We start from the raw sequence: 57,671 nt of genomic DNA, 5'->3' as shown, positions 1-57,671 counted from the left end.
ATTAAACATCTGGTCGTGATCTATCAGGAAAACGTCTCGTTCGATCACTATTTTGGAACATATCCAAAGGCTGCCAACCTTGCTGGCGAGCCTGAATTTCATCCCGCAATCGGGACACCGCGCGTCGATACGCTCGCTACGGCAGACCTGCTAAGGCATAATCCCAACACGATCCTGGCCAACGGCCGGGACGCTTCCCTCCCCTTCCGATTGGATCGCACACAGGCCGCCACTGCTGACCAGAACCATGGCTACACGGCCGAACAGCGAGCCTATGACCACGGACGGTCCGACCTGTTCCCACGCTATACAGGACGCGGACTGCCCGGCGGTGTTGGGGCGTTTGGCACCAGAGGCGAGGTCATGGGGTATTTCGACGGCAATACCGTCACGGCAATGTGGCGCTATGCACAACGTTTCGCCATGAGCGATGCGACCTATACGGACACATACGGCCCTTCCACGCCCGGTGCGTTGGAGGTCGTCTCCGGCCAGACCAACGGTCTGCAGATCAAAACCACGACCCAGAAGCCGTCAACACTGCATGCCGCATCGCCTTATGTCGGAGACGGACAAGGCGGCTGGACCATGATCAACGACATCGATCCCGCAGACGACGTGTGCTCCACGCCCAACAATCAGGTGCGGATGACCGGGCCGAATATCGGGGATCTGCTCAACAAGCATGGAATCACCTGGGGTGGCTTCATGGGAGGCTTCAACCTTTCACTCCACAATCCCGATGGCTCGACAGGGTGCCAGCGCCAAACGCTTTCCCCAACCGTGAGCCAGATCGTGGCGGACTACATCCCGCACCATAACTGGTTCCAGTATTACGCCAGCACGTCCAATCCGACACATGCACGGCCATCTTCCACAGCCTCGATCGGACACAGCATGCGCCCGGACAACGGCCAGCCGGACCCCGCCAACCACGAGTACGATCTTCAGGACTTTTTTGCTGCGACAAAAGCAGGAAACCTCCCCGCCGTTTCTTTTGTAAAAATGCCAGCCTGGCAAGACGCCCATGCGGGCTATTCGGACCCGCTGGATGAACAGAAGGGCGTGGTTGAACTCGTCAATTTCATTCAGACGCGTCCGGAATGGCGCGATACTGCCATTTTCATCGCTTACGATGATTCAGACGGGTGGTACGACCACGCCTTCGTCCCTCCCCGTCATGGCTCCGCAGATCCAGAAGTCGATCAGCTGGACGGACCGGGACATTGCGGAACCGCAGCGCGCCCTCAAGGGGTCGGCGGGGCTGAAGTGAATGGCCGGTGCGGACCGGGGACACGGATTCCCCTGCTGGTATTGTCGCCCTGGGCACGGACGAATTATGTCAGCCATACCTTCCTGACCCAGTCTTCCATTCCCCGTTTCATTGAAGACAACTGGCTTCAGGGCGACCGACTGGGCAAAGGCTCTTTTGATGCGGACGCGAATTCTCTCGAGGACCTGTTCGATTTCAGTCGCAAGCCCAGACTGGATCCGCTGTTTCTTGATGCAGGAACAGGCACCGTGAAATCGCAGCCGTGAAACGACAAAGGGACGCGATCACATCGCGTCCCTTTGTCGTCATGGCCGGAGCAGGAACGTTCCGGCCTCTGATGAAGAGGTCTCAGGCGAGAAGGTAGAACACCGTCGCCGCAACACAGACCGTCACGGGCAGTGTCAGCAGCCAGGCCATCACGATCTTGCTCAGCATCTTTTTGTTAATGCCGGAGCCCGCAGCCACCATCGTTCCGGCCACGCCGGATGTGATGATATGCGTCGTGGACACCGGAAGGCCGGTATAACCCGCCGTCATGATCAGGCCTGCACCCACGACTTCCGAAGCTGCACCCTGTGCAGGCGTCAGATGCGTCGTTCCAATACCTTCACCCAGCGTCCGGACGATGCGCTTGTAGCCGACCATCGTTCCGATCCCGAGGCAGAGTGCACTTAGCAAACGGACCCATCCCGGAGCGTATTCAACAGTCGGACGCAGTTCGGATGCGAGGCGGGAAGCCTGCTTCTTCTCGGCATCGGACGCAGCCGGATTGGCGGCAACGGACCGCAGGCCGGACAGAACCTGATATACGTCACCGCGCAGCTCAGCCGGAACCTGGGAAGGGCCGTCCGTCTGCGACAGGCGTTTGATCGACGTGATGGCATCTTCCTTGAAAGAATACCGGTCATATTGCGTTACCAGCGGCAGAGCCTGCTGTGCGTCCTGACGGATCTGCTGGATGCTGACAGGAGCAGCCGGGTTCAGCGCAAAGGTTGCGGGCATGATGCCGATGATCGTCAGCATGATCAGGCCGATACTCTTCTGACCGTCGTTGCTGCCATGTGAAAAGCTGACGAGCGTGCAGGTCAGAACCAGAACGCCACGTACGATCGGGTTCGGCTTCTGCTCGGGTGTCGGCGCCTTGTACATTTCCGGCATCTTCACGAGCGAGCGGATGAGGAAATACAGCAGGAGCGCGCCCACAAAACCCAGCAGAGGCGACACGGCCAGTGCACGAAGCACTTTCCAGATCTGGCTCCAGTCCACGCTATGTCCCAGTTCGCGGGCGTGAACGAAGGAGTCACCAATGGCAATGCCGACCAGTGAGCCGATCACGCAATGGGAGGAGGAGTTCGGGATCCCGAACCACCATGTCATCAGGTTCCAGGCCAAAGCGGTGCCGAAAAGGGCCACCAGCATCGGAACAGCCGGATTGCCGCTTGGAGGCGAAAGCACATCCGGCGGGAGAAGCTCCACCAGCGCATAAGCAACTGAAATACCGCCCAAAATCACGCCCAGCAGGTTCATCAACCCAGACCAGACCACTGCAACAGTCGGCTTGAGCGAATTGGTATAGATGACAGTTGCAACAGCATTGGCCGTGTCATGAAAGCCATTGGCAAATTCAAAGACGCAGACCAGAACAAAGCAGAGGCATAGCGCAACAAGCGATACTGCCGAGGAAGGGTCAAAGTGAAGCATAAATCCCGGATTCCGTTATTCTGCCTCCTGCCTTAATCCATTTAATAAATTTTTAGTTATGACGTTTCTGCTTTTCACAAAACCTTCATAGTCATAATCTGAAACACAACAATATACGGCCCTACTTTCAGCAGCAGAGTTCCAAGTCAGGGCACAAGGGCTTTCACCAGCGCCTTGAGGGCTTTCTGTGCGGCCTTCGACCCCCATTCCCGCAACAATTCACGCGCCTGTGGCTGCTTCGAGAGTGCTTCAGGCGTTTCCCGGATCGGCGGCATGCCGCTGACATGATCCTTGATGTCGGGCGGAAGTGCCGGGAAAGGATCAATATTCACTAACTGCGTCAGCATCGCCACGCTCGTAATACGGCAGGTTGGACGATGGGTGTTCAGACACACATACGCCCCCGTGCCATTGACTGCGGGATCGTAAATCGCCTTCCACGTCACGGCAGGAACCGGAATGCGGCCCGGCCCGATTGTCCGCACATCATCCGGATCGTAACCCGGCCCTGTCACAACGAAGATTTCGCCTTCCTGTCGCGCCCAGCCCCTGACAGCACTTTCAACGCCTTCCCACGGGCCACGATTCAGCTCTGCTGTCTGCGGGACGATATTGGACAGCAGGAATGATTCCTGCTGCGCCGTCAGGCCTGCTTCATCGCCACTGGGAGTCATATGCCCCCGGTCATAGCCTGACGCCCGGTAATCGCTCAGAGTAGCGCGCATACTGAGAGGAAGACGCTCATCAGCGAAAAAATTGCCCTGCCGCCGCGTGCGATCCGCAATTTCCAGATTTTCTTCCGTTAAATCCTCGGCTGACCAGAGCGGCCCTTTGGTCGCTTCCGAAACAAGAACGGCATATCCCGAATTACAGAGCTGAACCGTGCCGATCCGCGCCGTTTCCCTCAGAATGGCCGGAGGCTGCCCTTCTGCGAACAGGGACGGACATGTCTCCGCTCCGGCCGACATGGAAAACATCAGGGAGAGAATGGGAAGAGACAGAAAATATTTCAAAAGCGGCCGGTCTCATGACGTCAGTTCCGGGAGCGGCCGGTGTTAATGGATCAGGACGCTCCGCGCAACTGACTGATTTTTCAATTTCTTTTCATGACAACCTCAATCAGATGGACAGCCCCGTCATCTGTCAGAACGACCGGCTCCTCACCTCCAAACAGTTTCCCGTTCTCCCGAATCTCCAACGACCCTCGGCTGATCCGATCCGGATTGCTCACCTCAATCCGATAGGTGGCTGTCTTCCAGCGCAGAACCACTTCAAAGCCCGGCCATTTCGGCGGAATGCAGGGCGAAAGAAACAGTTTGCCGTCTTCGATCCGCACACCGAGCAGAACTTCCGTTCCCACACGCTGCATCCATCCTGCAGAGCCCGTATACCACGACCACCCGCCACGTCCGACATGCGGTGCTGCGGAATAAACATCAGCCGCCACAACATAAGGCTCCAGCCTGTAACGCCCGGCTGCCGCCTCGTTCCGGGCGTGATGGACCGGGTTGATGGTGGCAAACATCGCATGGGCCGTAGCGCCGTCTCCCAGCAGGGCCGTTGCCATGACGGTCCAGAGCGCCGCATGGGTGTATTGTCCGCCATTTTCCCGAACACCGGGCGGATAGCCGCGAATATAGCCGGGGTCAGGTTCGGATTTATCGAAGGGCGGGGTCAGAACCATGATGATGCCGTCGTCCAGCCGCACAAGCTGCTCCCGCACTGCCTGCATGGCGAGACGGGCACGCTCAGGATCTCCGATCCCTGAAATCACGGCCCAAGACTGCGCAATCGCATCAATCCGCCCTTCCCTGTTGAGATGACTGCCCAGCGGCGACCCGTCATCAAAATAGGCCCGGCAGTACCACTCCCCGTCCCAGGCGTTCTCCAGCCCGGTCTTGAGTTCCTCAAGCGCTCGGTTCCATTTCTCCAGACGGCTCTGATCGCCCCGCGCTTCCGCATGGGGGATAAACGCTTTCAGCGCCGAGGACAGGAACCAACCAAGCCACACGCTTTCTCCCCGACCGGCTTCGCCGACACGATTCATCCCGTCATTCCAGTCGCCGGTGCCCATGAGAGGCAGGCCATGAGCGCCCCATGTCAGACTGTGGTCGAGCGCTAAAGCACAATGTTCGTAAAGCGAAGCCCGCTGTTCCGTCATTGACGGCTGAAGGAAGCGTTCATGCTCGTCATTCGTCAAAACCGGAGCATCGAGGAAAGACAACTCCTCATCCAGAACGCTTCGATCGCCGCTAACCCGCACATACTGCGCCACCGTAAAGGCCAGCCATGCGCAGTCGTCGGAAATGCGGGTCCGCACGCCATTGCCTTTCTGGGGCAGCCACCAGTGCTGAACATCGCCCTCCACAAACTGACGCGATGCCGCGCGCAGCAGATGCTCCCGGACCAGTTCAGGCGCGGAGGTTACAAGCGACATCCCGTCCTGAAGCTGATCACGGAACCCGTACGCACCGCTCGCCTGATAGAACCCGGCCCGCGACCAGATGCGGCTCGACAGGGACTGATACAGCAACCACCCGTTGAGCATGATGTCCATGGCCCGATCCGGAGTGCGGACCTGAAGTGCGTCCGTAACAGAACGCCAGCCCTGTTTCACCTCCTCCAAAACATCATCGAGATCCGCGACCCGGTATTGCGCAATCAGTTTGCGGGCGTGCTCGGCATTCTGTCCCTGCCCCAGAAGGAAGACGATGTCCGTCTCCTCACCCGGCGCTAGAGTGATGATCGTCTGCAAAGCCGCGCAAGGATCGACGCCCGCGCCAACAAGACCCGGAAGCTCGGCTCCCCGGACGATCGCCCGAGGCGCAGACAGATTTCCGTAACGTCCAAGAAATGCCGTCCGATCATCCATGAAGGAGGTCTGACGTCCTCCGAAATCTGCAAATGCCACACGATCGCCGAACGTATCTCCCCATACATTCCGCGCGAATAGGGCGCCGGTTTCAGCATCGGTTTCCGAGAACACAAAGGGTGCCGCCGACATCCGTGAGCGCCCGAGAACCCATTCCACATAGGCCGTCGCCCGCAGAGTCCGGGTCCGGGAAGTCTGGTTCACCAGACGCAGCCTTGAAATCCTGATCGGGTCTTCCCGTGGCACATACTGCATTAGCGATGTCGCAATGCCGTCCGCGACACGCTCGAACCGACTATAACCGCGACCGTGATACGCAACATGAACCGCCGTTTCATCAAGGCAGACTGCCGCCACGGGCGACCAAAAAACCCGGCTCTCCTCATCGCACAGATAAAAAGCCTCTCCCGGCGGATTGCTGACAGGGTCGTTGCTCCAGGGCGTCAGCTGGTTCTCACGGCTGTTTTCGGACCAAGTATAGCTGCTTCCTTCTGCTGAGACCTGAAAACCGAAGTGTGGGTTTGAGATCACGTTGATCCATGGCGCCGGCGTGGTGCGACGTCCCTGCAGAATCACGGCATATTCCGTCCCCTCCGCCGTAAATCCTCCATATCCGTTTGAAAGTTCAAGTTCCGGGAGGGCTGGAGCCTCGCCCGTAGCCCTGTAAGGCCGGAAGAACGTTTCCTTCCCCAAACCCGCCCTGTCCTGCCGGATCGTTTCCGCACGGGTGATCTGGTATTGCAGGCTCCCTCCCTTTCCGGGGAGGACCACACGCGCAGCCGAGAACAGAAGCTCCTTCACCACACCGGACATCAGGCTGCCCCGCAGCAGATGGACGCCCCCAGCCCCGCCGCCCACCGAGGACGATCTGACGAGCGTTTCGAGCGCCTGCTGAAGATCCTGCGCATAAGACGTCGGATGTTCGTTCAGGATGACCACATCCACGGCCAGAGCCTTGATCCGGAAATATTCCTGCGCCCTGAGCACCGTACGGGCCAACTCAAAGTCTTCGCTTTCACTCACAATAAGCAGCAGGATCGGCAGATCGCCCGACAGACCCTGCCCCCAGAGATCGGTCTGCCGCCCCGCTCCTCTTTTGATCCGCTCAGGAGAGGCCCGTAATGTCGGGCCTGCATAAAGCAGGAACCCTGCCAGCTTCTGAAACAGATCTGCCTGAGTGGGGCGGATATCCAGATGCCGCAACTGAACCTGTGCATGTGTCCAGGCCAGCGTCAGAGCACGGTCGAGATCTGCTGCATCCTGATGCCGCTCGATGCTGTCCATCAGCGCCGCCCGCGTCGAGGCCACGATCGTCCAGAACGATACCCGACGGGTGGTCCGTGGCGGGACCGCCAGCCTGCACCGCACAGCGAAGGCCGCATCCAGCACTGTACCGGTACTGCCCGAAAGTTCAGAACCTCCCTGCAATGCAAGAGGGGCCCGAAGATCGCGACCCCGGCCCACAAACCGTGCGCGGTCCGTCTCGATGGAGAGGGCTCCACCTCCGACCACCAGACAGGCAGCCCAGATTTCCTGCTCCCCCGGACTGCGACGACGGCGCGTGGCGATAATAGCGCGCTGCGAGGGAAGATATTCCGTCTGCACGAACATCCGGGCGAAAGCGGGATGGGCAAGGTCCGTCTCAGGCGGGCACAGCGCCAGTTCGATATAGGACGTCACTTCGATCTCGACAGTCGCCAGACCTGTATTCCTGACGGAAACACGACGCAGTTCCGCATCGTCCTCCGCAGAAACCAGCACATCCATCGTCGTCGTCAGTTCGCCATCCTGCCGCAGATAGGTGGCACGGTCCTCGCGGAATTCGACGCTGCACTGATCCGCCGGAACCCCGCAGGGCTGAAAACCGGCGGACCACACACGGCCGCGTCCGATATCCCGCAGATAGACATACGATCCCCAGTTATCGAGCGTCCCATCCTCACGCCAGCGCGTTACCGCCTGCCCGTTCCAGCGACTGTAGCCGGAACCTGCAGCGGTCAGCATGACGCTATAGTGGCCATTGGAGAGAAGATGCGTGACGGGAGGCGCATCCACATCCAGCGTGATCTGACGCCCACCGGGAGCCTGTCCCGTAGAGGCCGGTGGCGGGAGCAGTTTCTCTTCCTTCAGCGGGCGCGTTATGGCCCCGCCGATCGGCGCGCGTTCCTGAAGCAGAAGTTCGGCGGCCCCCATCATAGGCTCAGCATGAAACCGCCTGCGCATGATTCCATCCAGAATGGTATCGGCAAACGCCAGAATGGACATGCCCTGATGATGCGCCATGTAAGACCGGATGATTGCAGGATTTTCTCCGGGCCGCAGGCGTTCTTTCGTGTAGTCCAGAGCCTCGTAGAACCCGAACGCTCCTTGTGCTCCGAGGGCTTCCAGACGGGCAAAATTCGCAACGGCCTTGCGGGCATTCACCATAGTGGCCAACGCCGTTGCATAGGGCGCGATCACGAGGTTCTGGGCAAGGCCCCGCTTCATCCCGAGACCCGGCACGCCGAAGTTGGAATACTGGTAATTATAGTCCAGATCCCGTGCGTTGTAGGCCGATTCCGAGATGCCCCAGGGCGTCTCGCGCGCCTGTCCATATTCGATCTGACGCCTGACGATCTGTCGGCTGGTCCCTTCCAGCAGACTGTCGAACGGCGCTGCCATAACCAGAGATGGCATAAGATATTCGAACATGGAGCCCGACCACGACACAAGCGCCTCACCCCGCGCGACGGCGGCAACAGGCCGTCCCAGCCGGAACCAGTCCCGGGCAGGAACATCGCCTTTCGCAATCGCAAAGAACGAAGCAAGCCGCGCTTCGGACGCGAGCAGATCGTAGCAGTTGTCGTCCAGAACGCCGTCATTGACGACATACCCAATCGACAGCAGCCCGCGCTCACGGTTGCGAAGGAAGCCGAACTCCATATCAAGCGCCATGGTCCGGGCCTGCTCGGCCAGTTCCCGTAATAGTCTGGCTGTCTGCAGTCCAACGGCGCCGTCTCTCTGATCACTGCGAATAGCATTCTGGGCAGCCTGCAACCAGAACAGGACACTCTCGGCCCCTCCTGCCAGAATGATATCCCTGTCAGCCGTTTTCTGTCCCCTTGTCCCGTTCAGGGACTGCACTGCTTCTCCCGCACGCGCGACAAGAGCCATCAGCCTTTGTTCGACGAAAATCTGACCGGCAGCATTTTCCAGCAACTCATGCGATAGCGACCGGATATCCTGCGCGATGCCGCTCGTGCGCAAGGCATTGCCACTAGCCGCCAGTTCCTCCTGCGCCAGAGCCAGAGCGTCCTGAACACCCTGCCTCCAGCCGTCAGGCGAACGGCCCTTATGCTCCCATTCCATAAAGGTCCGGCCCAGCGTGATCAGATGGCCCGCCAGATTGCCGCTATCCACGGTCGAGACATACACTGGCGCAAGAACGGAAAGGTCTTCCGTGCTGTACCAGTTATAGAAATGGCCGCGATACTTTGGCAGGCGTGCCATCGTCGCAAGCGTTTCTTGCACCCGCTCCACGGCTTCCGCCATGCCGATCCAGCCAAAATCATGCGCGGCAACAACGCACAGGAGATACAGTCCCATATTCGTGGGCGACGTTCTGCGTGCGAGCAGGGCGGCGGGCTCTTCCTGAAAATTGTCAGGCGGGAGGAAATGATCCGATTCCGTGACGAAGGTTTCGAAATACTTCCATGTCCTCCGCCCTTGAAGGCGCAAAACAGCCGTCTCGTCCGCTGTTGCCTCAAGCCTGCGGGCAGAAACACTGTACTGGCTCGCCTTCCACGCGAAGACCGGCGACAGCATCCAGACACAGGCAAATGGCAGCATCACAAGCCACACAAGGGGCGCCATCAGAGGCATCAGAACAAAGGCAAAAGCGCCGAGAAGGATGGCTCCTCCCATCTGGCGCACATATCCCATCAGGCTTTCCCGCGGCGCCTCGGCAGCCTGCGCCGCCGTTACCCATTGCAGAAGATGCTTGCGCGTGACGAACACCCTTGCAAGCGTTCGAACGATCGCATCGCCCATCAGGCAGGCCTGATCCGCCAGAAACACCAGACAGAGCGCAGTGGTCAGGACAGTCCGCTTCAGGTCTGTGCCGAGCAGAGCCAGATAACTGTCAAGCGTCTCTCCCTGCCGAAAGCGAAACGCGTCAATCAGCAGCGGCAGAGTGGCTGGAATGGCAACGGTTGCGACAATGCACATCGTCCAGACGAACGCATCATGCCCTCCCAACATCCACCCTGCAAACAGGGCCGCGACGGCCATGGGTGCGGACAGACTGCGCCGCAGGTTATCCAGCATTTTCCAGCGCGCGATACCCGTCATGGGCGTTGAGCGTCTACCGATCGTCGGAAGCCACCCCATCCATGAAAAAATCCATGGCAGTAGCTGCCAGTCCCCCCGTGCCCACCGGTGCAGACGGGATGCCGAAACCAGATAGTCCGTCGGAAATTCTTCAATGACCTCTATATCGGTCACAAGCCCGGCGCGGGCGAAGACGCCTTCAAACAGATCGTGACTCAGCAGCGTTCCCTCAGGCACCCGTCCGTCCAACGCAGCCTCGAAGGCATCGATGTCGTAGATTCCTTTCCCGGCAAACGACCCTTCTGAAAACATGTCCTGATACAGATCCGACACAGCGGCGGTGTAGGGCTCGATTCCGTTCGGGCTGGAAAAAACCCTTTGAAACAGTGTGCTGCTTCGCGCCTTAGGCAGCGAAGGCGTGACACGTGGTTGAAGGATGCCGTAGCCCTCCACGACAGCCCCGCGTTCCGGGTCGAAACTCGCCCTGTTCAGAGGATGCGCCAGTTTGCCGACCAGACGCCGGACCACTTCGTAAGGCAGGCGCGTGTCGCTATCGAGCGTTACGACATATCGCACGCCTTCTGGAATCCGCTGCCCCGAAAGCGGCATGAAACTCGTATCCTGCGCCCCACGCAGAAGACGGTTCAGTTCATGCAGCTTGCCACGCTTACGTTCCCAGCCAATCCATTTCCCTTCGCCTTCAGACCATTTTCTACGACGATGGAGCAGCAGGAAACGGTTCGGAGCACCATCAACGGACCCGTCGGTCCGTCCATAGATCCGGTTCAGTCGCTCAATGCCCTGTACGGCCTGCTCCAGCAGGTCTTCATCCCCTGCGCGGTGTTCGGAAGACCAATCCGTCCAGTCCGTCAGCAGCGCGAAAAAGATATCTCCATCCCGGCTGGCGAGATAATGTTTTTCAAGCCGATCAACCATTTCCCCGACAGCCTGCCGGTGCGTCAGAAGGGTCGGCACTACGACCATCGTCCTCAGTTCGGCCGGAATACCCTGTTTGAGTTCCAGTGCCGGAAGTTCTGAAACCGTAATAGCCCACATCAGAAAACGGTTCATTCCGGAAACCACGGCATCGGATGCCGGGATGAATCCCAGAACGAGTAGAAGCAGGAATGCCCGTCCCGGCAGATAACCGTTCATGAGCGACAGAAACGCTGCCAGCAGCAGAAGTGTCAAAAGCGTAACGGCAATACTGTAGCCGGTAATGCCAAGCTGACGACTGATTTTCCCGACCTGAACCCGCAGCGGCGCGCGAAATCCCAGTTCTTGCTCAAGAGCGGAACGTCCCTCCGCAATCAAATAATATCCGGGATCAGCACGCCGTGGCTCCGCAGATTGCTCGACACGGGCATTCTGCGCTTTTGCAACTGCCAAACTGGCAATATCGCACTCTGTAAACCGCGATCCTTTAGCGAGTTTTTCGACAGCCCGGCAGTAGAGGTGACGCGTCGTCAGATCCATGCCGGCAAATTCGCCATGAGCCGCCAATATTCTGCTGACAAGACTGACATCTTCGACCAGATCGTTCCAGTCGGTCGTCGTCATCAGCCGGATACTGTTGATAATATTGCGGATTGTCGCGTTCAGGCCGCCCTGTTCCTGCATTTCCTCATGAACGAGCGTCTCCAGATCCGTTCCTTTTTCCTGAAGTACGCCATCTAGCCACAGAAAAGCCGGGTCTTTCTGCGGATCATGCCCACGCAGACGATGCGCGAACTGAACAAGAAAAGCGCGCGAGAGCGTGCGGATCTCAACCCCGGCGAGAAGCTGCATGGTCTGCGGACCATTGACGCCCCCGTTTTCCGTCAGCGCATCAACAAGAGTATCGGCCCTCTCCCGCGCCTTCAGGTCAGCGCTGATTTTTTGTGAAATACGCCGCAGGTTTTCAATCAGAACGATCCGAATATTGATCGGAACGGCCCAGAGTTCCCGGATCAGCAGCGGCTGGGTCTGTTGGTAGGTTTCCAGAAACTCGCGGATCGTTTCTGAGCTGATATGACTGTCCGTATGCGCCACCAGCGCCCATGCGATTTCGAAAACGCGGGGTAGTCCGGCAAACGCGCCATCTACCAGTTTGGGGAGGTCACGGTAATATCCGACAGGGAGCTCAACCTTGATGGTCTGAATTTGCATATCCATCAGATAATAGTTGTCGATCAGCCATTCAGCGGCTGGCGTCAGCTGTTTTCCCTGCTCCGATGCGTGGGACAGGACAATATTGGCGTCCTGCAACACCCGCGCATTATCGTTCAGGCGAGTAATCAGCGGGCTGCCACGAGTACCAAACACGGTCTTGGCATGGGAGACCGCCAGACTGTGAGCATGCGTCCGCATCCGGTCCTGCCCGAACAGATCTGCCCGAATGGGATTTTCATCCGCCCAGCAGCTTCGCGAATGCGCGCCCTCTTTCGGCGCGCCGGGGAGATAAGAGGACACCGATGCAAGTGAGGCCCGAAGTCTAAACATTTGTGTTCTGATCGACATCTTTACCATCCCCATCTCCGGAAAAGGAGACTCATCCAGACGCCTGAAACCGGATTGAGAAAGCTGTCTTCAGCAACAGGTTCTTGTTATTTCTTTTATGACTGATCACGTTTCCTTGCTGTTGAGGAAACGCTTGGTAAAAACTGCCAATGTTTGAGAGCGTTATTAGCGATACTTCAGAACTACCCGACTGCGGAGATGACAAAACATTGCATGATACGAAAAGAAAACGACCCGCGGTCACGACTTTCCGGCTTCTCGCAAGCGCCTTGGTAAGTTCCGTGTTAACCGGAACTTTACCTCCAGCGAAAGCAGCGCCGCCAGAAATCCTACCGCTCGCTCACGCCGAGTTGGAAAAGGGATCTCATGTCACGCTTTCTGCACGGGGCGTTGTCGCGTCGCTGGACGTCAGACGCACGACAAAATGCAATGTGCCGATCGTCTGGGGCGATATGGATTCCAGTCCGACGTCTCCTTGCAGCATGGCTTTCCTGACACTCCGCACGCCCGGAGATACGCAGGCACAGGCATCTTCTTTTCCCCTGACACCCTATGGGACGGAAGATGACGGCATGGCGCAGCTCAGAATGTCTTTTAGACAGCTGGACGCGTCGACCCCTTTCCCACAAGTCATGGTCTCGGCTTATACGGGGGGTGCGCATTGCTGCTCCCTTACGTCCATTTTCGATCTGCGTTCCAAAGGGCAATGGCAGCACCTCGAACTGGGAACGATGGACGGTGATGGTGAGCCGCAGATCGTGGATATCATCGGAAATGGACAGCAGGAAATCCTGACCTTCGATCAGTCCTTCCTCTATACTTTCGCCTCCCATGCCGGTTCTGAATCACCTATTGTGATTTCGCGTTATCACGACGGTGTTCTGGAAAATGTGACACGCGATCCGGTCTATCGGGACTATCTTGCCAAAGATCTGGCTGACAGACGCCGCAACTGGACACGATCCGGCCGTTTCGAGCCAAATGGCTTTCTGGCCTATGAGGTCGCGACCATGGCCAATCTAGGCAAATTCTCCGAAGGGTGGCGCGATATGCTGGCTCATGCACAATCCACAAAAGAAGCCGGATCTGGCCTGTCTTTATGTGATCTCAAACCCGCCGCAGAAAAACAGAATGGTCATGGCTGTTCTGCCAAAGAAAAAGAACTGCTTCCATTGCCCGAGGCCCTCTCGGCCTTTCTTGTCCAGACCGGCTACATAACGCCGGAACAGGCTGCTTCGGTTCGAGAAGATCGCGGTTCGACTAACGTACCGCCCCCGCCGACGGGATCCGCCCCCCAGAAGCCGGTGTCTTCGTCATCCGCCGTTGCCCAGCCCACGACAACGGATTCCGATACCGCCGTTTCTGACAAATCAACCAAATCCGGCTCCCTATTTCCTATCCTCTTAGGTCTCGGGCTGGTTCTTTATCTTCTCCCGATCCTGATTGCGTACAAACGCGACACTGTCGATCAGCGAAAAATCGCGATGGTGGCGGTCCTGCTGGGCTGGACGATCATCGGTTGGGTCGCAGCTCTTTTCATGGCCCTCACGCGGCAGTCACGCAAGGCATAGACAAACGATCAGTTTCTGCTCCGAGCCTCTCGCAGCGTCATGGTTCCGACACGCTGTGAGAGGTAAATGCCGGTCTTTCCCGAAAAAGCGCAGGCCACGAAACATCCGATCGCGAAATAGGCGATATCCGCGGCACCAAACAGCTCCACCCCCATCAGGGTACAGGCCAGAGGCGTGTTCGCAGCCCCGGCAAAGACCGACACGAACCCCACAGCGGCGAGCAGGTCCACCGGCATGTGCAGCGCATGGGCCAGAGCATTGCCCGAGGCGGCACCCAGAAAAAACAGTGGCGTGACTTCCCCGCCCTTGAACCCACTCGCCAGAACGGTGACCGTAAAAACGAGTTTCCAGAACCAGGACCAGGGATAGAATGCAGGCCCGAAAAAGCTGACAATGGACGCTCCACCGGGTTCTGCAGGAAGAACGCCCAGCCCAAGATAATCCCTATTCCCAACGACCATCACCAGAAGAATGGTCGCAATCCCACCAATCGCCGGGCGCAGCCATGATCTCGGACAGACTGTTTTCATAACTGCCGCCAGACGATGCACGCTCTCGGCAAAAATCCAACTCAGGAGACCAAAAACAACAGCCGCACCGGCAACCTTCGCAGCCAGCACAGGATTGACGTGCCAGAGCATACCGTCGGCACTCAGTGTTCCCTGAAACATCAGAGGGTAGAAAACGTGATGCACTCCCCAGGCGCGACAGGACCAGTCCGCAATGATGGAAGACATGGCTGCGGGCAAAAGAAACCGATAGTTGAGCCTGCCCACAGTCAGAACTTCCAGAGCGAAAACCGCTCCTGCAACGGGGGTTCCGAAGACGGAACCAAACCCGGCGGCAATGCCACAAACCAGCAGGGCGCAGCGTTCTGAAGAGCGAAGTCTGAACAGCCGCGCCGTCGCACTCGCCAGACTGCCTCCAACCTGTATGGCCGTTCCTTCCCGCCCGACAGACGCGCCGAAAAGATGGCTCACAACCGTCGCGATCAGCACGAAGGGCGCCATTCGGAGTTGAACCCCGGCCCCCGGCTCGTGGATTTCGTCCACGATCAGGTTCGCCCCGCCTTCCACATCCCGTCCGAACCAAAAATACCATAGCCCGACCGCCACCCCCGCCAGAGGAAGGCCGAACAGCAGAACCGGATGAGCGATTCTGCAAGCAGTTACGACATCCAGAAGCCACAGAAACAGGGCGCAGACGCTGCCGATACACACGGACAGCATTATGAGGACAGCACCCATCCGGCAATAATCAAAAATATCGGAAAAACGGAACTGATTTTGAACGTCGTTCATGGCGGACGCATGTCTCCTGTCTTGTGCCGCAGAGGGCGCTGGACAGGAATCATCAGCTTCCGGACGAAGCGGTTCGACCATGAATGGTCAGGCAGAATCCATTGCCTTCAGACAGGAAAAAAGCCCCTCCGCCCCCAATCTGTCAAGAGATCCCTTCGTCCGGCAGATGACAAGGTTTTAAGGGGACGCCACTTTCCAGCATGACAGGGGTATGCCACCGTAACTGTAACAAAAACGAACGGCCTGATCCGTTCTTCCGTCCGACTGATTTTAAGGAGCTGCACTCATGCGTCGCCTTCTGGTTCTTACCACCCTTCTGGCAGGGCTGCCCTTCACGGTTGCAGCACATGCCGAAGGAACCTTCTCCTTTGCCACGACACCGGGGCAACTTCCCAAAACTGTTGTGCCGACAGATTATGTCATCGACCTGACGACCGACATGGATCATCTGACCCTCCAGGGTGACGAAATCATCCGGATCGAAGTGCAGACCCCGACTGCGGATATCACGCTCAATCAGGCGGGTCTCAAACTGGCGAGCGCCCTGCTCGACAACTCCGAGAAAGCCGTCATCCATCAGGACGACGCCGCAGAGACGGTCACATTGCACTTCCCTGCCCCCGTTCCGGCTGGGGTCCATACACTGGCCATCAAGTATTCCGGTCCGATCCTGAAGACGCCCAACGGCATTTACGTTGACGACTATACAGACCCCAAGGGCAAGCCTCAGCGGATGCTTGTCACACAGTTCGAAGTCGCCGATGCCCGCCGCATGTTCCCCGGATGGGATGAACCGGCCTTCAAGGCCACATATCAGCTGAACGTGACGCTCCCGTTTGAATATGCCGCCGTGAGCAACATGCCGATCATCGGCACGACGCAGCAGGATGAAAAGACAAAGCGCGTCTCCTTCACCGCGACCCCGCGCATGTCGAGCTATCTGCTGGCACTGGTGGCGGGCGACATGGCCTCCGTCGATGGCAAGGCAGACGGCACACCTCTCCGCGTCTTTGCACCGACCGGCCTTGAAAATCAGGGCACCTACGCTCTGGGCGCTGCCGAAAAGATCCTGCCCTATTACAACGACTATTTCGGCATCAAATACCCACTGCCGAAAATGGACATGCTGGCCATCCCCGGCAACTATCAGGCCGGCGCGATGGAGAACTGGGGCGCGCTAACCTATATCGACAACGTCCTTCTGTTCGACCCGAAGAACAGCACACCCCGCACTCGCGAACTGATCTATGAAGTTGTCGCACACGAAATGGCGCATCAGTGGTCCGGCGATCTGGTGACCATGGGCTGGTGGGACAATATCTGGCTGAACGAAGGCTTTGCGTCGTGGATGGAAATCAAGGCGACGGACAAGATGAACCCGGAATGGGACATCTGGCCGCGCCAGCACGAAACCCGTGAAAGCACGATGGCCACGGACGCCCTGTCCACCACCCATCCGATCCAGCAGACCATCCACAATGTCAGCGAAGCCAACTCTGCCTTTGACGGCATCAGCTACGGCAAGGGCGAACTTGTCATCCGCATGATGGAAGGCTGGCTTGGCGAAGACCATTTCCGTGACGGAATGCGCGCCTACATGAAGGCCCATGCTTACGGAAATGCCACCAGTCAGGACCTCTGGAACGCCCTGTCACAGGCCTCAGGTCAGGATGTCGGTAAGGTCGCACGCAGCTTCACAGAACAGCCCGGCATCCCGCAGGTCAATGTCGCGGCGGTCTGCCAGAACGGCCAGACAACTTACACCCTGACGCAGAGCCGTTTCACGATCCACGATCCCAATGCGAAAGCCCTGACCTGGAACATTCCGGTTGTCGCGGGCGGTCCGGGACTTAAGACCAAAAAGCTGGTCCTCGGCGCTGAACCCGTAACCTTCACCCTGCCCCGCTGCAACGCTCCTCTCAAGCTCGATCTGGGCGAGAGCGGCTATTACCGCGTGCATTACGACGACGTCGCCTTCGCACCTATCGCCGCCTCGATTTCGAAATTTGCACCGGTGGATCGCGCCAATATTCTTGGCGACCAGTTTGCCCAGTTCCGGGCCGGTCATGGCAACCTGTCTTCTTATTTCGATCTCGTGGACCGGCTGACGGCGGCGCATGAGAGCGACATCGCCACGCTTGAGGAAATCATTGGCAAGCTGGAAACGCTTGATACCTATGAAATCAACAGCCCGGATCGCGCCGCATTCCAGGCCTATGCCCGCAGCCGTCTCGCCCCTGTGCTGAAGCGTCTGGGCTGGGACCAGAAGCCGCATGAAAGCGTGCTGGACACCATGCTCCGTCCGTCCGTAATTTCGGCTCTGGGGAACTTCAACGATCCGGCAGTGCTGGCCGAAGCCAAGCGACGGTTTGCGGCATGGCTGAAAAACCCGTCCTCCCTGCACCCGGATCTGGTCGGCACGGTCTCGGCTCTGGCGATGAAGCATGCCGATGCCGCAACCTATGATATCATGGCCAAGAAAGTCCGCGATACGCAGGCTACGGAAGTCAAGCTCCGTCTGTTTCAGGCTCTTGCAAACGCAACAGACCCTGATCTGATCCGTCGCAATGTTGAACTGGCCTATAGCGGCGCTATCCCGAATGGTCGTATTTCCATGGCCCTGTCATCAATCGCCTCTGCCAGCGAAAACCCGGACCTCGTCTGGAAGCTCGTTCGCCAACATGAAGCCGAAATCCGTACACATCTCGCCCCTTGGTCACAGGACGGGTTCCTGCCAGCCATCGCAGCCCATTCCAACAATCCGGATATTCTCGCCGAACTGCAGAAAGACCCGTCTTCCAGTATGACAACCGGTGCAAAAATCGCCACGGCCCATGCAGTCAATGCCGTTTCAGCTCGCAAAGAAGCCGTTCAGGCAGCCCAGAGCCAGATCCACGACTGGCTTGCCACTCACACTCACTAACACTCCAACGAGGCGGAAAAGATCCGCCTCGTCCCTGTCCGGGGCGGTAAAACTGCTATAGACGTGGCTCTCTTGTTTTACCCGCCACCGGACCATCCTGCCCCATGCTTCAGATCGAAAACCTTGTCTTCAACGCCTGGGGACGACAGTTCTTCAATCGTGCAAGCGCGAACCTTCCCAACCCATCCAAGGTTTCGCTGGTTGGCCGGAATGGCGTCGGAAAATCCACGCTTTTCAAACTCATCAAAGGCGAGCTTCAGCCGGATTCTGGCGAAATCGTCATCCCACGTGCTGCCCGTGTCGCAACAGTGGATCAGGAACATCCCGCCACCCCCATCAGCCTGATCGATACGATCCTCGCAGCCGATACGGAACGCGCGACCCTCATGGCAGAGCTGGAAACAGCCGATCCTGAGCGGATGGGCGATATCTGGATGCGCCTGATCGAAATCGATGCGGACAGTGCGCCCTCCCGCGCGGCAGAAATCCTGAATGGTCTAGGCTTCTCCACGGCAGACCTCGACCGTCCGATGGCCGAGTTCTCCGGTGGCTGGCGGATGCGTGTAGCCCTCGCCGCTGCCCTCTTTGCCGAACCCGACCTGCTGCTGCTCGATGAGCCGACGAACTATCTCGATCTCGAAGGCGCTTTATGGCTGGAAGCGCGCCTCGCCCGCTATCCCCATTCCGCGCTCATCATCAGCCACGACCGCGAACTCCTGAACAATTCCGTAGACTTCACCCTGCATGTCACGGAAGGTAAACTGGAACTCTACACCGGCGGCTACGACGATTTCGAACGTCAACGTGCCGAAAAGATCCGCCTGCAAAGCGCCACGCGCGCCAAACAGGAAGCAGAACGCGCGCATCTTCAATCCTTTGTAGACCGCTTCAAAGCGTCCGCCGCAAAGGCTGCTCAGGCCCAGAGCCGCGTCAAGCGCCTCGCCAAACTGGCTCCTATCGAAACCACGATCGAAGCCTCCGTCTCACCATTTCTTCTCCCATCTCCTGCCCGCCCACTCGCACCGCCTTTGATCCGGCTAGAAAACGTCGAGGTCGGCTACGGAGACGACCCCGCCATCCTGCGTGACCTGAACCTCAGACTGGACGTGGATGATCGCATCGGTCTGTTAGGCGTTAACGGTGCCGGCAAATCCACTTTCGCGAAGATGATCGCAGGTGCCCTTGAAGTCCGCTCTGGTGAAGTCTCGCGCTCTCCCCGCATTGAGGTGGGCTGGTTCCATCAGCACCAGATCGAGGCGCTCGACCCCGAACAGACCCCACTCGACATCATGCGTGAGGCCCGCCCGACAGACAGCGATCAGTCTCACCGCTCCCGTCTGGCCCAATTCGGCATCCACTTCGAAAAACAGGGTACCAAGGTTGAAGCCCTGTCTGGCGGTGAACGTGCCCGCCTGCTGCTGAACATGGTGGCCATGGCTGCTCCACACCTGCTGATCCTTGATGAACCAACCAACCATTTGGACATCGACAGTCGCCGCGCCCTGCTGGACGCCCTGAACAGCTACGAGGGCGCAGTCATTCTCATCACCCATGACCGTTCGCTCATGGAACTGGTCGCGGACCGTCTCTGGCTGGCTGCGGACAACCAGATCGTGCCTTTCGACGGCGATATGGACGATTACGCAAAGTTCGTCATTGAACGCGCCAAGGGTGGAACATCTGCTCCATCTCAGAAAGCAGCCAAAGAAAAACGCTCAAAGAATAAGAAAAACAAGAACAAATAAATATAACTTTAAATAACATTACTTAAAATTACAAAAATAATATCATACCGAGCAATATTAAAGTTCACATAATCTTATTTTCATAAAAATCCGTGATGGAGAGATAAATAATATCTCCATCACAAATAAAATTAACGCCGAAATTCAAAAGTATTAATAAATTAACTCACGGATACCTCTCGAATTCTTGAGCGTTTCTGAGCGTCATTATCAACGACAGGGCGCTCATCGCGAACCTTTCATAAAATTCAAACACAAATCAAAACCGAATACCCCAGATCACAATATTAAATATCCTGATGAAACCCATCAATATTGTTGACGTTCTTCGTAGGATACAGAAGGAATATGTATAATATTTTTAATAATTAATACTTTCTTAATTTAAAAAAATATCCATTGATATTCCCCGATATCCCTTGATTAAAAGAGGAGGTGAAATGGTAGAGTTAGCTGCAAAGAACTCCACTCAAACAAATGTTTTCCCTCTCATGGAAGAGCGGAGAGTAGGCTTTAGTCTCGCATTTTGTGCAGGACTGATGAACGCATGGACTTTCTTCCATGCACAAACCTTCGCCACAGTTCAATCAGGTAATGTCATACAGGTTGGTTACCGCTTGGTAGAAGGGGACTGGATTGCATTCTGGTTTGCATTCAGTTCCGTTATTGCTTTTGGTTTGGGATCTGCTGTGTGCGGTGTCTTGATGACAACCCTAATCAAAGAAGGTCGTAATTTTTCAAATATTGTTCTATGGTCTGAATGTATTTTACTGTCCATAATCACATTATTAGCATTCACAAACACAATCCCCTTAGCTTTTCTGGCTGTAGCCATTAGTTTCGTTGCAGGAATGCAGGGGAATGCATTCCACAAAGATCATGGAATGCTTTATGGAAACGTGGCCGTTACCTTTGTAGTACAAATGGCTTTTAACTTTATGGCTCAGAGCTTTTTTAAAAAAAATGGAATTAATGGGGAGTCCAACCTGATGTGGGCAGGGATATTCTTCTTCGTTCTGTTTGGTTTTGCCATCGGCGGAGCTCTTGGATTTTTCTGCGATAAATACATTGGAAATAATACATCATTAATAATTACGATCATTTCGCTTCTGTTGATTACTCTTTTTTCAAGAAAAGATAAATCAAGCCCAGACCCAAGAACTGGTGCCACATTCGTTTAAGCGAACATTGCGTTAAAGTTTTCTCAATTCTTCTTCAAACCAAGGTGCTTACAAATGGAAAGTTTGAACCAACCAATTATGGGCTCTAAGGGAGCTGATATCGTTGGCCCCCGTAATCCGGAAATTGAACAGCAAAACCCGGATATTTTTTTGCCTCCGGCAACAGATAAGGGCGGCATTCCCAATCTGAAATTTCCTTTCGCGATGGCGCATAACCGTCTTGAAGACGGTGGATGGGCACGAGAAGTCACCTGTCGCGAGATGGGAGCACTCAAGGAACTTGCCATCGTTAATATGCGCCTTCCCCCCGGTGTCGTGCGTGAAATGCATTGGCACAAAGAGGCAGAATGGGCTTACGTTCTTAAAGGGAAAGTTCGCTTCTACCTCATGGATGATCAGCGCCAGACACTGATTGAAGATCTGGAGCCGGGTGATTTGTGGTTTGCTCCCGCAGGCTTCCCACATGCCATTCAAGGCTTGGAGGAAGGCACTGAGTTTGTTCTCGTCTTCAACGATGGTAATTTTTCGGAAAATCAAACACTCTTGGTCACCGAATTATTTGCTCATATTCCTCGCGAAGTTCTGGCGAAAAATTTTGGCGTTCCCGAAGCTGCATTTGCCAATATTCCGGCGCATGAAAAATATATTTTCCGTCAGCCAGTTCCCCCTCCGCTTGAGCAGGTGCGTCAGGATCTGGGAGCTGTAAACTTTACCGACAAATATGTTTTCCGCGCCTCCGCAACGCCGCCTACGGCTTATCCGGGCGGAGCTACACAGGTTATTGACTCGCGCAATTTTAGCGTCACGACATTGGCTGCCTTGATTATCGATCTGGAACCCGGCGGAATGCGGGAAATCCACTGGCATCCGGATGCTGATGAATTGCAATATTATATTTCCGGGAAGGCCCGGATGACAGTATTTGATGCCGTCGACAATGCCAGAACATTTGATTTTGTTCCTGGAGATGTCGGGTATGTCCCAAGAACCTTGGCACATTACATCGAAAACATTGGCGATGAGCCTGTCCGGGTCATTAATGTTTTTCATACTGGCCAGTATAAAGATATTTCGTTCAACAACTGGCTGGCCCTCACGCCTGCCCATCTGGTCAAGGGGCACCTTCAAGTTGATGATCAATTTATCAGTCATCTCAGGACTACACGGCAGCCCGTTGTCAAAAAATAAATTATTGTTTTGCGGGGCTTTTTAAAGTTCTTCCTGTGAGTGTTTCGACGGAGCATGAGGCCTTCCCCAGGAAGTGGATTATGGCCTCTGCAACGTCGACACGCTTCTCGTGATCCCCCACCAATCCGCGCGAACGCATCATTCGGACGCATATCATCCCGATTCCAGGTTTCCCGCGACCATCTTCTGCATCGGTCGCTAAAGACGAAATTAGGAAATAACTTGCATCTCTTAAAAAATATAAGTTTTTTGATGTGAATCAATATTTAAATTTCCGCGACCGCGTAAGTATCTTCTGTGAGTGTCTTAGCTGATATCTTTACGAAAGCCGGACATTTACGCGCATTGGAATTTACAGAAAGGATAAAGTGTGTCTCCTTTTGGTGGCCTGAAGATCGTAGGGCAACATCTGCCCAGACGGTGCAGACTGCTATTGAGTGCCGCCATTTTCATCGGAGGTTCCCCGACAGCATTCGCGCAAAGCGCTGACGATCAGGAACTAGCCGCCATCAAAGCCGAAATGCGTATGCTAGAAGGCCGGTTGCAGGCTATCGAGGAACGTCGACACACCAAAACCTCTTCACAAACAACGCATTCTCGCACCACGAAAGCAGCTTTTGCACCCCGTAAGACAATAGTAGGGCTTGAAACAAATCACATAGGGATGTCACCTTCATCGCACTCAACCGGAGCTATGCCCGTTTCAACGACAGGCTCTGCCCCAACCAGTGCAACCAATACCCCTGTTCTTTATAATCCTGTTCCCCCCGCCACTCACCAAACACCGCCGCCGTTGTTCCAGTGGTTGGGAACCCAGCATAATGAAGCCCACAGGACGTCCATAGATCTGACCTCGTCCAGCCCTCTCGCGATTACGCAGACGGAAGTGGATCATCTTCCTCCTGTTTTCCAAATCGGCAATCTGACTGTTCGCCTTGGCGGGTTTATTGATTTCTCCAATATCTGGAGAAGCTCGAATCTTACCAGTGGGCCGGCAACGGCGTGGAACGGTTTTCCTTATGCGAACAGCCCCAATCACGGATTGAGCGAAGAGCGTTTTTCGGCACAGCTCACACGTTTCTCCACCCTTTTGGAAGCAAATCCGACTAAAGCCGTGCGTCTTCAGGCGTATGTTGAAGCTGACTTTGGTGGGTCTGGTGGTACGACCAACAGCGTGCAGATCAATGGTTATACACCTCGTTTGCGTCAGGGTTACTTTACATTCACCGAAAAGGACTGGGGGCTGCATGTCCTTATGGGGCAGGCATGGAGTCTGACGACCAACTACGCCAAGGGTGTCATTCCCCGTCAGGAACAGCTCCCTGCCGTGACGGATAATAACCAGATCCCTGGAATTACTTTCACTCGTGTCCCGCAGGTCCGGATCGCCAAAGACTGGGCTCAGAAATACTGGCTGGCACTGTCCGTTGAGGACCCTCAAGCAACGGTAGCTTTTTCAGACTCCCTTAGTTCAGGTGGCACGCTTCCCGCAAGCTATGGTCGTCTGGCCGGACCGCGTGTCTTTTACTCCAATGCAGGTGGCGTACTGCTGAATCCCAATACGCAGTACAGCTACAATCCTGCGCCTGACATCGTTCTCAAAGCAGCTGTTGATACGTCTTTCGGACATTACGAAGTTTTCGGCCTGGGCCGATGGTTCCGTGGACTAATCCAGCCTGCGGGCGAGAATCATACCCATAAAAGCACCCAGTTCGGCGGTGGTGTGGGAGCTGGAATGACTGTACCGCTCGGAACGGATAAAATACAGCTGACCGGCAACGTCTTGGCCGGTCAGGGCGTGGGACGTTACGGACCAACCCTCCTCCCCGACACGACATTCGATAAAAACGGAAATCCCAGTCCTGTTCCGGAAATCATGGGTTCGCTTGGCCTTGTAGGCCATCCGGCGCGTTCTGTTCTGCTCTACACCTATGGAGGTGTAGAAACCGCCGGACGCCGTACTTATCTGGGCGCGGACGGGCTTCAGCACGGCTATGGCGCAACAGATTTGAACCTGTCCGGGTGTGAATACGAATTCGGAACATGCTCCGCTCAGACAAAAACGCTTGCCGCTTTCACGACAGGCGGTTGGTGGCATTTTCTGGACGGCCATTATGGCAGCGTCATGGGAGGTCTCCAGTATACCTATATCCGGAAGTTCGCGTTCAAAGGCAATGATGGCGCAGGTCATGCTGTCGATCCCACGACCTATGGTCATACGGTGTATGTGACATTCCGCTACTACCCGTTCCAGCAATAATATCTGGCGAATATTCCTATCACGCTCATGCTGTCCGGTCTGACCGACCATCCATGACATACTGGAGAATTTCATGTCTGGCACATCACCTCAGGCGGCCTCCCAGCCCCTGAACCCGTCACCGGCGCAACCACAGAAACTTCAGCCACTCTATGTGCTGTCGTGGTTTCTGTGCGCGCTGTTCTATTTCTATCAGTATGCCATCCGCTCTGCTCCCGGGATCATGCAGGATGAACTGACGCAGGCTTGGGGCAACAGCCATCTCGGCCTCATGATCGCGTCCTATTACATTGTCTACGCGCTGATGGCGCTTGCCGTGGGCGTGCTGCTGGACCGGTATGGCGCACATGCGATCATGCCAATGTTCATTGCCGTAACCGGCGTCGGGTGCCTGATTTTCGGTCAGGGCAGTCTGGTCGCCGGGATTGGCGGTTACATCATTCAGGGCATTGGCGCGATCTGTGCTTTCGTGGGGGCTTCTTACGTTGCCGCGCGGTATCTTCCAGCGCGGACACTGGCATTGTTCGTCGGACTGACGCAGTGCATGGGCATGGCCGGCGCCGCTTTCGGTTCCAAGCCAACCCGTATCCTGATTGATCCGCACGGTTCTTTCCATATCCCCTGGCAGTCCGTCTGGCTGGGTTTCGGCGTTATCGGTCTACTGCTGGCTGTCGCCGTCTTTTTTGTCATGCCGCGTGATACCGGAGACAGCGACCACCATCACGGCGACATGTCCGTTGCGAACTTGCTGCATCCGTTCAAAATTATCTTCTCCAACCCGCAGAGCTGGATTGCAGGACTTGCTGGCGGTCTGCTGTTCGTACCCACGACGATCGGCGCACTGGGCTGGGGCGCTCTGATGCTCAGTAAGGGCGAACACACAACGATGGGTTTCGCAGCCACGGACGTCTCAATGGTTCCCATCGGATGGGTTATCGGCTGCCCGCTGCTGGGATGGATTTCGGACAAGATCGGTCGTCGCAAGCCCGTTCTGATCGGGGGCGCGATGGTCCTGCTGGCAGCGTCGCTTTGTGCGCTTTACGTCCCGGTCGGGATTCTGCCGCACTATTCTGTGGCGCTGATCATGGGGATCGCATCGGGCGCCGCCATGATCCCGTTCTCTTCGATGAAGGAAGTCAATCCGCCAGAGGTCAAGGGAACGGCCGCAGGCGTCATGAACTTCCTTGTTTTCGGGACGACCGGGATCATGTCCCCGCTCGTATCCGCCCTGATGGGCAAGACTGCACCGGAGACGATGGAGCAGTTCCATACGGCTTTCCTGCCGCTGGTCATCGGGATCGGAATTGCCATTGTTCTGGGGTTCTGTCTCAAGGAAACTGGCTGGAAAGTCCGCAAGGCTTCCTGAGAATTCCGAACAGACGAAACAAAAAACGGCCCATGGAAATGGACCGTTTTTTTTTGCGCGTTACTTCGCTGCCGTCTTTTCAAACGCTCCGGCAATGGTCAAGGTCACGTCATCACCAACATAGGGGACATATTTCTTCACCCCGAAATCGCTCCGATGAATCGTTGCCTGAGCCTGAAAACCAACCGTATAGGCCTTGTCCATCGGATTGACGCCTGCTCCCACGAAATGGACGTGCAGAACTTCCGGGTGCGTCACGCCATGCAGCGTCAGATTCCCGGTAACCAGCGCTTCATCCGCAGCTGTTTGGCGAACCTGCGTCGAGACGAACGTTGCCTCCGGATATTTTGCAACATCGAACCATTCGCTGTTTTTGAGTTCGTCCGTCAGAACCGTGCTTGTCGTCGAGACGCTTGAAACCGGAATGGTCACGTTTAGATGTGAGGCATCGGGATGGGTCGAATCAAGCTGGAGCGTTCCCGTAACGCCGGAGAACTGACCGGAATAATAGGTGAAACCAAAATGCAGGACGGAAAATCCGATCTGCGTATGGCTGGTTTCGACCGAATAGGCGCCCGAAGGCACACTTGCAGGCGTAGCGGCAAAAGCGCTGGAAGACAGAAGTGCCGCGGCGAATACTGCGCCGACGCTCTTGAGAAAATATGTGTTCATGAGTTTGCGATCTTTCATATGTATGAAGGTAAAGGCGTCAACCAAACCGAAAACCGGACAGGGCTTTTCCCATGATGACGTCGCTATAATCGCGATGCCCTGCATCAGTTCCCGCGGCCCCGGCGGCAAACATCAGCGGCAGGAGGTGCTCCGGCTGAGGATGGCAGTCCCGTGCGAAGGGGGCACGCTCCCAGTCCATAAGACGACTTCTGCGAAGGTCGGAAGACGCTTCAACCGCGCTCTGAAGCCAAGCATCAAACGCGACGGACCGGGCATCTGACACAGCATCCGGCCGCATCAGATAACGCATGTTGTGATACGTCATGCCCGTGCCCACCAGCAGGATGTTTTCGCCCCGCAAAGGCTCCAGACTCTGCCCAAGCTGCAAGACATCTGCCGCGTTCATCGTTCTGGGAAGAGAAATTTCTACAACCGGGATACTGGCATCCGGAAAGGCCAGCATGAACGGAATGAACACCCCATGATCCAATCCGCGCTCCGGATCGGCGGCGCAGGAAACACCCGCAGCGCTCAGAAGACCGAGCACCTTCGCAGCGACATCAGGCTCACCCGGCACGGGATACTTAAGCTGATAGGTGTGAGGAGGAAAACCGTAATAGTCGTAGATGAGTGACGAATGAGGTGCCGAGCCGACACGCATTTCGTCCGTTTCCCAATGCCCGGACATGACAATGATGGCGTCCGGCCGACGAGGAAGCGTTCCACTGACAGAGCGAAGATAAACGGCCATGCGGTCCCATGTGTTTCCCCATTCCATGAAGAAACATGGACCACCGCCATGTGGCAGAAAAAGAACAGGCTGTCGGCTCTCCTGATTTTCCTGCGACATCTTCACGACCTCCCTCATCATTCGGCAAAACGGATGTTGCCACTCTCTCTGGGAAAGAATAATTCCCTATTTTGGAAAATGATCTGACACCAGGAGTGTGAGATAAATGCTCGATCGTTTCACCAGCATGCAGGTGTTTGCAAAGGTTGTGGCTCAGGGAAGCTTTTCCGGAACTGCGCGTGCGCTCGGCCTGTCGCAGACGATGGTCACGAAACACATCGCTGCTCTGGAAAGTCGGCTTGGCATCTCGCTGTTTCATCGCAGCACCCGCAGACTTTCTCTGACAGAACCGGGACGTCTGCTGCTGATCCGCGCGCAGAAGATCCTCACGGATCTTGAAGAGATGGAGCAGGAAGTCTCGGCCGAAAATCAGGAGCCGCGGGGCATTCTACGTCTGAATGCCCCGGTCTCGTTCGCCATCCGGCATGTCGGCCCGATCATGCCGCAATTCAGCCAGCGTCACCCCCTCGTTACGGTTGAACTCGGACTTGATGACCGCAGGATTGATCCGATCACGGAGGGATGGGACCTGACCCTCCGTATCGGGCGAATGCCGTCAAGCGCATTACGCTCGCGCCCGCTGGCTCAGATAGATTTCGTGGTCTGTGCCGCCCCATCCTATCTCGAACGGCATGGCACACCTCATACTGTCGTCGAACTTCAGAACCATCAGTGTCTGGGCTACACACTCGGTCACGACATTGGCGCGACCCGCTGGAGCTTCGGCCCCAAAGGCGAACGGACTGTCATGGTCAGCGGACCGATAAGCGCCAATAATGGCGATATCCTGCGAGAAGCCGCCGTTGCGGGACAAGGGATCATCTATCAGCCGCTCTTCATCGTTTCGGAAGAACTGAAATCCGGCAGGCTGGTGCCCCTGCCACTGGACGTGCCGACAATGACAGGGCCGGAACTACACGCAGTGTATGCCCCCACACCCCATGTCCCGCTCAAGATCCGGGCGATGATTGACTTTCTGGTGGAACAGTATGGGCCGGTCCCGCCCTGGACACTCTGACGGAACCGGCAAAGACGGGTTAGTGAACAGTCGAAGGCGCGGTTTTCTGACGAATCGCAGCGAATTCCGAACCGTCGTTCCACTGCGGCCAGTCATGCGAAAACGCCACGTCATGTCCGACTTTCCAGACGGCCCAGACGTCCTGCGCAGCGCCTCTGACATCCCAGTCCGGGCTCCAGGCATCGCAGGCCTGATGGTAGCAGGCCATGTAAGCCGTCAGCCATTTGCCGCCTGCTTCTGTCCCACCTTTCACGAGATCGAACTTCCCGGCCATGTCCATCACCGCAAGAACCGGTACACCCGCCCGGGCGAACGGCAGATGATCGGCGCGGTAAAACGCTCCGCGTTCGGGCATCGCTTCGGGCTGGGTTGTGCGCCCCTGAAGAGCCGCGGCAGCAGCGAACTGATCCTGCAACGTGTTCTGCCCTGCCCCGATAATGAAGGCATTATGTGCAGGCCCGGCCATCTGAAGCACATCCATCGTCAGGTTGGCTGCCGTCTTGTCCAGAGGGGCCAGCGGATGCGCCACATACCAGCCTGATCCCAGAAGACCCCGCTCCTCGCCCGTCCAGGCTGCAAAACGGACCGTCCGATCGGGTTTCGGACCTGCCTTGAAGGCGCGGGCGATTTCAAACAGCGCCGCAATGCCGGAGCCATCGTCAATCGCACCACGCCGAATGACCGTGTTGCCTTGGGCATCCGTGCTCTTGCCGTAAGCATCCCAGTGCGCGCCGAACATGACCGTCTCATCCGGATATTTCGCACCCGTGATCTTCGCGAGTACGTTCTGACTCTTGAGGCGGTCAACCGTAACCGGAAGATCGGCCGAGAATGTCGTGTGCTTCAGAGTGACCGGCCGGAAATCCTCCGAGCGTGCTTTGATGCGGAGCGCTGCAAGATCCAGCCCCGCCTGCCGGAAGAGTGCATCTGCGGCTTTCCCCTCAAGCCAGCCCTGAACGGGTACGGGGCGGCTTTCGCTCGCCGAATGCTCCACGTCATAGGCTTCACCGCCCGGCGCGACCACGGTGCTCCACGGATAGGAAGCCCCAGCCGTATCATGAACGATCAGGGCCGCAACGGCGCCACGACGGGCGGCTTCCTCGTATTTATAGGTCCAGCGCCCGTAATACGTCATGGTTTTTCCGCCGAAACGTCCCGCAACGGGCTCGCCGGGAGCCGCATCGAAATCAGGGTCGTTCACGAGGAAAATCGCGACCTTGCCCTTAAGATCCACACCCTTGAAATCATCCCAGTGGCGCTCCGGTGCATGGACACCATAGCCGACGAAGACCACTGGAGCATTTTTAACCTTGAGCCGCTCTTCGGGCAGCAGCGTTGAGAGATAGATGTCCTTCAGCTGAACCAGCGGAAGCGTTTTGCCGCCAGTCCGGGCCACAACAGATCCCGTAGCACCGGTTCTGGTCCGAAGCATGGGAACATCCTGCGTCCATCCACCGTTTTCTCCCGCAGGCTCAAGCCCCAGAGCCTTGTATTGTTCGATCAGCCAGGGAACCGTAACCTTCTCCCCTTCCGTTCCCGGAGCACGGCCTTCAAACCGGTCCGAAGACAGAACCTTCATTGCTTCCGACATCCGCGACGGACTGATATCTGCTGAAGGATCAGCGTATCCCGCGACGGGGTTCAGCAGACCAGCCGTCAGCGCTGTGGCAAGAAAGAGAATGCGGCGGGAAAAGGTTTTCTGCTTCATGACAGGCATTACTTTCAGTGGGTATTTTGAGGCTCTAAGGCCGGATTTCCGGCCTTGGTGGTGTCGCGATCCAGCCGGTCACGACGGATATAGACGCTCTTTTCAACCGGGTCGCGCTGATAGTCGCGTGCGAGAATTTTCAGAACGCAGGGCATGTAATCCGCTGCGCTCCACCGTCCCCAGACGCGGTAATCATCGAAATATATAATGGGAGGAAGATTAGCAGGGAGATCCACACACAAATCACGCTCATATCCAAACCAGGGATGGCGGGCATAGTCTGCTTCCCACGGAAGATATTCATGATACTTCTTCATGGAAAGACGACCGGCGTAAATGTAAACGTCCGGATTATAAGGAATAACCAGAATACGTTCCTGCGGTTCAGAGTATTTCTGAATGACTTTAACAAATCCGACATCCGCATTCTCATGAATGGGGTGGAATCCAACCTGTCTTTGCTGCGCACGACTCATATCATACGGCGAGGACGTCGCCTGTCGCAGACCGAGAACGGACAGGGTGCAGAACAACCCAGCAATCAGAATTGCCACGATCTCGCGCGGCTGCGTCATCCGCATCAGCATCAGCACACAAAGCGTAAGAGCCCCTATGGCGAATGTGCCATCCTGAAAGCCGAGCGCACCACGCACCTGCGTCATGAGTATGGCCCCCAGCAACAACAGAACGGCCAACCTCTGCCGGGAGGCTACAAGCAGAAGAACGCTACCGCCATAAAAGCAGATCGTAGCCAAAGACTGAACGAGGGCATCAGGCCGAAGCGAAGGTATGAGGCTTTGCGCCAACGCCCTCAGACCAACATCGATATAGGGCGCGTAATAGAACTGGTTTGCAACGAAATGATAGGCGATCATTCCTCCCAGATCGCCATAGAACACCATCCATACCAGATAGACTGCAAGCACTCCTCCAGCCCCGGCCAGAAGATTGGGAGTGGCACTTCCTGATCCGGGGCGACGACCGATCAACACAGACAGAGCCAGCAGAACAGCAGTTGGAGCAAAGGAATAGGCTGTCAGAGGCAGAAGCGCGAGACAGGCGCCTCCGCATCGCGCCTGCCACCGTCCGATATCTGCTCCCAGCAACAGCGGAAGGATCACCAGCGCTATCACGCCCCCAAGCAGATCTCCGCCAACAGTCCAGTAACTGTCCATGTTGAAGGCCTGAACTGACCACTGAGCGCCCATCGCGGCAAGCCACATGCCAATAGCAAGAAACCTCGTAGAATTTTTCTGAAGTGCCGGAGAGCAGAATACTGAGACGGAAGTTCCTATCGTGCATACGATAGGAACAAGACGCATCAGATAAGCATGATGGAAGTCGGAAAAGAGGCTGACACTCCAGGACAGAATGAAGATCAAAGGACCATGAGCGTCAATATAGTCCCGATACAGGACATCACCTTTCGCTATGGCCAGACCACCCAGAATATGCCCGGATTCATCTCCAAAAGAAGGGGTTCCAAAACCATAGAAAGCCTTCAGGCCAAAATACAGCACACCCAGCAGCGCGAGAAACGGGCCGCAAGACGACAGGGCGTTCATTCTGCGCATGTAAGATCGCCTGTTCCTACGTCATGGGTGGAAAATCGGGAAGAAAACCATGATTTTCTTCCCGACTACAATTACTTGCCCGGATCAGAAACAAGACCGCGATGGACAAGCATTGGCGTAATGTCAGGATCTTTACCATAGAACGCCTTGAACATCGGACCGTAATCCATCGTATGCCCCTTCGAAAGGATCATATCGCGGAAGCGCTGTCCGTTTTCACGCGTCAATCCTCCATGGTCCTGGAACCAGGCAAATGCGTCCTGATCCAGCATTTCCGTCCACAAATAGGCATAGTAACCTGCAGAATAGCCATTGGACCAGATATGCAGGAAATCACTGGAACGATACCGCGGCGGAACAACTGCAACATCCAGCCCCATACCGTCCAGCGCTGCGCCTTCAAATTTGTCCACGTCCTGACGCGGAGCTGAAGCAGGCAGGCTGTGCCACTTCATGTCCAGTTCAGCGGCAGCGACGATCTCACCCAACGCATAACCCTGATTGAAATGCGCAGCCTTGCGGATTTTCTCGACCAATGCTGCTGGCATCGGAGCGCCAGTCTTGTAGTGACGCGCATAGTGCGACAGGACTTTCGGGTCCAGCGCCCAGTTCTCATTGAACTGAGATGGAAACTCTACAAAATCCCGTGCCACGCTGGTGCCGGAAAGGGACGGATAAGTCTGATCCGCAAACAGTCCGTGCAGGGCGTGGCCGAATTCGTGGAACATGGTCGTCACATCGTCGGACGTGATGAGTTGTGGCTGACCCGGAGCGGCCTTGGTGAAATTGGCAACGTTATAAATGACCGGCTTCGTTCCCAGCAGCTTCGACTGCCCAACGAAGTTGGACATCCATGCGCCACCAGATTTGTTGTCGCGCTTGAAGTAATCGAAATACATCAGACCCAGCGGAGACCCATCCTTGTCATGGACTTCAAAAACCATGACATCCGGATGATAGACGGGAATGTCCGTCCGCTGTTTGAACGTAATGCCGTAGAGCTGATTGGCTGCGAAGAACACGCCATCCGTCAGCACCGTTTTGAGTTCGAAATACGGTTTGATTTCATCCTGATCGAGATTGTATTTCGCACGACGCACTTGACCGGAATAATATTCCCAGTCCCAGGGCTTCAGTTCGAAGTTGCCACCGTCTTTGCGAATGGTCTCCTGAAGAACCGCCGCTTCACGCTTCTGTTCCGCAGCCGTGGCCGGAACGAGCTGCTGCATGAAGTTTTCAGCAGCCTCCGGCGTCTTGGCCATCTGGTCATACAGAGTATAGGCGGCGAAGTTCGGATAACCGAAAAGTGCGGCTTTCTGTGCCCGAAGCTGCGCCAGTTCGGCGATCGTGGCGCGGGTGTCGTTCTCATCTCCTTTTTCAGCGCGCGTCCAGCTCTGATCGAACAGGGCCTTTCGCGTATCGCGGTCGGTCAGGGATGAGAGATCAGGCTGCTGTGTCGTGTTCTGGAGCGGGATCACCCACTTGCCAGTCAGTTTACGCTCCTGCGCAGCCTTGGCGGCGGAGGCGATCGCATTGGCGTCCATCCCCGCCAGCGCTTTCTCGTTATCCACGACCAGCGCACCGGCCTTGGCGCTCGCAATCAGCTTCTGCTCATACTGCGTTTCGAGATTGGACAGCCGCGTATTGATTGCCCGCAGCTTCGTTTTGTCTGCCGCAGAAAGCTGCGCTCCAGCATGGACGAACTGCTGGTAATAAATATCGAGGAGTTGCGCCTGTTCGGGCGTCAGTGTCAGCTTCTCCCGACGATCATAAAGCGATTTCACACGCGCAAAGAGCTTTGCGTTCAGATAGACTTCATCTTCATGAGCCGTCAGGCGCGGGGCTTCCGCGCTTTGCACCTTGTCCAGCGCGTCGTTCGTATTGGCCTGATAAACGCCATAAAACGTCATCTGCACGCGGTTGAGCGTCTGACCGGCCCGCTCCATTGCAACAATCGTGTTGTCGAAAGTCGGGGCCGCGCGATTATTGGCAATCGCATTGATCTCACGCAGATGCTCGGCCATGCCGCGCTCGAAAGCCGGGGCGTAGTCGCTGTCCTTGATCTGATCGAAACGGGGCGCCTGAAAAGACAGCGTACTTGCCGAGAAAAACGGGTTTGTCGCAGCCGCATGGGCTTCAGCAGAAAGAGAGAAAGCCGAAACCGCAGCAACTGCGGCAAGCCTGAAATTGAAAGCCATGAAATCGCCTGTGACAGTCGTGATGATGGCGAACCGTATGGCCTTCACGATGGATCGTCAAACACAAGCTGCTGCTTCTGGGAAGGGCGCAAAACCAGTCAGTTGGCACTTGACGTCATTTTCTCCTTGGTGCGCGCGAACGCCCCTCCCTAGACCGGGAGGGTGTGTTGGCACAGCCGCCTTCGGGGCGGTATTTTTATAGCCGGAGACAACAATGGACTGGACATCGCTGTTCCAGACAATCCTGCCCTATCTGCCCGCTAAGTATGCTGGCGATATCGTTTCAATCATAACTTTCCTGATCGCTTCGGCCGCTCTGGCTCTTCGCTTCTGGAAACCCCCTGCCAGCACGTCAAAGCTGTTGCCGCTTTTTCAAATCGTCAGCGCCGTAGCGCAGGCAAAAGGCTGGAACACAAGCGCGTATCAGCCGGGCGCAAAAGCCATCATGGTGCCCGTGGGCTCCTCGCGGGTGGATGACGCTGCAAAACTGGGACTGGACATGGCCTCGACGCATCCGAAGGCCGGTGAAGTTCCCAGACGCGTCGAATAATAACCGAATTTTTCCTTCAGCTATTTTCATTGATCTCAGCCGCCTTTCGGGTGGCTTTTTTTATGTGTGGAGCATTTAATGCGTAACCGTATTCTCGCCCTGAGCCTTGGCACCATTCTTCTCGTTTCCATGAGCGCCTGCACCACAACCGCCAACACGGCCTCGTTCAACACGACCGCCCTGAGCAATGATGCGGCGGCCATTGCCTACGCGGTTCAGGCGATCGAAAGCATTCCCGAACTCGAAAGCCATCTGTCCGAGAAAGACAAAGCGCAGTTCGACAACCTGATCGCCCAGATCAAGAGCGTCTCGGCTCAGGTCGCGGCCAATTCAAACGGCACGATCACGATTGCCACCGGCAAGGACTGGGCCAAAAGCCTTGAAACGGATCTTCAAACCCTGCTGGCCATCGCAACGCCGATCGTGAAGGCTTACTCGCCGTCGACCGCTGGCTACATGTCCACGGTCGCCGCCATGATCCCGCTGGTCGAAGCCCTTGCCGGCGTGACGGCTGCTCCCCTCGCGGCCCCTGCAGAAACGCCGGAACTGATCCGCGCCCGGATCTATCAGGGCGTCTGAGCCTCAATTCCATTCAACGTTGGAGTGGTTTGCCTGAACTACTCCAATGTTCCAGTTTCCCCTGCCGGAGTTTTCCCATGCCCCGATGCCTTGGCAAACGTGCGCCCAGACATGATCCCCGCACCTATCGTCTGGCCCCCACGCTGGCCTCACGCCTTCCGGACATTCCCACGCAAAAGGACTGGTCCGCCGGGGTTCCCTACCAGATGTGGGGCAATGACCGGTATGGCTGCTGCGCCTTCGCAGCGCAGGCGGCGCTGACAGCGACATGGACCCATGCCGCACAGGCGCTGGTCTTACTGCCAACAAGCATGGTGCTGAATAATTACGCAGCCGTCACCGGTTTTGACCCACAGACCGGCGCCCGGGATAACGGAACAGTACTGCTGGACGAGCTGAATTTCTGGCTCCGCGAGGGCCTCCACCGCCCTGGTCAGACACTGGACTATCTGACGGCCTATGGCACGATCAACCCGCAGGACTGCGACGGCATCCGTCGCGCCATCTGCTATCTGGGTGGTGTGCTAGCAGGGGTTCAGGTTCCTCAGGGCTTTATGGATCTGCCCTTGGGAGCAACCTGGGACTGGAACGCCATTTCAGACAGAACCCCGGTTGGTGGTCACGCTATTGCGCTTGTTGGCTACGACCCTGAAGGGCTTTTCTTCAACACATGGGGGACGCGGACCTTCATGCCGTGGGACACGTTCACAAAGATCGCCGACGAAGCCTACGGTCTGCTGTCGCGCCAGAACTGGCTCTCCATTCCCGGCACATCGCCAAACGGGGAAACGTTCGACGCGCTTCTGGCAGAAGCGCGGGGCGTATAAAGAGCAATTTGACCTGACGGGTTTTTCAAACGGGTGCGGAGAGGCCGAGCGCCTTTCCCGCAGCCGTGGCCACATCGTGCCGCAGCTTTACGACACTATGACCTCCTGAAGGATGAACCCGGTTCGTCAGAATCAGCACATAGCTGTCACTGTCGGGATCAATCCATAAGGATGTGCCGACAAAGCCGGTGTGACCAAAAGAACGCCGGGAAAATATATCGCCACGCGGAGACGAATAATGGGTGTCGATATCCCATCCCAGCCCCCGCAGATCCGTTTTCCCGGCTGGCTGCTGCGGCGTGGTCATGAGTACGAGCGTTTCCTGTTTCAGCGGGAAACTGCTCGGACGTCCTTTCAGCCGATCCAGAAGCGCCTGCGCGTAAACGGACATATCCTGCGCATCTGAGAACAAGCCGGCATGGCCTGCCACACCGCCCATCCTGCGTGCTGTCGGATCATGAACCACCCCCCGCAACATGACACCCTGATCGTCATACTGGGTCGGAGCAATGATCGGCCTCAGACTGGAGGATGGAAGATAGCCGGACTCCTTCATCCCCAACGGATCAAGAATATTGACCTTTACATACTGATTGAGCGGCATCCCGCTCAGCTTTTCCACCAGCAGCCCCAGCATGATGTAGTTGATGTCACTGTAAACAAATTTTTCGCCGGGCGGATTGATCAACGGTGACGTCATGGCCCGCCTGACGCCTTCGGCCTTGCCAGTCCACGGATCGTTCAGGGGGACATCAGGCGGCAGACCGGAATAATGGGTCAGCAGCAACCGGATCGTGATGTCGCGTTTGCCGTTAGACGCAAAGTCCGGAAAATACTGGCTGACCCGGTCATCGAGACCCACCCTGCCCTGCTCGACAAGCTGCATCACCGACAGTGCCGTCATGGTCGGTTTGGTCAGGGACGCCATATCGAAATGCGTGTCCCAGCTCAGCGGTTCAGAGGCTGGAACAATTGCCCGCTTCCCATATGTGAAACGGTGTACGATTTTTCCGTCATGTCCGATGACAACAACAGCGCCCGGCGTTTCCCCTTGTCTGACGGTATTACGAACCAGAACATCCACCGCGTCGAAAGACGATGTCGGACGTGCACAGGCCACCATCTGACTGACACAGACAGCCGCACCACCCAGCAGAACGTGCCGCCGTTTCAGAGAAGCATATTTCATTTCGGCACGTCCGTCTGACATATCCCTGTTTTCCCCCGTTCCTGATCCCGAGCCAAAAGACTAGCCGTTTTTTTCGAATGCGCAACAGAGTGGCCCGTTAGACACCATCAGGCGTGGTTTTGGCCACAATTCTCCTGTATGACGCCACTCAACCTTGAAATAACAGTTCGATACGAGTGTTGTCATTTGTCTGAAAAACGCCCAGTTCTGAAGCCATCCACAAACAGGTTTGCGGTTTACACGCTCTCGCTGGTATTCGGTCTCTTTCAGGCGCTGCAATGCTTTCCGCTTGCCTTGATCCGGGGAAAACTGCCCGGTCATGCTTCAGGTGATCTCGTCCAACACATCATTGGCCAGATTTATTTCCTGCGGCAGGGATGGCACTGGCCGCTTCTGCTGGATCAGCGACTGGGAGCACCTGCTGGTACCAATATCGGTTTGACGGACAGTATTCCGCTAGAAGCTCTCCTTCTGAAAGTCATTCATCCGCTCTTTCCGGACATGCTTCAGGGGATCATTCTCTACCTTGCCCTGTGCTGGACACTACAACCGGTCTGCGCAGTTTTCGCATTGCGGTCTCTAGGAGAAAAACGCCTTCTCCCTGCGCTGGCAGCCGCGGTTTTTGCCTCCTGTTTTCCGACTTTCATCTTTAGAATTGGCCATGCGGCTCTGTGCGGACAGTGGATCCTGCTGCTGGCGATCGGTCTTTATTTCAGGGCCACACGAACTGGTGCAGGTTCCAGACCGGTTTGGCTGCTGGCTCTCATAACAGTTCTGACGCTTCTGATTCATCCCTATCTGATGGTCATGGCCGGTGCCATTCTTGGCGCCGTACCCCTGACTCTTCTGCTACGAGAGAGAAACTGGAAAGCCTGTGCACCCGCGGTAATGGCTACAGCCGCATCCGGACTGGGGATCATCGGCATCGGATCGGTTTTGGGATACTGGGGCAGCGCGAGTGGCGGTGGTTACGGGCTCTATTCCATGAACCTCGCCTCCCCCTTCTGGCCGGTTCATTCCAGTCTTTTTCCGTCTGTCTCCTCCAGCCTCGTAGAAGCAACCGGTGGTCAGTACGAAGGATATCAATATCTTGGCGCCGGTGTCTTGCTGACCCTTGGACTTGTCCTTCTGAGTCGTCGAGGCATTAAGCTTCTTGCACAACTTCCAAAACAGCATGCCGGTCTGCTTCTGGCATGTCTGGCGCTAACGCTCATTGCTCTTTCAAATCGCATCTACTTTTTACATATTCCGGTTCTACTCACACATTTCAGGGTTCCGGGCGCAGAACAGATGCGATCGTCAGGACGGATGTTCTGGCCGGTTGGTTATCTGATCATGCTCGGAGCAATTTACGGCCTCTGCCGGGCCTGGCCGAGAGTGTGGCCTTTCGTCCTGCTGGCAGGAATTGCACTTCAATGGCAGGACACTCGCGATATCCGTTCTGATGTTCATCAGATTGAACTCTCATTCCTTGAGCCTCCCTCCGCCAAAGACAGTCAGCTTTCTTCGATAATGCAGCCTTTTGACAGGATCGAGATTCATCCTCGCCTGGAATGTGACGGCATTGATGCAATTTATGTTATGCAATTCCTGTATGCCGCAGCGCTAAAAAATGCGTCGGTCAACACCATGTATACAGCCAGAACAACGCCGCAATCTGCCTGCCACCCTTCAGCCGAACAGCCTCATCCTCTGGATCCGCGGACACTGGTGATCCTGACCGGCACCTCACAGCGTCTGCACGCGCTACGCTGGAGCAGCCTGCAACACGCAAAATGTGGCGTCTGGGACAAGGCCACGTTCTGCGTTGCAGCGGACGTGCCGCTTCCAGCAGGTCTGTCCCCTCCACCGCTGCCCCCTGTTCTGCCAATCGATCAGGAGATCGTCACGGCAGGTCGGCAATTTAAGCACGAAGAAATTCTTGAGAATGGATGGTCCAATCCTGAAGACTGGGGCGTGTGGAGTGAGGCGCCTGAAGCCCGCCTTCATTTTAATCTGCCTGCAGATGTCCATACAGCAAATCTTGTATTACGAATGCACTCCTCGCCCGGTACACCGCAGCACGTCCGGGTACTCCTGAACGGGACGCAGATTGCTGAATGGGACGTACAACCTCACGATGCTGACTACACCGCCGACTTCGCTCTCCCCCCTGAAGAACATTCCGCAAGCCTGCAATTACAGATCAGTAATCCGGTGCAGATCGGACAGGACCCCCGTCATCTCGGGCTTGCTCTCCTCAGCCTCAAAATCAACAGACTGAATTGAACCTCTCAAAAACCGGGCATCATCATGCCCGGTCTGTCTGTTCAGTATTTCCGACGCAGAACGTAAATCGGCCGCTGTTTCGTCTCCATATAGATGCGGCCGATATATTCTCCCAGCATACCGATACTGATGATCTGAACGCTGCTAAAAAAAATGATGGCTACGAACAGGGACGCATAGCCCGGCACGGAATTTCCCCAGAATATCGTGCGAAACACGATGAAAATTGCATAAAGAATAGCCAGAAAAGCCCCGATTGTTCCCAGATACGTCCACAGTCGAATTGGAGCGGAAGAAAAGCTGGTGAAACCTTCAAGGGCAAAATTCCAAAGCGAATAACCCGAAAATTTCGTCGTTCCCGCAGCCCGGGGTGCGCGGACATAATCAATAGTGACTGTTCGAAAGCCAACCCACGCAAACAGGCCTTTCATGAACCTCTGGCGCTCGGGAAGCCGCCCCAAGGCTTCAACCACACACCGGTCCATCAGACGAAAATCACCCACATTTTCCGGAATCCGGATATGAGCAAGCCGATTGTGCAGCGAATAAAACCATGCGGCGGTTTTGCGTTTGAGCATGCTGTCGCTGGACCGATCAACCCGCTTGCCCAGCACGACTTCCGCCCCTTCCCGCCAGGCCTGCACCATCTGGGGGATGACATCAGGCGGATCCTGAAGATCCGCATCGATGATAATGACAGCATCTCCCGTCGCCGCATCGAGACCGGCCGTCAGCGCAGCTTCCTTGCCGAAATTACGGGAGAGTTCAAGCACCCGAAACCGCCGGTCGGTTTCCGAAAGGCTAACCAGTTCCCGCAAGGTCGCGTCACTACTGCCATCATCCACACAGACGATCTCCCAGTCCGTTTCGGCAATGCCGTCGACAACCGGCAGGATACTCTTCACAAAGTGACCGATCGCGGCCTCTTCATTGTAAAAAGGAACAATCAGGGAAAGCTGGCTGGCCATACAGGTCTTCAAATTCCAAGTCGCTAGCAGGTGATTCTATCAGAAATATCCTGACAACACGCAGGTTTCATTCCAGTCAAACCACAGAAATAACCAGAAAAAAACACTTACCCATTGTCGCTTAACAGGAGCATTGATCTTTCTCCTGCAATCGATAAGGTCTTACCCGAGATCGTTCTCTGCCACATCGCACATTTTGATCCGTCCGCATCGTTCAAGTTTTATCTCTCACCAGATTTTCCATTCTTTATGCAAAGCCAGGGAATGTCAGGACCGGAAATGCAAAGTCCATGACAGACAACACCGATACAGGGCCGCGTTCCCACGCACAGGACAATGCCCCGCAATGGCGTCTTGAAAACGAACATAACATCCTCTTCATGGTGCTGAGCGGAACGTGGCAGGCCAGAACCGGCGCGATTCCGGTCTTTCCAAAAGATGGCCTACCCAAAACTCCCGATGGACATCTGTCTTTCCAGACCTCTGGCATTCAGGCGTGGGACACGGGACTGATCGCGTTCCTATGGGATCTTAAACGCGTTGCCCATGATGCTGGCATCAGTCTGGACATGCAGACACTGCCGGGCCCGATGCGTCAGCTTCTGGAGCTTCTACCCGAAGCCCCGGACGAGCCTGTCCATCACAAGCAACCCCACACGCCCCTTCTGGAAGCCGTCGGTGGCCATGCCATCGCCTCGATGACGGAAGTGGGTGTTGTCTCCGAACTCGCGGCACTGACAGCCAAAGGTGCCGTTCAGACCATTCTCGGCCGAAGCCGGATGCGCCTGAGCGATCTTCTGGCCAACACCAGCGATGCCGGCCCTTATGCCCTGCTGATCGTCGGTATCGTCAATTTCCTGATTGGCGCAATTCTGGCATTTGTCGGAGCCGTTGAACTCCAGAAATTCGCGGCCGGAGTGTACGTTGCCAGTCTGGTCGGAATTGCGATGGTGCGTGAAATGGCCGCCGTCATGACCGCTATCATCATGGCCGGGCGCACGGGCGGCGCCTATGCCGCGCGCATTTCCACCATGCAGGGTAACGAAGAAATCGACGCACTGAATGTCTTCGGCATTCAACCCTCGACCTATCTGATCCTGCCCGCTGTCCTGTCCCTCATCATCACGATGCCGTTCCTTTACCTGTACGGATGTCTTATCGGCATGCTGGGGGGCTTCGTCGTCTCCATTTCGATGCTCGACATCACGGCAGCAGGCTACTTCCATCAAACAGTCACCTCCTTCGGAATCGGCCAGTTCATCTTCGGTTTTGTCAAAAGCATCGTTTTCGGTGCCTTCATCGGCCTGACAAGCTGCCGCATCGGCCTCAAAGCCGGGCGTTCGGCTGCGGATGTGGGCATCGCGGCTACCCGCGCCGTCGTCGTTGGCATTGTCGGCGTCATCGCCATTGATGCAATCTTCGCCGTCATCGCCGATGTTCTGGGGATCTGACCGACATGCCTGACCAGACCGTCCTGTCCCTGCGTGACGTCACACTCTCCTTTGGTCCGAAGATCATTCAGAAGAACATCTCGCTTGATGTCCGCAAAGGTAGCATCTTTGCTGTCATGGGCGGCTCAGGTTGCGGGAAAAGCACGCTGCTCAAAAGCATGATTGGCCTCCTGCGCCCTTCTGTCGGCGAATACCATGTCGGCAACGAGGACTACTGGGCGGGCAGCGACGCCCATCGCACCGATCTGAACCATCGTTTCGGCGTCCTGTTCCAGAGTGGCGCATTGTGGAGCTCCATGACCATCGGCGAGAACATCGCATTGCCTTTACAGATGTTCACGGACCTCAAGCCCCCCGTCATCCGTCGCCTCGTGGAACTCAAGCTGGGTTTTGTCGGCATGTTGCAGGCGATTGATCTTTATCCATCGGAAATCAGCGGCGGCATGCGCAAGCGCGCCGGTCTGGCCCGTGCCCTCGCCCTCGATCCGGACATCCTGTTTTTCGACGAACCCTCCGCCGGTCTCGATCCGATCACATCCGCCCGCCTCGACGACCTGATCCTGAACCTGCGGGACGGCCTCGGTGCCACAATCGTCATCGTCAGTCATGAGCTGTCGAGCCTGTTCCATATTGCCGATGACGGCATCTTTCTGGATGCCAAAACCAAAATTCCCATCGCACACGGCTCCCCCAGATATCTGCGCGACAATTGTACGGACCCACAGGTGCATGCCTTCATGCACCGCGAACGCGACGACGAAGAAGGAAATACGTGATGAACAGGCAGGCTCTTGTCGGTGCTTTCGTCCTTGGGGGGACAGGTCTGCTCGTTGCAGCGTTCGTCCTGTTCGGCAATTTCCATCCTTTCGCCCGGACGACAAAAGCCGTTCTGGTGTTTCATGGGGCCTCGTCAGGTCTGGCCGTAGGCTCTCCCGTCACGTTCCGTGGCGTTCAGGTCGGTGCGGTGGACCGCGTCGTCATTGAGTACAACCCCGCCACGAAAGACGCCTACATCCCGGTCTATGTCACGATGCGACCAGACGACATCATCCTGACCAACAGCACCCGCCATCTTCCCAACCTGCAAGAGCTGATCAAGCAGGGGCTGCGCGGCGAGATGAACCTCAAGAGCTTCGTGACAGGCACATCCGAAATCGATCTGGATTTCTCTCCATCAACGCCTGCGGTTTTTCATCCCGACATCGCCCGCATCACGGAAATCCCGACCAAACAGTCCACCATCGCTGCCATGACACAGAGCCTTCAGGACCTACCCCTGAAACAGATCGGCGAGAATGCCGACGCCACTCTGGCCTCGGTCCGTCAGCTTTCGGACAAGCTCGACAAGGATCTGCCTGCCCTGATCCAGAGCATCCACGAAACCTCAGACCACAGCCGCGACATGGTCGATGCGACCCGCAAGGCCATCACAGAGTTCGAGCCTGCCATAACACGCACCCTTCTGAGCGTGGATCGTCTGGCCAATGAGGGAACGACGCAGCTTGATGCGCGCGGACGTGAACTGCGCGCGGTCCTCCAGAGCAGCAATGAAGCAGTTCAACAGGCCACAAAAAGTCTCGCCAATCTGGAAAATATGACCTCCCCGCGCTCTGCAGACCGGACCAATCTCGAAGCCAGCCTGCGCGATATCGCAGCGGCCGCCTCGGCCCTGCGCGGGTTTGCCACAGATGTCGAACATAACCCGCAACTCCTGCTCACGGGACGTCGGCAGTGAGCCGCACCACTCGTCTTCCCCCGATTTTTCCGGAGAACACCCCCGTGACACGGCTCATGACACGATCTGCTGCACCGTTCGCCCTTCTGACGCTGGCTCTGTTGTCGGGCTGTGCCGCTCCGCCGGTGCAGTTCTATACGCTTGGCGCCCCAGCCATTTCTCAGACCGGCAACACGACCCTTCCTGCCACAGCCCCGGTCCTGAACGTCGCGCGCGTTGCCCTGCCGGATTATCTGGACAATCAGGACATCATGACCCGCCATGGGGATCAGCTTGACCGCAGCCCTAACGGACGCTGGGGAAGCCGCCTGTCGCAAGGCGTGACAGACCTTCTGGCGGCCCGTCTGGGGCAGGACTGGCCCCATTATATCGTGACCACACAACCATTGGCCGAAACCCCAGCACTCCGGCTTGCCGTTAACATCAACCGGCTTGATCTCGACAGCAGCGGCCAGGGAGCTTTGCAGGCCGATTGGGCGCTGGTCCCCTCAGACACACATCGTGCTATCATGCGCAGTCGAGGCTCTTTCACGGCACAGGGTTCCGTCGCAACGGATGCAGGCAAAGTCGCCCTGACGCGCGACCTCGTGGAGCAGCTGGCCTCCCGGATCGACAGCACAATTCCCCATCCCTGAAAGCCCCCCTTTCACTCAGACGGCGAACGCCCTATTTTCCGTGTCCCTGCGCCCTGAGGCTGCAAGTTCGCGGAGCGCCTGATTGAAAACCCTGCTGACCATTCTGCCGCTTCTGGCAATGAGCCTTACGGGATGTGCCAAGGCTGCCGAGGAGCGGGATACGCTCTCAATCGGTCTGGCCATTGAACCACCGGGTCTCGACCCTACACGCGGTTCCAGCGAAGCCATCGGAATGGTGACCTACGGCAATATCTATGAAGGTCTGGTACGGCTGGATGAACAGGGAACCATCAAACCCCTCCTCGCTCGGGACTGGAGTGTTTCGCCGGACGGCTTGACCTACGATTTTGCACTCCATGAAAATGTGCATTTTCATGACGGAACGCTTTTGACCTGTGAGGCTGTAAAATTTTCACTTCTCCGCGCCGGAGCCTCAGGCAGTACCAACCCGGACAGAAGCACTTTCAAGCAGATTGCCGATATTTCGTGCCCCGACAGCCTGCACGTCCAGGTTCGTCTTCAGCGCCCCTATGGCAGTTTCCTGTACCAGTTGGCATGGAACGACGCTGCCATCCTTTCACCAGAATCCGTAGCGCAGAACATCAGTCACCCCGTCGGTACGGGACCTTTCGTCTTTGACGAATGGCAACGCGGCGATCACCTGACGCTGAGTCGCAATCCGGAATACTGGGGTGCCAGACCCGCCCTGCGTTCCGTTACCTTCCGCTTCATGCCCGACCCGCTTTCGGCCAGCAACGCGCTTCTGGCCGGGGAACTGGATGCCTATCCGTCCTTCCCATCCCGTGAAATCCTGAGCCGTTTTACCAGCAACCCGCAGCTTGAAGTCGTTCGGGGAAGCTTTCCCTTCAAGGCCATTCTCGCCCTCAACAATGCCCGTCGCCCATTTAACGATCTGCGCGTCCGGCAGGCCATCGCGCAGGCGATTGACCGCAAGGCGCTGATTCAGGCCGTGGCGGAGGGCGACGCGAAGCTCCTGCAATCACACATGGCGCCGGATGATCCCGATTACGTCGCCCTGCCCGACCGTTATCCTTACGACCCCGACCACGCCCGCGCGCTTCTGAAGGACGCAGGCATTGCGCCCGGCCTGCATCTGACGCTGGCGTTTCCGCCCATCGGCTATGCACGCGACAGCAGCGAACTCATCGCCGCCTATCTGGAACAGATCGGACTGAACGTCACGCTGCAGCCTGTGGAATGGCCCGCATGGCTCAGCCAGATTTACGGACAGGGCGCCTTCGACATGACCGTCATCGCGCATACGGAGCCACACGACATCGCAATCTATGACCGCACACCGGTCTATTTTCACTATCACAGCCCCGTCTTTCACGACCTTCTGGGGCGCTATGAAGCCACAGCCGATCCTGTTCTGCGCCGTGCGCTTTCCGCACAGATGCAGACACAACTTTCACAGGACGAACCTAACATCTTCCTGTTCTCGATGCCCCGTGAGACCGTCCTGAACCGCCATCTCAGAGGCCTGTGGACCAATCAGCCCATCGCAGGCTGCCCGCTGGGCGGCGTCTTCTGGGAGCCATGACGGGAATGAACGTCCTGTTTCTGGCCTTTCAGCGGCTTCTGCTGCTGATCGTTGCAAGTCTTGTGATTTTCGCAGCCATGAACCTCCTCCCCGGCGACCCCGCCTCCGTCATGCTCGGACTGGACGCAAGCCCCGAAAGCCTCGCCGCCCTGAATCATCAGCTCGGGCTGGATACCACCCTGCCCGCACGATACGCACATTGGGTCGGCAATTTGATACGCGGCAATCTGGGCCGCAGCTACATCTACGATGTCCCCGTGAGCGGCCTGATCGGCGAGCGCCTGCAAAGCACTCTGCCCCTGATCCTGCTGGCCATGATGCTCTCGCTCGGCGCAGGCATCCCTCTTGGCATGACCGCCGCTGCAAACCGGGGGAAAATGCCCGATATGGGCCTTATGGCGATGCTTCAGCTTTTGAAGTCCATTCCTGATTTCTGGCTGGCGATGATGATGACGTTCCTGTTTTCCCTGACCCTTCACTGGCTGCCAGCCAGCGGTTTTCCGGGTTGGGGTCATGGATTTTTCACCGGCCTGAGAGCGCTCATTCTTCCGGCCGTCGCACTCGCCGTCCCGCAGGCCGCCATCACCGCACGCTTCATACGCTCTTCCCTGATCGAAACTCTGTCGCAGGATTTCATCCGCACGGCCCGCGCCCAAGGCTACAGCCGCTCTGGCGTCCTGTGGCGCGTTGCGTTGCCCAACGCCCTGATTCCGGTTCTGACACTGGCCGGGATTCAGCTTCCTGTTCTCATAACGGGCAGCATCATCGTCGAAAGCGTGTTCAGCCTGCCCGGCTGCGGAAAACTTCTGCTGGAAGCCGTCAACCAGCGCGATCTGCCCGTCGTGCAAAACCTCGTCATGCTGATCGTCACCGCCGTCATGATCCTCGGTTTTCTGCTCGCCGCGCTGGTGCGTTTTCTGGACCCACGCCTTGGGGAAGAACGCCCATGAACACGCGCGCCAACTCGACACTCTGGACCGGCAGCGCGTTGCTCGGCATCGTTCTGCTTCCTGCATGCGTCACGGCCCTGCTCACGGGCGCCCGTGCTCCGGCCATCGACGTCATGCACCGCTATGCACGTCCCTCCCTGTTACACCCGCTTGGAACCGATCCTTTTGGCCGGGATCTTCTGACCTTCGTGCTTTCCGGAGCCTTCAACAGCGTCCTGATCGCAGCGATGGCCGTGTGCCTCTCGACAGTTGCGGGCACGGCGCTGGGGCTGATGGCAGCTGGGAGACCACCCAAAGTCATCATGGGGCTGGCCGATCTGGGGCTGGCGTTTCCGCCCGTTCTGATCGCCGCTCTTCTAGTCACGGCGTTCGGAGCTTCGGCCATGGGTGAAATCCTCGCCATCGCCCTATTCGGCCTTCCCGCCCAGATCCGCATCACCCGGCAGGCTGCACGCACCATTCTGATTCAGGACTATATCGCAGCCGCCCGTCTAGCCGGACGCGGCACCGTTTCCATTTTACGACGGCACGTCCTACCGAACATCCTCCCGCTTCTGACGGTTCAGGCAACATCCTCGCTCGCCCTCGCTGTCCTTTCTGACGCGGGACTGTCCTATCTGGGGCTGGGCGCGCCACCACCCCGACCGGATCTGGGCCGGGCGCTGGCCGCCTATCAGATCCATATTTTCGATCATCCACTTCTGGTCGCCGTGCCGGGTCTGACAATCATGCTGCTCGTACTGGGGTTCAACATGGCCGGTGACGGCTTGCGCGATGCTCTGGATGCCCCGCTACAGGAGCGCGCGCCATGACCTCCCTTCTTCAGGTCCGGAATCTGAGTGTTCACAGCCTAGCCCGTCCCATCCTCCACGCCCTTTCCTTTACTCTTGAAGCGGGAAAAATCCTTGCCGTCATCGGCGAGTCAGGCTCGGGGAAATCCACACTGGCCCTGAGCCTCATGGGGCTACTGCCAGACGGATTCCAGTCTCACGGAGAAATCCGTCTGAACGATGAAAACCTTCTGACGCTTACGGAACCTCAATGGTGTCAGATCCGTGGAAAAACGCTCGGCATGGTCTTTCAGGAACCCATGTCCGCGCTCAACCCCACGCGAAGGATTGGCGCACAGATCGCCGACACGCTTCGGCTTCATACAACACTCACCCGTTCTGAGATCCGCGATCAAACCCTTGTTCTCATGAAGCAGGTCGGCCTTTTGAAAGCGGGCGTGAGCGAACGCGCCTATCCCCATCAGCTTTCGGGAGGACAGCGACAGCGCGCGCTTCTGGCCATGGCATTGGCCTGCAAACCCGCCCTTCTGATCGCTGATGAATTCACCACAGCTCTCGATGCTCGCACCCGTGCAGACATGATGGCACTCGTCCATCAACACACAAAAACGCACCGTATGGCCGTCCTGATGATTTCCCACGATCTCGGTCTGGTCCGCCATCATGCGGATCACGTTCTGGTCCTGAAAGATGGGATCTGCGTGGAACAGGGGCCGACTGCCTCCATATTCGACGCACCCGCCCATCCCTATACACAGGCCCTGCTCGCCATGTCCCTGCATGGCGCAGCCCATACGCCCCTGACCCGCCTGCCCGTTTATACGGTCCCTGCATGACCCCGATCCTTCAGGCCCGGAATGTGACGTTCGGACAGTCCGGAAGGCGAATCCTGCACGCCATCAGCCTCAATGTCCTGCCGGGCCAGACGCTCGGAATCATCGGCGCGTCCGGCAGCGGAAAATCAACGCTCTGTCGCCTCCTCAGCGGCCTCGTCCCTCCAGATGATGGACAGATCCTGTATCAAGGACAGGATTTCGCGACAGCTTCCCGCGCCGTACGGAAAAAGATCCGTCCTGCCGTCCAGATGATTTTTCAGGACCCTTACGGCGCCCTCGACCCACGCCAGACGGTCCGCGAGATCGTCGGGGAGGCCCTTGACCCTGCCCCAGACCGCGAAGCCCGCATTCTGAAAGCTCTCGCCGAAGTCGGCCTCTCCACCGAAAGCGCGGACCGCTATCCCAAAGCCTTCTCCGGCGGCCAGAGACAACGCATTGCGATTGCTCGCGCCCTGATCACGCGCCCTTCCGTTATCATCGCGGATGAAGCCGTCTCGGCACTGGACGTTTCGACACAGGCCATCGTCCTGAACCTTCTGCTGGATCTGCAACAAAAACACGGACTGGCCTATGTTTTCGTCAGCCACGATCTGGCTGTCATCCGCCATATGTCGCACCACATCGCCGTTCTGGAACAGGGGCGGATTGTGGAATCCGGACCGGCCTCCACCCTCCTGAATGCCCCAACGCAACCAGAGACGCGGGCACTGCTCGAAAACTCCATCTGACCGACGAGGCCGCATGACCAGCCTGAACCTGCTCACCGACATCCCCGGAATCCGCGTCGGCCACAGTGAAGATCTGAACCTGCGCACGGGGGTGACGGTCATTCTGTTCGACAACCCGGTCACTGCCTCCGGCAGCTTTCCGGGCGGCGCTCCAGCTCTGAGGGAAACCGCGCTGCTGGAACCCGAAAATCTGGTCGAGCACATCCATGCAGTCGTTTTGTCAGGCGGTTCCACTTACGGTCTGGATGCCACGACGGGAGTTCAGGCGTGGCTGCGAGAACAATTTGGCAATGCGCCCCTTCCCCCAGGCACGATCCGCGTCCCCATCGTGGTGCAGGCCAGTCTCTATGATCTGCCAGCAGGCGGTCAGACGTCCTGGGGCCGCTACTCCCCGTATGCCGACATGGGGCATCAGGCTGCCGAAAACGCCCGTCATGGCTGTTTCAGACTGGGCACCGCGGGCGCAGGAACAGGCGCTACAACTGCCACACTTCGCGGCGGCCTCGGTTCGGCAAGCACCATAACCCCGGCAGGGCACCGCGTCGCCGCTCTGATCGCGGTCAATGCCGTCGGGACAGCCACGATCGGCGATGGCCCTAATTTCTGGAGCGCCCCTTTCGAGCGGGGACATGAATTCGGCGGTCTGGGCATGCCCGCACATTTCACGTCCGAAGACCTGCGCCTGCGCTCCAAATGGGCCTCCGTCACCGGCACCACGATCGGCCTTATCGTGACGGACGCAACCCTCACCAAAACACAGGCCAAACGCCTTGCCATTCTCGCTCAGGATGGCGTGGCGAGAGGCGTTTTCCCAGCCCATCTGCCTTTGGACGGCGACGCCATGATCGGAGTCTCTACACGGGAAAAACCGGCACCCACGCCTCAGGGGTGGACGGAAATCCTCCACGCCGCCACACAGGTCACGGCGCGCGCCATCGCCCGTGGCGTTTACGAGGCGAGACCACTCCCCGGCGCCACATTCCTGCCCACATGGCACGAACGGTTCGGAGGAAAAGAAAGACAGGTTTCAGATACGATACAAAAATGACTCGAACCCTAATTTCATATATTTTCTTCATGATCGTATATGATTATAGAACTCAGACCGAGTGTTCTGCCCAAGGCTGAGTCCATGTCCTCTGTTGTGCCGTCCTATCCTGTCCGCTCCCCCCTCCGTCAGGCCATTGCAGCAGACATGCGAAGGCCAGAAGCGGACTGCATCCTCCCCCTGATCGAACAGGCCACACTGACCGAGACGGAACAGCAGAACACGTTCGACGTCGCCCGACACCTCACCCGCACCCTGCGCACGCAGCGTCGTCCGGGCGGGGTTGAAGCCCTTGTGCAGGAGTTCTCGCTTTCCTCCGCCGAGGGCGTGTCCCTGATGTGTCTGGCCGAAGCGCTCCTGCGCATTCCCGATGCCACCACACGCGACGCGCTGATCCGTGACCGGATCGGCACGGGGGACTGGCTGTCTCACATGGGCGGCAAAAAGACCGTTTTCGTCAATGCGGCCTCCTGGGGCCTGATGCTGACCGGCAAGCTGACGAACGACACGGATGAGGGCCTTGCCGCCACGCTGTTCCGCCTCGTCGGACGGGGGGGGCAGCCGCTGGTCCGCCGTGCGCTCGACATCGCCATGCGGATGATGGGCGAACAGTTCGTCATTGGGGAAACCATCGAGGACGCGCGCAAGGTCAGCGCAGAACCCGAAGAACGCGGCTTCAAATACTCTTACGACATGCTCGGTGAAGCCGCGATGACGGAAGCCGACGCCCTACGCTACCGCCACGACTACGAACGCGCTATCGATGTCATCGGCCAGACTGCCCGTGGTGCGAATGTCTATGAAAAAGCGGGCATTTCCATCAAACTCTCCGCTCTTCACCCACGCTATGCCTTCGCCCAGCGCGAGCGTGTTCTTGAAGAATTGGGCCAGACCCTCAAAGATCTCGTCATTCAGGCCCGCCGCTATGACATCGGCATCAATATCGACGCGGAAGAAAGCGAACGTCTGGACCTCTCGCTCGACCTGATCGAAAACCTGTGTCACTGCCCCGAACTGGACGGCTGGAACGGCATCGGGATCGTGGTGCAGGCTTATGGGCGCCGCGCCCCGAAGGTTCTGGACTATCTGATCGACCTCGGACGCCGCAGCGGACACCGTCTCATGATCCGGCTAGTGAAAGGTGCTTACTGGGACAGCGAAATCAAGAAGGCGCAGGTCGAAGGCCAGACGGATTTCCCCGTCTACACGCGCAAATGCTACACCGATGTCAGCTATATCGCCTGCGCCAAAAAACTTCTCGCCGCCCGCGACGTGGTTTTTCCGCAGTTTGCCACGCACAACGCCCGCACGTTGGCCACGATCTACACGCTGGCAGGACTGAACTTCCAGATTGGCGACTACGAGTTCCAGTGCCTGCACGGCATGGGTGAGACGCTCTATAACGAAGTCGTCGGGCCACAAAAGCTCAACCGCCCGTGCCGCGTCTATGCCCCGGTCGGCTCGCATGAGACGCTTCTGGCCTATCTGGTGCGCCGTCTGTTGGAAAACGGTGCAAACTCGTCCTTCGTCAACCAGATCGGCGATGAGAGCCTGCCGATCGAAAGCCTGATTGAAGACCCGGTCGCACTGGCCAAGGCCGTGGAGCCGCCGGGTGCCTCTCATCCGGCTATTGCTCTCCCGAAAGACCTGTTCGAACCTGAGCGGACCAACTCGCACGGGCTGGACCTGACCGACGAACACACCATCACTGCTCTGGCCGAAGCCGTCCGCGTATCTGCCGAACGGGCGCTTCAGGATACATCCTGTTCAGGCGAAGTGCAGGATATCCGCAACCCCTCCAACCATTCCGACCGGATCGGCACGGTCCGTTTCGGAAACGAAGCCGATGTCCGCAAGGCCATCGATTTTGCAGAAAGCGAGATGTCGGCATGGGCGGCTCTTTCCGCTGACGAGCGAAGCGCAAAGCTTGACCGTGCGGCTGATCTGCTGGAACAGTACCAGAAAGACCTGATGGCCCTTCTGGTTCGTGAAGCTGGTAAATCCTACGCCAATGCGCTTTCCGAAGTCCGCGAGGCCGTGGATTTCCTGCGTTATTATGCCGCACAGGCGCAGGACATCGCCCGGACAGGCAGCAGTGCGCCGCTCGGTGTCGTCGCCTGTATCAGCCCGTGGAACTTTCCGCTTGCCATCTTCCTTGGACAGGTCGCCGCAGCTCTCGCGGCTGGCAACACGGTCGTCGCCAAACCGGCCGAGGAAACCCCCTTCATCGCTCTGCGAGCCGTCGCCCTTCTGCGGGAAGCCGGAGTTTCGGAAAACGCTCTCCGCCTCGTTCCCGGTGCGGGCGAAACCGGTGCGGCCCTCGTGGCCGACACCCGGATTTCCGGCGTGATGTTCACCGGCTCCACCGCCGTTGCGGGTCTGATCGCCAAAACCCTGGCCGACCGTACAGGAGTGGACGGGCAACCCGTTCCGTTCATCGCCGAAACGGGCGGACAGAACGCCATGATCGTGGACAGCTCCGCCCTAACCGAACAGGTCGTGGCGGATGTTCTGGTCTCGGCGTTCGACAGCGCGGGCCAGCGCTGCTCCGCCCTGCGCGTCCTGTGCTTGCAGGAGGACTGCGCCGATCGCGTCCTGACCATGCTGCGCGGTGCGGTCGAAGAACTGCGGGTCGGCAATCCAGCGCAACTGCGCACCGATATCGGCCCCGTCATCTCCGCCGAAGCCCGTTCAGGCATTCAGACCTATATTGACGAAGCCCGTACGAAAGGCCGCGTCGTCTGGTCCCTTCCGCTGCCGGAAGGCACAGAAAACGGCACCTTCATCGCCCCGACGATCATCGAGATCGACAGTCTGGTAGATCTGAAGGGTGAGGTTTTCGGGCCGGTGCTCCACGTTCTGCGCTTTGAATCCAGCGACTTTGAAGCTCTGCTCAACGCCATCAACCAGTCCGGCTATGGTCTGACATTCGGCCTCCACACCCGGATCGAAAGCCGTATGGCGCATGTCACGTCGCGCATTGAGGCCGGAAACCTTTATGTCAATCGCAACATGGTTGGCGCGGTTGTCGGCAGCCAGCCTTTTGGCGGCGAAAAACTGTCCGGGACAGGACCGAAAGCCGGTGGTCCACTAATCCTGCGGCGCCTGATGAGCACCACCCCGCCCCATACCGGTTGGGAAAAACAGGAGCTGCCTGAGCCTGCTCGGCAGTTCCTGTCCTGGCTGATGCAGAGCAGTTTTCCGCTTTATCAGAAGATCGCGGAAAGCATGCAGCACGGCCTGTGCGGCGCCACGCGCGAGCTTCCCGGCCCCGTCGGAGAGACCAATCTCTACCAGCTTCTGCCGCGCGGTGCTGTCCTGTGCGTCGCCAGTGACCGGGAGACCATGCTTCGCGCCGTGGGGCTTGCCCTGAGTGGCGGAAATACGGCCTTCGTGCAGGGACCGAACGTGGCCTCGGACTGGGTTTCCGAACTGCCGCATGCCCTTGCTTTGCATATCCGCCGCACGCAGGGCGGGCGCGCCGCAGGATGCCGGACGATCCTTGCATCTTTCGAAGAACGGCAGATGGCCGAGCAGGCCCGTACGGCCCTGTCGCGCTCGGGCATGGTCGTGCAGCTTTACATGCTCGACGCAAAAAGCCCGATCCGGCCCGAATGGGTGCTTCAGGAAAAGGTCGTCAGCACGAACACGACGGCTGCAGGTGGCAATGCCAGCCTGATGACCATCGGATAATCTCCCACAGGCATGATCGTTTGTTGCGATCATGCTATGAGGACCGCCCCACTGACGGATAACCGACCTCATGAGCGACGCCGCACCGATTTTCACGCCTGTTGATACGAAAAGCGGCTCGGCCTCGCTCGAAATCGCGGACGCCCTGCGCCGTGCCATCACGGACGGCATACTGACCGACGCCCAACCCCTGCGTCAGTCCGAACTGGCCCGCAATTTCGGAGTCTCCACCATTCCGGTCCGCGAAGCGCTCAAACAGCTTGAGGCAGAAGGCCTGATCGCCTTTCTACCCCATCGCGGCGCCGTGGTAACGGGGATGAGCGAAGCCGACATTCTGGAATATTCGGACATCCGTGCTTCGCTGGAAAGCATGGCGGCAGGATTAGCCATGACGACCCTCACCCGCGTGGATCTGGCCCATATCGAGGACGCCTATGAGGCATTCGTGAATGGAACAGGTGGCAGCCACGGCATGGCCCAGTCCGGTCGGCTGAACTGGGAGTTTCATGGCGCCATTTATGCCGCTGCCCGTCGCCCGCGACTATACGGCATGATCCACGACCTTCATTCGCGCCTCGACCGCTATATCCGCGCCCATCTGGAACTACCGGGACGTAAAACCGCAACGGACGCCGAACATTTCCAGATCCTTCAGGCCTGTCGCAAACGTGACAGCGACGAACTTGGACGACTGACAAAGCAGCATATTCTGGAATCGGCCCGCCTGTCTCTGGATGTCATCCGCGACCGAGCGGCCTCCTGATCGTCAACCTGCCGGATGAGCCGTTACCAGCTTCACAGTTCCGAGTTCATCAAACCAGCAATTCAACGGACCATCCGCGTGGAAAAATCCCGGAATGCTGTCGATGATATGCGCGCTCTGCTCCAGACAAGCCACAAGACGGACGCGAAACATATCCTCCATGCCCGGATCATTGTCTGAACCGATCAATCGGGCCGCCTCTCTCAGAGAGGCCACCGTACCAGCCGGATTCCGACGCAGCATTCTGAAAGACGCAAGGGCCGTATTGAGGGCTTCCGTCTGGGCAGCAGTCAATCCAGCCTTCTCCGCTGCGCGCCTGAGGCGGATCAGCAGACGGCCGAGGGACAAGGCGGCAAACGCACCATCGACATAACCCTGCCGGTCAATCGGGGACGTGACCAGAGACAGGCGCATCAATAGACTCGAGACTTTCTGGATCTGCGCCCCTTCCCACACCATCCAGGACGGGACTTTCGCACCTGGCTGACTTGAAAGGCTCTGCAAACTACGCCCCAGAGACAGCACAAGCCGCGACGCATATAGCCTCTGATCAGCTGGCATGATCACCCGGAACACCAGAACAAGCAGCACGCAGCCCATCAGAATAGCCAGCCACGTATTGATAAGCGTGATGTCATCCACAACCATGCTGTTCGTCACCATCAACTGCATGGCCAGAAAGACCGTATAGCCAAAAGCGCCAATCCCGTAGCGAGGATGAAACTGGAGCCACACGCCGGGCAACATGCACGCACAGATCGACAGCCAGAGCATCGGATACCCATCCACGCGAGGCAGCGCCACGATATGACACAGCCAGCAGGCCGGAACCGAAAGCGCCGTTCCGATCGCCATCGGCACACTGGCCCGGGCAGCCGATGGTACGGTCGACAGCAGGCTCGATGCCGCCACCACATACATGATCATCATCGGACCGGTCGGAAAATAGGTGATGTACCAGATCATGCAGGCCAGAAAGGCGATGAGCATTCCGCGCAATCCATTATAGATCGCGGACATCCATTCTACATGCAGCCCGCCTCGCACCCGGACATGCGCGCCACGCGGGCTGGACAGATCCAGTACGATTTCCCGCAACTGAAACAGAATATCGCGGCTATTATCGACCGACGCCTGAGCTTCTGGCGATGTAGCAGAACGCTCCAGACTTTCCAGCCGTTCCAGCGCGTCTTCCAGACATGCGAGCACGCTCTGCGGTTGCTCGATCCATCGCGCACTCTCCGTCAAAGCAAGGATCCGGGTCAGTGTATCGCGAATTTCGCGATGCACATCTGCCGAGAGCGGGTTCGCGATCCCCAGATTACGCCAGTACGGATGATAGGACGCAACCAGCCCCGTCATGCGACTGACCGCCAACCTGTAACCCCGCACCCCTGCATGAATATCCGGATTATCGGTCGCCGCGTATTCGATGGCCGGTCCCAGACGCGCAAGCTGCCCCAGAAGGCGCTGCCTGCCGTCATACAGGGTCTGCGGCAGCGTCCGGAATGCCCCATCGGCAACGGCCGGTTCCGCATTCTGAACGTCCTGTATGACGGCAGGACGAACCAGTCCTTCATGAAAAACCAGAGCATGGCGAAGGGTCTCACGGAACGCCCCCGACAATGCGTCCATCGTCCCCTGACGCCGTCGGGGCGACGTCACCATGAAGACAGCCGCCGTCACCACAATTCCGAGCGCCACGTCCGACACCCGCATCATCGCGGACAGGAAAATGTTCTCGGGATGGGTAAAAGCCGGAACGGCCACGATAACGATCGTATATCCGGCCAGAACCGCCGCATAAGCCCTGAAATACCGCAGACATGTCGCCGTCATGCAGGCCAGCCCGACAAAGACCGAAAGCGCCATGAAATACAGAACTGCAGATTGCACAAACATCGCCATGACAGCCGTACTCAACGCCGCCCCGATTACCGTTCCGGTCATGCGCCACACACTTTTGGACACCAGCGCGCCCACGGTCGGGTTGGCAACGATCAGAACGGTCGTAACCGTACTCATCGGCGATTCAAGCTGGATCATGAACGCCAGGAAAAGCGCAATCCCGATGGACAGGAAAACACGCGCCGTGAAAGCGGCTGTCGCAAGGAAATTCCGCCAGCGGATGCTGCTGCGGTCAAAAGAAAACATCTGACGGAAAAGGTTTTTCATAAGGGATCGCAGTTTCAGCAGGAAGAGACATCGGACAGGGAAAATCTGCTCTCCATCATGCCAAGCTGATCCCGGAGCATCTCTGCCTCCTCCTCGGGAAGCCCTTTGGTCAGCCGGGCCTCAAGCTCCGCTGCAATCTGCTGGAACCTCCGACAGCGTGCCATCCCGGCTTTCGTCAGCGCCACAAGATTGGAGCGTCGGTCATAGGGATCGGGCTCGCGCGAAATCAACCCCTCCCGGCCCAACTGGTCCAGAACCCGAACAAGTGCAGAACTGTCCACCCCCATGACTGACGCCAGATCGCTCTGTTTCAGCCCGTTTCCCATCACCATCAGATAGGCCATGGGCCGCATGGTCGCGAGCGTCATGCCCTCAGGGCGCAGAAGACGGTCAAGCTGGGCCCGCCAGAGGCTCGACAGCCGCATGACATGAAAGGTCAGTTCCATGTCATGAAAACTGCTCTCCCGAAGAAGGGACGCACCATACTGGACAGCCATTTTCAATGACACCTCAACTGTTGACATCTCAATAGATTATATGACAACATACGATTTGAAAACAGATCCTGTTGACATTTTCGTCAGGAGGTTCAGTTTTTGATCCATATCACTAACCGACTCTCCCTCGCATAATGAAGGAGTCGTTGTGTTTGATTGAGGAGCGTTGTGGGCGAGTTGTCTTACAGTCTGGCGTTTGGCAGTCTGGTGGTTGAC

Annotated in this window: 38 protein-coding genes and 1 riboswitch (1 of these 39 running past the window's edge); of the genes, 25 read left to right on the top strand and 13 right to left on the bottom strand. The window is 57.3% G+C overall.

Annotation, left to right across the window (positions count from 1 at the left end):
• On the top strand, nt 1-1,539 hold the 3' portion of the coding sequence (locus tag JK208_RS11570; protein ID WP_211576312.1) for a phospholipase C. 105 nt of this gene lie to the left of the window's left edge; the window shows 1,539 of its 1,644 coding nt (coding positions 106-1,644); its start codon lies off the left edge, out of view; the stop codon is at nt 1,537-1,539.
• Between the two features lie 82 nt (nt 1,540-1,621).
• On the opposite strand, the gene JK208_RS11565 is transcribed toward JK208_RS11570, so the two are convergent.
• The 3 genes from JK208_RS11565 to JK208_RS16150 all read right to left on the bottom strand — a co-directional run bounded on the left by JK208_RS11565 (nt 1,622) and on the right by JK208_RS16150 (nt 12,605).
• Nucleotides 1,622-2,974, bottom strand: a complete 1,353-nt coding sequence (locus JK208_RS11565; RefSeq protein ID WP_211576311.1) for an inorganic phosphate transporter — start codon at nt 2,972-2,974, stop codon at nt 1,622-1,624.
• A 146-nt stretch (nt 2,975-3,120) separates the two neighbouring features.
• Nucleotides 3,121-3,942, bottom strand: a complete 822-nt coding sequence (locus JK208_RS11560) for a DNA/RNA non-specific endonuclease (protein ID WP_249202123.1) — start codon at nt 3,940-3,942, stop codon at nt 3,121-3,123.
• Between the two features lie 125 nt (nt 3,943-4,067).
• Complete coding sequence (locus JK208_RS16150; RefSeq protein ID WP_349291987.1) at nt 4,068-12,605, bottom strand: GH36-type glycosyl hydrolase domain-containing protein; 8,538 nt, start codon at nt 12,603-12,605, stop codon at nt 4,068-4,070.
• Between the two features lie 530 nt (nt 12,606-13,135).
• Between JK208_RS16150 and JK208_RS11550 the strand changes: the two genes are divergently transcribed.
• A complete protein-coding gene (locus JK208_RS11550) occupies nt 13,136-14,224 on the top strand; it encodes a superinfection immunity protein (RefSeq protein ID WP_211576310.1) in 1,089 nt (362 codons plus the stop codon).
• An 8-nt stretch (nt 14,225-14,232) separates the two neighbouring features.
• On the opposite strand, the gene JK208_RS11545 is transcribed toward JK208_RS11550, so the two are convergent.
• Nucleotides 14,233-15,525, bottom strand: a complete 1,293-nt coding sequence (locus JK208_RS11545) for a voltage-gated chloride channel family protein (RefSeq protein ID WP_211576309.1) — start codon at nt 15,523-15,525, stop codon at nt 14,233-14,235.
• A 36-nt stretch (nt 15,526-15,561) separates the two neighbouring features.
• Nucleotides 15,562-15,640, bottom strand: a riboswitch (Fluoride riboswitch).
• A gap of 171 nt (nt 15,641-15,811) precedes the next feature.
• On the opposite strand from JK208_RS11545, the gene JK208_RS11540 reads away from it, so the two are divergent.
• From JK208_RS11540 to JK208_RS11515, 6 genes are all read left to right on the top strand, one after another.
• On the top strand, nt 15,812-18,448 hold the full coding sequence (locus JK208_RS11540) for a M1 family metallopeptidase (RefSeq protein ID WP_211576308.1): 2,637 nt from the start codon (nt 15,812-15,814) through the stop codon (nt 18,446-18,448).
• Nucleotides 18,449-18,552: 104 nt separating this feature from the next.
• A complete protein-coding gene (locus tag JK208_RS11535; protein WP_211576307.1) occupies nt 18,553-20,193 on the top strand; it encodes an ABC-F family ATP-binding cassette domain-containing protein in 1,641 nt (546 codons plus the stop codon).
• A 440-nt stretch (nt 20,194-20,633) separates the two neighbouring features.
• The gene (locus JK208_RS11530; protein ID WP_211576306.1) at nt 20,634-21,374 is read left to right on the top strand and encodes a YoaK family protein; all 741 of its coding nucleotides are present in this window, start codon (nt 20,634-20,636) and stop codon (nt 21,372-21,374) included.
• A 54-nt stretch (nt 21,375-21,428) separates the two neighbouring features.
• Nucleotides 21,429-22,562 (top strand): cupin domain-containing protein, encoded by a 1,134-nt coding sequence (locus tag JK208_RS11525; RefSeq protein WP_211576305.1) that lies wholly within the window; start codon nt 21,429-21,431, stop codon nt 22,560-22,562.
• 427 nt (nt 22,563-22,989) lie between these two features.
• Nucleotides 22,990-24,822 (top strand): hypothetical protein, encoded by a 1,833-nt coding sequence (locus JK208_RS11520; RefSeq protein ID WP_408872113.1) that lies wholly within the window; start codon nt 22,990-22,992, stop codon nt 24,820-24,822.
• A gap of 73 nt (nt 24,823-24,895) precedes the next feature.
• Complete coding sequence (locus JK208_RS11515) at nt 24,896-26,188, top strand: MFS transporter (protein WP_211576303.1); 1,293 nt, start codon at nt 24,896-24,898, stop codon at nt 26,186-26,188.
• A gap of 60 nt (nt 26,189-26,248) precedes the next feature.
• Here the strand turns inward: JK208_RS11515 and JK208_RS11510 are convergent, their stop codons facing one another.
• Both JK208_RS11510 and JK208_RS11505 read right to left on the bottom strand, forming a co-directional pair.
• Nucleotides 26,249-26,860, bottom strand: coding sequence for a YceI family protein (locus JK208_RS11510; protein WP_211576302.1), 612 nt, complete (start codon nt 26,858-26,860; stop codon nt 26,249-26,251).
• A 37-nt stretch (nt 26,861-26,897) separates the two neighbouring features.
• Nucleotides 26,898-27,710: a class III extradiol ring-cleavage dioxygenase gene (locus JK208_RS11505; RefSeq protein WP_249202122.1), complete on the bottom strand. Its 813-nt coding sequence runs from the start codon at nt 27,708-27,710 to the stop codon at nt 26,898-26,900.
• Nucleotides 27,711-27,816: 106 nt separating this feature from the next.
• Here JK208_RS11505 and JK208_RS11500 point away from each other — a divergent pair, with 106 nt between their 5' ends.
• On the top strand, nt 27,817-28,728 hold the full coding sequence (locus tag JK208_RS11500) for a LysR family transcriptional regulator (RefSeq protein ID WP_211576301.1): 912 nt from the start codon (nt 27,817-27,819) through the stop codon (nt 28,726-28,728).
• A gap of 19 nt (nt 28,729-28,747) precedes the next feature.
• Here the strand turns inward: JK208_RS11500 and JK208_RS11495 are convergent, their stop codons facing one another.
• The 3 genes from JK208_RS11495 to JK208_RS11485 form a co-directional block, all read right to left on the bottom strand.
• The gene (locus JK208_RS11495) at nt 28,748-30,436 is read right to left on the bottom strand and encodes a M28 family metallopeptidase (protein WP_211576300.1); all 1,689 of its coding nucleotides are present in this window, start codon (nt 30,434-30,436) and stop codon (nt 28,748-28,750) included.
• 14 nt (nt 30,437-30,450) lie between these two features.
• Entirely contained in the window at nt 30,451-32,010 is a 1,560-nt protein-coding gene (locus JK208_RS15880; protein ID WP_249202121.1) for a hypothetical protein, read from the bottom strand.
• 71 nt (nt 32,011-32,081) lie between these two features.
• Entirely contained in the window at nt 32,082-34,208 is a 2,127-nt protein-coding gene (locus JK208_RS11485; RefSeq protein ID WP_211576370.1) for a M3 family metallopeptidase, read from the bottom strand.
• Between the two features lie 214 nt (nt 34,209-34,422).
• On the opposite strand from JK208_RS11485, the gene JK208_RS11480 reads away from it, so the two are divergent.
• The 3 genes from JK208_RS11480 (at nt 34,423) to JK208_RS11470 (ending at nt 36,164) form a co-directional block, all read left to right on the top strand.
• The gene (locus tag JK208_RS11480; protein ID WP_194262899.1) at nt 34,423-34,758 is read left to right on the top strand and encodes a hypothetical protein; all 336 of its coding nucleotides are present in this window, start codon (nt 34,423-34,425) and stop codon (nt 34,756-34,758) included.
• A gap of 78 nt (nt 34,759-34,836) precedes the next feature.
• Nucleotides 34,837-35,337 carry a hypothetical protein gene (locus JK208_RS11475; RefSeq protein WP_211576299.1) on the top strand — a complete coding sequence of 167 codons (501 nt, stop codon included), beginning with the start codon at nt 34,837-34,839 and terminating at the stop codon, nt 35,335-35,337.
• Nucleotides 35,338-35,414: 77 nt separating this feature from the next.
• Nucleotides 35,415-36,164 (top strand): hypothetical protein, encoded by a 750-nt coding sequence (locus JK208_RS11470; RefSeq protein WP_211576298.1) that lies wholly within the window; start codon nt 35,415-35,417, stop codon nt 36,162-36,164.
• A 25-nt stretch (nt 36,165-36,189) separates the two neighbouring features.
• Here JK208_RS11470 and JK208_RS11465 read toward each other — a convergent pair whose 3' ends face one another.
• Nucleotides 36,190-37,353: a serine hydrolase domain-containing protein gene (locus JK208_RS11465; RefSeq protein WP_408872111.1), complete on the bottom strand. Its 1,164-nt coding sequence runs from the start codon at nt 37,351-37,353 to the stop codon at nt 36,190-36,192.
• A 186-nt stretch (nt 37,354-37,539) separates the two neighbouring features.
• Between JK208_RS11465 and JK208_RS11460 the strand changes: the two genes are divergently transcribed.
• A complete protein-coding gene (locus JK208_RS11460; protein WP_211576296.1) occupies nt 37,540-39,621 on the top strand; it encodes a DUF6311 domain-containing protein in 2,082 nt (693 codons plus the stop codon).
• Nucleotides 39,622-39,662: 41 nt separating this feature from the next.
• Here the strand turns inward: JK208_RS11460 and JK208_RS11455 are convergent, their stop codons facing one another.
• Nucleotides 39,663-40,589 (bottom strand): glycosyltransferase family 2 protein, encoded by a 927-nt coding sequence (locus JK208_RS11455; RefSeq protein WP_211576295.1) that lies wholly within the window; start codon nt 40,587-40,589, stop codon nt 39,663-39,665.
• 290 nt (nt 40,590-40,879) lie between these two features.
• Between JK208_RS11455 and JK208_RS11450 the strand changes: the two genes are divergently transcribed.
• The 12 genes from JK208_RS11450 (at nt 40,880) to JK208_RS11395 (ending at nt 54,783) form a co-directional block, all read left to right on the top strand.
• On the top strand, nt 40,880-42,040 hold the full coding sequence (locus JK208_RS11450) for an ABC transporter permease (protein WP_211576294.1): 1,161 nt from the start codon (nt 40,880-40,882) through the stop codon (nt 42,038-42,040).
• A gap of 5 nt (nt 42,041-42,045) precedes the next feature.
• The gene (locus JK208_RS11445; RefSeq protein WP_211576293.1) at nt 42,046-42,816 is read left to right on the top strand and encodes an ABC transporter ATP-binding protein; all 771 of its coding nucleotides are present in this window, start codon (nt 42,046-42,048) and stop codon (nt 42,814-42,816) included.
• Nucleotides 42,816-43,775 (top strand): MlaD family protein, encoded by a 960-nt coding sequence (locus tag JK208_RS11440; protein WP_194262907.1) that lies wholly within the window; start codon nt 42,816-42,818, stop codon nt 43,773-43,775. The genes JK208_RS11445 and JK208_RS11440 overlap by 1 nt, the downstream gene beginning before the upstream one ends.
• Before the next feature lie 44 nt (nt 43,776-43,819).
• A complete protein-coding gene (locus JK208_RS11435) occupies nt 43,820-44,410 on the top strand; it encodes a PqiC family protein (protein WP_349291986.1) in 591 nt (196 codons plus the stop codon).
• Between the two features lie 82 nt (nt 44,411-44,492).
• Nucleotides 44,493-45,974, top strand: a complete 1,482-nt coding sequence (locus JK208_RS11430) for an ABC transporter substrate-binding protein (RefSeq protein WP_249202120.1) — start codon at nt 44,493-44,495, stop codon at nt 45,972-45,974.
• Nucleotides 45,971-46,924, top strand: coding sequence for an ABC transporter permease (locus JK208_RS11425; RefSeq protein WP_249202119.1), 954 nt, complete (start codon nt 45,971-45,973; stop codon nt 46,922-46,924). The genes JK208_RS11430 and JK208_RS11425 overlap by 4 nt, the downstream gene beginning before the upstream one ends.
• Nucleotides 46,921-47,736 carry an ABC transporter permease gene (locus JK208_RS11420; protein ID WP_211576292.1) on the top strand — a complete coding sequence of 272 codons (816 nt, stop codon included), beginning with the start codon at nt 46,921-46,923 and terminating at the stop codon, nt 47,734-47,736. Before JK208_RS11425 ends, JK208_RS11420 begins: the two co-directional genes overlap by 4 nt.
• Nucleotides 47,733-48,551 (top strand): ABC transporter ATP-binding protein, encoded by an 819-nt coding sequence (locus JK208_RS11415; protein WP_211576291.1) that lies wholly within the window; start codon nt 47,733-47,735, stop codon nt 48,549-48,551. The genes JK208_RS11420 and JK208_RS11415 overlap by 4 nt, the downstream gene beginning before the upstream one ends.
• Nucleotides 48,548-49,279, top strand: a complete 732-nt coding sequence (locus JK208_RS11410; protein WP_211576290.1) for an ATP-binding cassette domain-containing protein — start codon at nt 48,548-48,550, stop codon at nt 49,277-49,279. The genes JK208_RS11415 and JK208_RS11410 overlap by 4 nt, the downstream gene beginning before the upstream one ends.
• A gap of 13 nt (nt 49,280-49,292) precedes the next feature.
• Nucleotides 49,293-50,327, top strand: a complete 1,035-nt coding sequence (locus tag JK208_RS11405; RefSeq protein WP_211576289.1) for a P1 family peptidase — start codon at nt 49,293-49,295, stop codon at nt 50,325-50,327.
• Between the two features lie 84 nt (nt 50,328-50,411).
• Complete coding sequence (putA, locus tag JK208_RS11400; protein ID WP_211576288.1) at nt 50,412-54,020, top strand: bifunctional proline dehydrogenase/L-glutamate gamma-semialdehyde dehydrogenase PutA; 3,609 nt, start codon at nt 50,412-50,414, stop codon at nt 54,018-54,020.
• Nucleotides 54,021-54,090: 70 nt separating this feature from the next.
• A complete protein-coding gene (locus JK208_RS11395; RefSeq protein ID WP_211576287.1) occupies nt 54,091-54,783 on the top strand; it encodes a GntR family transcriptional regulator in 693 nt (230 codons plus the stop codon).
• 3 nt (nt 54,784-54,786) lie between these two features.
• On the opposite strand, the gene JK208_RS11390 is transcribed toward JK208_RS11395, so the two are convergent.
• Both JK208_RS11390 and JK208_RS11385 read right to left on the bottom strand, forming a co-directional pair.
• On the bottom strand, nt 54,787-56,958 hold the full coding sequence (locus JK208_RS11390; RefSeq protein ID WP_211576286.1) for an FUSC family protein: 2,172 nt from the start codon (nt 56,956-56,958) through the stop codon (nt 54,787-54,789).
• Between the two features lie 14 nt (nt 56,959-56,972).
• Nucleotides 56,973-57,455, bottom strand: a complete 483-nt coding sequence (locus tag JK208_RS11385) for a MarR family winged helix-turn-helix transcriptional regulator (protein WP_211576285.1) — start codon at nt 57,453-57,455, stop codon at nt 56,973-56,975.
• Between the last annotated feature and the right edge of the window lie 216 nt (nt 57,456-57,671).

The organism is Gluconobacter sp. Dm-74 (assembly GCF_018256135.1).
Lineage (GTDB): Bacteria > Pseudomonadota > Alphaproteobacteria > Acetobacterales > Acetobacteraceae > Gluconobacter > Gluconobacter cadivus.
The sequence above is the reverse complement of the archived record's forward strand: the minus strand, read 5'-3'. Positions and strand labels throughout refer to the sequence as shown.

Bases quoted from the DNA above. Each gene is read 5' to 3' on its own strand.
- JK208_RS11470 (WP_211576298.1), top strand. From the start codon at position 35,415: ATGCCCCGATGCCTTGGCAAACGTGCGCCCAGACATGATCCCCGCACC.
- JK208_RS11475 (WP_211576299.1), top strand. From the start codon at position 34,837: ATGCGTAACCGTATTCTCGCCCTGAGCCTTGGCACCATTCTTCTCGTT.
- JK208_RS11455 (WP_211576295.1), bottom strand. From the start codon at position 40,589: ATGGCCAGCCAGCTTTCCCTGATTGTTCCTTTTTACAATGAAGAGGCC.
- JK208_RS11515 (WP_211576303.1), top strand. From the start codon at position 24,896: ATGTCTGGCACATCACCTCAGGCGGCCTCCCAGCCCCTGAACCCGTCA.
- JK208_RS11415 (WP_211576291.1), top strand. From the start codon at position 47,733: ATGACCTCCCTTCTTCAGGTCCGGAATCTGAGTGTTCACAGCCTAGCC.
- JK208_RS11510 (WP_211576302.1), bottom strand. From the start codon at position 26,860: ATGAACACATATTTTCTCAAGAGCGTCGGCGCAGTATTCGCCGCGGCA.
- JK208_RS11425 (WP_249202119.1), top strand. From the start codon at position 45,971: ATGACGGGAATGAACGTCCTGTTTCTGGCCTTTCAGCGGCTTCTGCTG.
- JK208_RS11405 (WP_211576289.1), top strand. From the start codon at position 49,293: ATGACCAGCCTGAACCTGCTCACCGACATCCCCGGAATCCGCGTCGGC.
- JK208_RS11540 (WP_211576308.1), top strand. From the start codon at position 15,812: ATGCGTCGCCTTCTGGTTCTTACCACCCTTCTGGCAGGGCTGCCCTTC.
- JK208_RS11545 (WP_211576309.1), bottom strand. From the start codon at position 15,525: ATGAACGACGTTCAAAATCAGTTCCGTTTTTCCGATATTTTTGATTAT.
- JK208_RS11385 (WP_211576285.1), bottom strand. From the start codon at position 57,455: ATGGCTGTCCAGTATGGTGCGTCCCTTCTTCGGGAGAGCAGTTTTCAT.
- JK208_RS11535 (WP_211576307.1), top strand. From the start codon at position 18,553: ATGCTTCAGATCGAAAACCTTGTCTTCAACGCCTGGGGACGACAGTTC.
- putA (WP_211576288.1), top strand. From the start codon at position 50,412: ATGTCCTCTGTTGTGCCGTCCTATCCTGTCCGCTCCCCCCTCCGTCAG.
- JK208_RS11505 (WP_249202122.1), bottom strand. From the start codon at position 27,710: ATGTCGCAGGAAAATCAGGAGAGCCGACAGCCTGTTCTTTTTCTGCCA.
- JK208_RS11420 (WP_211576292.1), top strand. From the start codon at position 46,921: ATGAACACGCGCGCCAACTCGACACTCTGGACCGGCAGCGCGTTGCTC.
- JK208_RS11500 (WP_211576301.1), top strand. From the start codon at position 27,817: ATGCTCGATCGTTTCACCAGCATGCAGGTGTTTGCAAAGGTTGTGGCT.
- JK208_RS11485 (WP_211576370.1), bottom strand. From the start codon at position 34,208: ATGGCTTTCAATTTCAGGCTTGCCGCAGTTGCTGCGGTTTCGGCTTTC.
- JK208_RS11445 (WP_211576293.1), top strand. From the start codon at position 42,046: ATGCCTGACCAGACCGTCCTGTCCCTGCGTGACGTCACACTCTCCTTT.
- JK208_RS11465 (WP_408872111.1), bottom strand. From the start codon at position 37,353: ATGAAATATGCTTCTCTGAAACGGCGGCACGTTCTGCTGGGTGGTGCG.
- JK208_RS11410 (WP_211576290.1), top strand. From the start codon at position 48,548: ATGACCCCGATCCTTCAGGCCCGGAATGTGACGTTCGGACAGTCCGGA.
- JK208_RS11395 (WP_211576287.1), top strand. From the start codon at position 54,091: ATGAGCGACGCCGCACCGATTTTCACGCCTGTTGATACGAAAAGCGGC.
- JK208_RS11530 (WP_211576306.1), top strand. From the start codon at position 20,634: ATGGTAGAGTTAGCTGCAAAGAACTCCACTCAAACAAATGTTTTCCCT.
- JK208_RS11495 (WP_211576300.1), bottom strand. From the start codon at position 30,436: ATGAAGCAGAAAACCTTTTCCCGCCGCATTCTCTTTCTTGCCACAGCG.
- JK208_RS11550 (WP_211576310.1), top strand. From the start codon at position 13,136: ATGGCTTTCCTGACACTCCGCACGCCCGGAGATACGCAGGCACAGGCA.
- JK208_RS11480 (WP_194262899.1), top strand. From the start codon at position 34,423: ATGGACTGGACATCGCTGTTCCAGACAATCCTGCCCTATCTGCCCGCT.
- JK208_RS11450 (WP_211576294.1), top strand. From the start codon at position 40,880: ATGACAGACAACACCGATACAGGGCCGCGTTCCCACGCACAGGACAAT.
- JK208_RS11560 (WP_249202123.1), bottom strand. From the start codon at position 3,942: ATGTCGGCCGGAGCGGAGACATGTCCGTCCCTGTTCGCAGAAGGGCAG.
- JK208_RS11390 (WP_211576286.1), bottom strand. From the start codon at position 56,958: ATGAAAAACCTTTTCCGTCAGATGTTTTCTTTTGACCGCAGCAGCATC.
- JK208_RS11440 (WP_194262907.1), top strand. From the start codon at position 42,816: ATGAACAGGCAGGCTCTTGTCGGTGCTTTCGTCCTTGGGGGGACAGGT.
- JK208_RS11525 (WP_211576305.1), top strand. From the start codon at position 21,429: ATGGAAAGTTTGAACCAACCAATTATGGGCTCTAAGGGAGCTGATATC.
- JK208_RS11565 (WP_211576311.1), bottom strand. From the start codon at position 2,974: ATGCTTCACTTTGACCCTTCCTCGGCAGTATCGCTTGTTGCGCTATGC.
- JK208_RS15880 (WP_249202121.1), bottom strand. From the start codon at position 32,010: ATGCGCAGAATGAACGCCCTGTCGTCTTGCGGCCCGTTTCTCGCGCTG.